The sequence below is a fragment of the Roseomonas populi genome (assembly GCF_024594815.1).
Taxonomy (GTDB): domain Bacteria; phylum Pseudomonadota; class Alphaproteobacteria; order Acetobacterales; family Acetobacteraceae; genus Roseomonas; species Roseomonas populi.
This window is the reverse complement of the sequence record NZ_JANJOU010000023.1, coordinates 1-54,603: the sequence shown is the minus strand read 5'-3', so window position 1 is coordinate 54,603 and position 54,603 is coordinate 1. Positions and strand designations below refer to the sequence as shown.

57 protein-coding genes (1 of these 57 only partly in view) are annotated in these 54,603 nt (G+C 70.6%); 33 read left to right on the top strand and 24 right to left on the bottom strand.

All coding sequences use genetic code 11. The features are described 5' to 3' along the window. Nucleotides 1-212, top strand: partial view of a cupin domain-containing protein gene (locus NRP21_RS21790; protein ID WP_257718350.1) — the 3' end only. Its footprint begins 232 nt before the window's first position; 212 of the gene's 444 nt are visible here — the last part of the coding sequence; its start codon lies beyond the left edge, outside the window; the stop codon is at nt 210-212. A 4-nt stretch (nt 213-216) separates the two neighbouring features. On the opposite strand, the gene gph is transcribed toward NRP21_RS21790, so the two are convergent. Further along, nucleotides 217-867, bottom strand: coding sequence for a phosphoglycolate phosphatase (gene gph / locus NRP21_RS21785; RefSeq protein WP_257718349.1), 651 nt, complete (start codon nt 865-867; stop codon nt 217-219). A 94-nt stretch (nt 868-961) separates the two neighbouring features. On the opposite strand from gph, the gene glmU reads away from it, so the two are divergent. Both glmU and glmS read left to right on the top strand, forming a co-directional pair. Beyond that, a complete protein-coding gene (gene glmU / locus NRP21_RS21780) occupies nt 962-2,281 on the top strand; it encodes a bifunctional UDP-N-acetylglucosamine diphosphorylase/glucosamine-1-phosphate N-acetyltransferase GlmU (protein WP_257718348.1) in 1,320 nt (439 codons plus the stop codon). Between the two features lie 3 nt (nt 2,282-2,284). Beyond that, a complete protein-coding gene (glmS, locus tag NRP21_RS21775; protein ID WP_257718347.1) occupies nt 2,285-4,108 on the top strand; it encodes a glutamine--fructose-6-phosphate transaminase (isomerizing) in 1,824 nt (607 codons plus the stop codon). Between the two features lie 27 nt (nt 4,109-4,135). Here glmS and NRP21_RS21770 read toward each other — a convergent pair whose 3' ends face one another. Continuing rightward, a complete protein-coding gene (locus NRP21_RS21770) occupies nt 4,136-4,915 on the bottom strand; it encodes a peptidoglycan-binding protein (protein ID WP_257718346.1) in 780 nt (259 codons plus the stop codon). Between the two features lie 181 nt (nt 4,916-5,096). Here NRP21_RS21770 and NRP21_RS21765 point away from each other — a divergent pair, with 181 nt between their 5' ends. Then, nucleotides 5,097-5,939 (top strand): oxygenase MpaB family protein, encoded by an 843-nt coding sequence (locus NRP21_RS21765; RefSeq protein WP_257718345.1) that lies wholly within the window; start codon nt 5,097-5,099, stop codon nt 5,937-5,939. A 57-nt stretch (nt 5,940-5,996) separates the two neighbouring features. Here NRP21_RS21765 and NRP21_RS21760 read toward each other — a convergent pair whose 3' ends face one another. The 4 genes from NRP21_RS21760 to fahA all read right to left on the bottom strand — a co-directional run bounded on the left by NRP21_RS21760 (nt 5,997) and on the right by fahA (nt 10,131). Next, nucleotides 5,997-6,944: a Bug family tripartite tricarboxylate transporter substrate binding protein gene (locus tag NRP21_RS21760; RefSeq protein WP_257718344.1), complete on the bottom strand. Its 948-nt coding sequence runs from the start codon at nt 6,942-6,944 to the stop codon at nt 5,997-5,999. A gap of 62 nt (nt 6,945-7,006) precedes the next feature. Beyond that, nucleotides 7,007-7,960, bottom strand: a complete 954-nt coding sequence (locus tag NRP21_RS21755; protein ID WP_257718343.1) for a Bug family tripartite tricarboxylate transporter substrate binding protein — start codon at nt 7,958-7,960, stop codon at nt 7,007-7,009. A gap of 2 nt (nt 7,961-7,962) precedes the next feature. After that, the gene (locus NRP21_RS21750) at nt 7,963-8,751 is read right to left on the bottom strand and encodes a cyclase family protein (RefSeq protein ID WP_257718342.1); all 789 of its coding nucleotides are present in this window, start codon (nt 8,749-8,751) and stop codon (nt 7,963-7,965) included. Nucleotides 8,752-8,832: 81 nt separating this feature from the next. After that, entirely contained in the window at nt 8,833-10,131 is a 1,299-nt protein-coding gene (fahA, locus tag NRP21_RS21745; protein ID WP_257718341.1) for a fumarylacetoacetase, read from the bottom strand. A gap of 56 nt (nt 10,132-10,187) precedes the next feature. Here fahA and NRP21_RS21740 point away from each other — a divergent pair, with 56 nt between their 5' ends. After that, complete coding sequence (locus NRP21_RS21740) at nt 10,188-10,880, top strand: GntR family transcriptional regulator (RefSeq protein ID WP_257718340.1); 693 nt, start codon at nt 10,188-10,190, stop codon at nt 10,878-10,880. Between the two features lie 90 nt (nt 10,881-10,970). On the opposite strand, the gene NRP21_RS21735 is transcribed toward NRP21_RS21740, so the two are convergent. Beyond that, nucleotides 10,971-11,186: a hypothetical protein gene (locus NRP21_RS21735; protein ID WP_257718339.1), complete on the bottom strand. Its 216-nt coding sequence runs from the start codon at nt 11,184-11,186 to the stop codon at nt 10,971-10,973. 265 nt (nt 11,187-11,451) lie between these two features. Here NRP21_RS21735 and NRP21_RS21730 point away from each other — a divergent pair, with 265 nt between their 5' ends. Further along, nucleotides 11,452-12,924 carry an NAD-dependent succinate-semialdehyde dehydrogenase gene (locus NRP21_RS21730; protein ID WP_257718338.1) on the top strand — a complete coding sequence of 491 codons (1,473 nt, stop codon included), beginning with the start codon at nt 11,452-11,454 and terminating at the stop codon, nt 12,922-12,924. 22 nt (nt 12,925-12,946) lie between these two features. On the opposite strand, the gene NRP21_RS21725 is transcribed toward NRP21_RS21730, so the two are convergent. Next, a complete protein-coding gene (locus NRP21_RS21725) occupies nt 12,947-13,798 on the bottom strand; it encodes a DUF6492 family protein (protein WP_257718337.1) in 852 nt (283 codons plus the stop codon). A gap of 121 nt (nt 13,799-13,919) precedes the next feature. On the opposite strand from NRP21_RS21725, the gene gorA reads away from it, so the two are divergent. Next, complete coding sequence (gene gorA, locus NRP21_RS21720) at nt 13,920-15,311, top strand: glutathione-disulfide reductase (protein ID WP_257718336.1); 1,392 nt, start codon at nt 13,920-13,922, stop codon at nt 15,309-15,311. A gap of 100 nt (nt 15,312-15,411) precedes the next feature. Then, nucleotides 15,412-16,068, top strand: coding sequence for a chemotaxis protein CheB (locus NRP21_RS21715; RefSeq protein ID WP_257718335.1), 657 nt, complete (start codon nt 15,412-15,414; stop codon nt 16,066-16,068). A 4-nt stretch (nt 16,069-16,072) separates the two neighbouring features. Here the strand turns inward: NRP21_RS21715 and NRP21_RS21710 are convergent, their stop codons facing one another. Further along, nucleotides 16,073-16,546: a DUF2214 domain-containing protein gene (locus NRP21_RS21710; protein WP_257718334.1), complete on the bottom strand. Its 474-nt coding sequence runs from the start codon at nt 16,544-16,546 to the stop codon at nt 16,073-16,075. 21 nt (nt 16,547-16,567) lie between these two features. After that, nucleotides 16,568-16,942, bottom strand: a complete 375-nt coding sequence (locus tag NRP21_RS21705; RefSeq protein ID WP_257718333.1) for a DUF6152 family protein — start codon at nt 16,940-16,942, stop codon at nt 16,568-16,570. A gap of 175 nt (nt 16,943-17,117) precedes the next feature. On the opposite strand from NRP21_RS21705, the gene NRP21_RS21700 reads away from it, so the two are divergent. Next, the gene (locus NRP21_RS21700; protein WP_257718332.1) at nt 17,118-18,497 is read left to right on the top strand and encodes a class II 3-deoxy-7-phosphoheptulonate synthase; all 1,380 of its coding nucleotides are present in this window, start codon (nt 17,118-17,120) and stop codon (nt 18,495-18,497) included. Between the two features lie 15 nt (nt 18,498-18,512). After that, nucleotides 18,513-19,658, top strand: coding sequence for a beta/alpha barrel domain-containing protein (locus NRP21_RS21695; RefSeq protein ID WP_257718331.1), 1,146 nt, complete (start codon nt 18,513-18,515; stop codon nt 19,656-19,658). 17 nt (nt 19,659-19,675) lie between these two features. Here NRP21_RS21695 and NRP21_RS21690 read toward each other — a convergent pair whose 3' ends face one another. Continuing rightward, nucleotides 19,676-20,113, bottom strand: a complete 438-nt coding sequence (locus NRP21_RS21690) for a hypothetical protein (RefSeq protein WP_257718330.1) — start codon at nt 20,111-20,113, stop codon at nt 19,676-19,678. A gap of 240 nt (nt 20,114-20,353) precedes the next feature. Here NRP21_RS21690 and NRP21_RS21685 point away from each other — a divergent pair, with 240 nt between their 5' ends. From NRP21_RS21685 to NRP21_RS21655, 7 genes are all read left to right on the top strand, one after another. Further along, nucleotides 20,354-21,355 (top strand): SDR family oxidoreductase, encoded by a 1,002-nt coding sequence (locus tag NRP21_RS21685; RefSeq protein WP_257718329.1) that lies wholly within the window; start codon nt 20,354-20,356, stop codon nt 21,353-21,355. Nucleotides 21,356-21,430: 75 nt separating this feature from the next. Beyond that, nucleotides 21,431-22,840 carry a nitrilase-related carbon-nitrogen hydrolase gene (locus NRP21_RS21680; protein ID WP_257718328.1) on the top strand — a complete coding sequence of 470 codons (1,410 nt, stop codon included), beginning with the start codon at nt 21,431-21,433 and terminating at the stop codon, nt 22,838-22,840. After that, complete coding sequence (locus NRP21_RS21675) at nt 22,837-23,238, top strand: hypothetical protein (protein ID WP_257718327.1); 402 nt, start codon at nt 22,837-22,839, stop codon at nt 23,236-23,238. The genes NRP21_RS21680 and NRP21_RS21675 overlap by 4 nt, the downstream gene beginning before the upstream one ends. Beyond that, a complete protein-coding gene (gltX, locus tag NRP21_RS21670) occupies nt 23,235-24,566 on the top strand; it encodes a glutamate--tRNA ligase (RefSeq protein ID WP_257718326.1) in 1,332 nt (443 codons plus the stop codon). The genes NRP21_RS21675 and gltX overlap by 4 nt, the downstream gene beginning before the upstream one ends. A 122-nt stretch (nt 24,567-24,688) precedes the next feature. After that, nucleotides 24,689-25,381: a DJ-1/PfpI family protein gene (locus tag NRP21_RS21665; RefSeq protein ID WP_257718325.1), complete on the top strand. Its 693-nt coding sequence runs from the start codon at nt 24,689-24,691 to the stop codon at nt 25,379-25,381. A 72-nt stretch (nt 25,382-25,453) separates the two neighbouring features. Continuing rightward, nucleotides 25,454-26,896 carry a cysteine--tRNA ligase gene (gene cysS / locus NRP21_RS21660; protein WP_257718324.1) on the top strand — a complete coding sequence of 481 codons (1,443 nt, stop codon included), beginning with the start codon at nt 25,454-25,456 and terminating at the stop codon, nt 26,894-26,896. Continuing rightward, nucleotides 26,881-27,381 (top strand): GNAT family N-acetyltransferase, encoded by a 501-nt coding sequence (locus NRP21_RS21655; protein WP_257718323.1) that lies wholly within the window; start codon nt 26,881-26,883, stop codon nt 27,379-27,381. Before cysS ends, NRP21_RS21655 begins: the two co-directional genes overlap by 16 nt. A gap of 12 nt (nt 27,382-27,393) precedes the next feature. Here the strand turns inward: NRP21_RS21655 and NRP21_RS21650 are convergent, their stop codons facing one another. Then, nucleotides 27,394-27,996 (bottom strand): DUF1826 domain-containing protein, encoded by a 603-nt coding sequence (locus tag NRP21_RS21650; protein ID WP_257718322.1) that lies wholly within the window; start codon nt 27,994-27,996, stop codon nt 27,394-27,396. A 67-nt stretch (nt 27,997-28,063) separates the two neighbouring features. On the opposite strand from NRP21_RS21650, the gene NRP21_RS21645 reads away from it, so the two are divergent. The 3 genes from NRP21_RS21645 (at nt 28,064) to NRP21_RS21635 (ending at nt 30,174) form a co-directional block, all read left to right on the top strand. Next, entirely contained in the window at nt 28,064-28,402 is a 339-nt protein-coding gene (locus tag NRP21_RS21645) for a DUF6525 family protein (protein ID WP_257718321.1), read from the top strand. 80 nt (nt 28,403-28,482) lie between these two features. After that, the gene (locus NRP21_RS21640) at nt 28,483-29,316 is read left to right on the top strand and encodes an RNA methyltransferase (RefSeq protein ID WP_257718320.1); all 834 of its coding nucleotides are present in this window, start codon (nt 28,483-28,485) and stop codon (nt 29,314-29,316) included. 111 nt (nt 29,317-29,427) lie between these two features. Continuing rightward, nucleotides 29,428-30,174, top strand: a complete 747-nt coding sequence (locus NRP21_RS21635) for a sulfite exporter TauE/SafE family protein (protein ID WP_257718319.1) — start codon at nt 29,428-29,430, stop codon at nt 30,172-30,174. Between the two features lie 22 nt (nt 30,175-30,196). On the opposite strand, the gene NRP21_RS21630 is transcribed toward NRP21_RS21635, so the two are convergent. Then, nucleotides 30,197-31,171, bottom strand: coding sequence for a Bug family tripartite tricarboxylate transporter substrate binding protein (locus NRP21_RS21630; RefSeq protein WP_257718318.1), 975 nt, complete (start codon nt 31,169-31,171; stop codon nt 30,197-30,199). A 101-nt stretch (nt 31,172-31,272) separates the two neighbouring features. Between NRP21_RS21630 and NRP21_RS21625 the strand changes: the two genes are divergently transcribed. The 4 genes from NRP21_RS21625 to NRP21_RS21610 all read left to right on the top strand — a co-directional run bounded on the left by NRP21_RS21625 (nt 31,273) and on the right by NRP21_RS21610 (nt 34,773). Continuing rightward, nucleotides 31,273-31,947 carry a CDP-alcohol phosphatidyltransferase family protein gene (locus tag NRP21_RS21625; RefSeq protein ID WP_257718317.1) on the top strand — a complete coding sequence of 225 codons (675 nt, stop codon included), beginning with the start codon at nt 31,273-31,275 and terminating at the stop codon, nt 31,945-31,947. Further along, nucleotides 31,944-32,930 carry a phosphatidate cytidylyltransferase gene (locus tag NRP21_RS21620; RefSeq protein ID WP_257718316.1) on the top strand — a complete coding sequence of 329 codons (987 nt, stop codon included), beginning with the start codon at nt 31,944-31,946 and terminating at the stop codon, nt 32,928-32,930. Before NRP21_RS21625 ends, NRP21_RS21620 begins: the two co-directional genes overlap by 4 nt. 13 nt (nt 32,931-32,943) lie before the next feature. Beyond that, complete coding sequence (locus tag NRP21_RS21615) at nt 32,944-33,687, top strand: lysophospholipid acyltransferase family protein (protein ID WP_257718315.1); 744 nt, start codon at nt 32,944-32,946, stop codon at nt 33,685-33,687. 315 nt (nt 33,688-34,002) lie between these two features. After that, complete coding sequence (locus NRP21_RS21610; RefSeq protein WP_257718314.1) at nt 34,003-34,773, top strand: hypothetical protein; 771 nt, start codon at nt 34,003-34,005, stop codon at nt 34,771-34,773. On the opposite strand, the gene NRP21_RS21605 is transcribed toward NRP21_RS21610, so the two are convergent. After that, on the bottom strand, nt 34,757-35,944 hold the full coding sequence (locus NRP21_RS21605; RefSeq protein WP_257718313.1) for an HPP family protein: 1,188 nt from the start codon (nt 35,942-35,944) through the stop codon (nt 34,757-34,759). The two genes, NRP21_RS21610 and NRP21_RS21605, sit on opposite strands and share 17 nt — an antisense overlap. Further along, the gene (locus tag NRP21_RS21600) at nt 35,944-36,432 is read right to left on the bottom strand and encodes an RrF2 family transcriptional regulator (protein WP_257718312.1); all 489 of its coding nucleotides are present in this window, start codon (nt 36,430-36,432) and stop codon (nt 35,944-35,946) included. The genes NRP21_RS21605 and NRP21_RS21600 overlap by 1 nt, the downstream gene beginning before the upstream one ends. Before the next feature lie 78 nt (nt 36,433-36,510). Between NRP21_RS21600 and hmpA the strand changes: the two genes are divergently transcribed. Then, the gene (gene hmpA / locus NRP21_RS21595; protein WP_257718311.1) at nt 36,511-37,722 is read left to right on the top strand and encodes an NO-inducible flavohemoprotein; all 1,212 of its coding nucleotides are present in this window, start codon (nt 36,511-36,513) and stop codon (nt 37,720-37,722) included. Between the two features lie 50 nt (nt 37,723-37,772). Here the strand turns inward: hmpA and NRP21_RS21590 are convergent, their stop codons facing one another. Then, nucleotides 37,773-39,038: a flavin-dependent oxidoreductase gene (locus NRP21_RS21590; protein ID WP_257718310.1), complete on the bottom strand. Its 1,266-nt coding sequence runs from the start codon at nt 39,036-39,038 to the stop codon at nt 37,773-37,775. 68 nt (nt 39,039-39,106) lie between these two features. Between NRP21_RS21590 and NRP21_RS21585 the strand changes: the two genes are divergently transcribed. The 4 genes from NRP21_RS21585 (at nt 39,107) to NRP21_RS21570 (ending at nt 42,198) form a co-directional block, all read left to right on the top strand. Continuing rightward, nucleotides 39,107-39,559, top strand: a complete 453-nt coding sequence (locus NRP21_RS21585) for a MarR family winged helix-turn-helix transcriptional regulator (protein ID WP_257718309.1) — start codon at nt 39,107-39,109, stop codon at nt 39,557-39,559. Between the two features lie 80 nt (nt 39,560-39,639). Next, nucleotides 39,640-40,587 (top strand): amidohydrolase family protein, encoded by a 948-nt coding sequence (locus NRP21_RS21580; RefSeq protein ID WP_257718308.1) that lies wholly within the window; start codon nt 39,640-39,642, stop codon nt 40,585-40,587. Nucleotides 40,588-40,720: 133 nt separating this feature from the next. Next, nucleotides 40,721-41,701, top strand: coding sequence for a Bug family tripartite tricarboxylate transporter substrate binding protein (locus tag NRP21_RS21575; protein ID WP_257718307.1), 981 nt, complete (start codon nt 40,721-40,723; stop codon nt 41,699-41,701). Between the two features lie 32 nt (nt 41,702-41,733). Then, nucleotides 41,734-42,198 (top strand): hypothetical protein, encoded by a 465-nt coding sequence (locus NRP21_RS21570; protein ID WP_257718306.1) that lies wholly within the window; start codon nt 41,734-41,736, stop codon nt 42,196-42,198. 119 nt (nt 42,199-42,317) lie between these two features. Here NRP21_RS21570 and NRP21_RS21565 read toward each other — a convergent pair whose 3' ends face one another. Further along, nucleotides 42,318-42,776, bottom strand: a complete 459-nt coding sequence (locus NRP21_RS21565; RefSeq protein WP_257718305.1) for a DUF3237 domain-containing protein — start codon at nt 42,774-42,776, stop codon at nt 42,318-42,320. Between the two features lie 6 nt (nt 42,777-42,782). Continuing rightward, nucleotides 42,783-43,001, bottom strand: a complete 219-nt coding sequence (locus NRP21_RS21560) for a hypothetical protein (protein WP_257718304.1) — start codon at nt 42,999-43,001, stop codon at nt 42,783-42,785. A gap of 222 nt (nt 43,002-43,223) precedes the next feature. Between NRP21_RS21560 and rpsD the strand changes: the two genes are divergently transcribed. From rpsD to NRP21_RS21545, 3 genes are all read left to right on the top strand, one after another. After that, complete coding sequence (gene rpsD, locus NRP21_RS21555) at nt 43,224-43,841, top strand: 30S ribosomal protein S4 (protein WP_257718303.1); 618 nt, start codon at nt 43,224-43,226, stop codon at nt 43,839-43,841. A 126-nt stretch (nt 43,842-43,967) separates the two neighbouring features. Then, nucleotides 43,968-44,744, top strand: coding sequence for a hypothetical protein (locus tag NRP21_RS21550; protein WP_257718302.1), 777 nt, complete (start codon nt 43,968-43,970; stop codon nt 44,742-44,744). A gap of 140 nt (nt 44,745-44,884) precedes the next feature. Continuing rightward, nucleotides 44,885-45,913 carry an amino acid ABC transporter substrate-binding protein gene (locus NRP21_RS21545; RefSeq protein WP_308219924.1) on the top strand — a complete coding sequence of 343 codons (1,029 nt, stop codon included), beginning with the start codon at nt 44,885-44,887 and terminating at the stop codon, nt 45,911-45,913. 32 nt (nt 45,914-45,945) lie between these two features. Here NRP21_RS21545 and NRP21_RS21540 read toward each other — a convergent pair whose 3' ends face one another. From NRP21_RS21540 to purL, 6 genes are all read right to left on the bottom strand, one after another. Further along, nucleotides 45,946-46,881: a Bug family tripartite tricarboxylate transporter substrate binding protein gene (locus NRP21_RS21540; RefSeq protein WP_257718301.1), complete on the bottom strand. Its 936-nt coding sequence runs from the start codon at nt 46,879-46,881 to the stop codon at nt 45,946-45,948. 142 nt (nt 46,882-47,023) lie between these two features. Next, on the bottom strand, nt 47,024-47,983 hold the full coding sequence (locus NRP21_RS21535; protein WP_257718300.1) for a tripartite tricarboxylate transporter substrate binding protein: 960 nt from the start codon (nt 47,981-47,983) through the stop codon (nt 47,024-47,026). 75 nt (nt 47,984-48,058) lie between these two features. Then, nucleotides 48,059-49,333, bottom strand: a complete 1,275-nt coding sequence (locus tag NRP21_RS21530; protein WP_257718299.1) for an MFS transporter — start codon at nt 49,331-49,333, stop codon at nt 48,059-48,061. Beyond that, nucleotides 49,330-49,671: a Grx4 family monothiol glutaredoxin gene (grxD, locus tag NRP21_RS21525; protein ID WP_257718298.1), complete on the bottom strand. Its 342-nt coding sequence runs from the start codon at nt 49,669-49,671 to the stop codon at nt 49,330-49,332. Before grxD ends, NRP21_RS21530 begins: the two co-directional genes overlap by 4 nt. Nucleotides 49,672-49,682: 11 nt before the next feature. Then, nucleotides 49,683-49,916, bottom strand: coding sequence for a BolA family protein (locus tag NRP21_RS21520; protein ID WP_257718297.1), 234 nt, complete (start codon nt 49,914-49,916; stop codon nt 49,683-49,685). A gap of 13 nt (nt 49,917-49,929) precedes the next feature. Further along, nucleotides 49,930-52,173: a phosphoribosylformylglycinamidine synthase subunit PurL gene (purL, locus tag NRP21_RS21515; protein WP_257718296.1), complete on the bottom strand. Its 2,244-nt coding sequence runs from the start codon at nt 52,171-52,173 to the stop codon at nt 49,930-49,932. A 475-nt stretch (nt 52,174-52,648) separates the two neighbouring features. On the opposite strand from purL, the gene NRP21_RS21510 reads away from it, so the two are divergent. Beyond that, nucleotides 52,649-54,202: an endonuclease NucS domain-containing protein gene (locus NRP21_RS21510; RefSeq protein ID WP_257718295.1), complete on the top strand. Its 1,554-nt coding sequence runs from the start codon at nt 52,649-52,651 to the stop codon at nt 54,200-54,202. The last annotated feature ends 401 nt before the right edge of the window (nt 54,203-54,603 follow it).

The following is a 54,603-nucleotide window of genomic DNA, read 5'->3' as shown; positions in this document are numbered from 1 at the left end:
CCAGGGACGTGCCCCACCACTTCCGCAACCCCGGCGAAACCGAGGCGCGGATGCTCATACTCAACGTCCCGGGCGGCCTGCACGAGGGCTTCTTCCGCGATGCCGGCGAAGCGGTGGAGGGCACGGCTTTCCCGCCCATGGCCCCGCCCGACGTGCCGCGCCTGGTCGGCATCGCCGCCGGCTACGGCATCGAGGTACTGACCCCGGCCTGACGCCTCAGCGCGCCAGGACGCCCTCCAGCAGCGCGGGCAGGTCGCCGGGCATGGCCGCGACCGGCGCCCCTTCCGCCATCTCGGGCGTGCCATAGCCCCAAGCGGCGAAGACTGGCGCGATCCCGGCCGCCTTCGCCGCCCGCGTGTCGTTCTGATGATCCCCGATCAGCACGGCGCGGCCCGGCGCCGCCCCCATCCGCTTCAGCAGCCCCAGCGGATGGCCGGGATGCGGCTTGCGGACGGGAAAGCTGTCGCCCCCGCCGATATCGTCCAGCACGGCCGTCAGCCCGAGGTCGTCCAGCACGATCCGCGCCGCCTTCTCCGGCTTGTTCGTGCACACCGCCAACCGCCACCCGGCCGCCTTCAGCGCCGCCAGCGCCTCCGGGATGCCGGGGAAGGGGCGGGTCTCGTCCGCCGCATGGGCCTCGTAATCGGCCAGGAACTCGGCCACCAGCAGCGGCGTGCTCTCCAGGTTCCGCGCCGCGCAGGCCCGCTGCACCAGCACCGCCACCCCGTCCCCGATCATCCGCCACACCTCCGGCCGGGTGAAGCCCGGGCGGCCCTGGGCGGCCATCAGGCGGTCCAGGGCGGAATGCAGGTCCGGCGCGCTGTCCAGCAGCGTACCATCGAGGTCGAAGAGGGCGATGCGGTCCATGGCCGCCCCCATGCCATTCCGCATTACGGCCCGCAATGAAGGTTGAGCCGCCCCCGCCCTTGCGGAAGGCGCCGGCACAGGGCTTATCCACCCCATGCAAAGGGCTGCCATCCTCCTCGCCGCCGGGCTCGGCACGCGCATGCGCTCGGCCATGCCGAAGGCCATGCACCCGGTCGCCGGGCGGCCCATGCTCAACCACCTCATCGCCTCCTGCGAGGAGGTGTTCGACCGCATCGTCGTCGTCACCGGCCCGGACATGCCGGCGCTGGAGAAGGCGGCCGCCCCCCACGCCACCGTGGTGCAGCGCGACCGCCTGGGCACCGGCCACGCCGCCCTGCAGGCCGCCCCTGCGCTGGAGGGCTTCGAGGGCGATGTCGCCGTCCTCTATGCCGACAACCCGCTGATCGCGGCGGAGACGCTGCGCCGCCTCCTGCTCGCCCGCGTCTCCTCCGACCTCGCCCTGCTCGCCATGCGCCCGGCCGACCCCGGCCGCTACGGCCGGGTGGTGCCGCATGAGGATGGCGGCATCGCCGGCGTGGTGGAGTGGAAGGACGCGACTGAGGAGCAGCGCGCCATCACGCTCTGCAACGTCGGCGTGATCTGCGCCGCCGCCCCGCGCCTGTTCCAGTGGCTGCGGGAATTGAAGAACGACAACGCCGCCGGCGAGTACTACCTCACCGACGTGGTCGCCGCCGCCCGCGCGGAGGGCTTCCGCGCCGTGGCCGTGGAGGCCGCCGAGGCCGAGTGCCGCGGCATCAACTCCCGCATGGAGCTCGCCGAGGCCGAGGCCGCCGTGCAGGCCGCCCTGCGCCGCCGCGCGATGGAGGGCGGCGCCACCCTGACCCGCCCGGAAAGCGTCACCTTTTCCTTCGACACGCGCATTGGCCAGGATGTGACGATCGGCCCCGACGTGGTCTTCGCCCCCGGCGTGACGATCGAGGACGGCGTTGAGATCCGCGCCTTCTCCCACCTGGAGGCCTGCACCGTCCGCCACGGCGCCATCATCGGCCCCTTCGCCCGCCTGCGCCCGGGCACCGAGGTGGGCGCCGGCGCGCATGTCGGCAACTTCGTGGAGCTGAAGGCGGCGGTGCTGGGGGAGGGGGCCAAGGCCAACCACCTCTCCTATATCGGCGACGCGACGGTGGGCGCCCGCACCAACATCGGCGCCGGCACGATTACCTGTAATTACGACGGTTACGCCAAGCACAAGACCAGTATCGGAGAGGGTGTCTTTATCGGCTCCAACGCGACATTGGTGGCACCCGTCTCATTAGGTGATGGCGCCTTCGTCGCGGCGGGTTCTACCATCACCGCAACGGTCGCGCCCGATGCCATGGCCTTCGGCCGCGCCCGCCAGGAACAGAAGGAAGGCCGCGCCGCCGCGTTCCGCGCCGCCCGCCGGAAGGAGAAGTAAGCCATGTGCGGTATCGTCGGCGTCGTCGGTCGCGAAGAGGCTGCCCCGCGTCTCCTGGAGGCGCTGCGCCGCCTGGAATACCGCGGCTACGACAGCGCCGGCATCGCTACCCTGGTGAACGGCCACGTGGAGCGCCGCCGCGCCGAGGGCAAGCTGGGCAACCTTGCCGAGGTGCTGGAGCACGACCCGCTGCCCGGCACCACGGGCATCGGCCATACCCGCTGGGCCACCCACGGCGCCCCCACCACGCGCAACGCCCACCCGCACGGCACCAGCCGCGTCTCCATCGTCCATAACGGCATCATCGAGAACCACGCGGAACTCCGCGCCGAGCTGGAAGCCCATGGGGCCGAGTTCGAGACGGAGACGGACACCGAGACCTTCGCCCGCCTCGTGGACCATCACCTCGCGCGCGGCGACAGCCCGGAGATCGCCTTCTCCGGCGCGCTCAAGCGCGTCCACGGCGCCTTCGCCCTCGCCGCCGTCTTCGCCGGCCATCCCCGCAAGCTGCTCGCCGCCCGCCAGGGTGCCCCGCTCGCGATCGGCTACGGCGAGGAGGAGATGTTCATCGGCTCCGACGCCCTCGCCCTCGCCCCGCTGACCCGCCGCATCGCCTATCTCGATGAAGGCGACTGGGCCATCGTCAGCGACCGCGACGCGCAGGTCTTTGACGCCGCGGACCAGCCCGTGGAGCGCGCGGTCAAGACCACCGCCTTCTCCGGCGCCGCCATCGGCAAGGGCAACTACCGCCACTTCATGGAGAAGGAGCTGCACGAGCACCCCGCGGTGATCGGCGACACGCTCCGCCAGTACGTGGACCCCGCCACCCGCGCCGTGGCCCGCCCCGCGCTGCCCTTCGACCCGGCGACCCTGCCGCGCCTCTGGCTCTCCGGCTGCGGCTCCGCCTTCCTCGTCTGCAACACCGCCCGCTACTGGTTCGAAACCCTGGCCCGCCTGCCCGTGGACTGTGATGTGGCGAGCGAGTTGCGCTACCGCGACCCGCCGCTGACAAAGGGCGGCGCCGCCATGTTCGTCTCTCAGTCCGGAGAGACGGCGGACAACCTGGCCGCGATGAAGCTGCTGCGCGCCGGCGGCCAGTCCCTCGTCTCCGTGGTCAACGTGCCGGAAAGCACCATGGCGCGGGAGAGCGACACGACGCTGATGACGGTGGCCGGGCCGGAGATCAGCGTGGCCTCCACCAAGGCCTTCACCGCTCAGCTCTCCGTCATGGCGTGCCTGGCCATCAACTTCGCCCGCGCCCGCGGCGCCATCGACGCCGCCGAGGAGTCGCGCCTGACCGCCGCCCTGCTGGAGGTTCCGGAGCACGCCGCCAAGCTGCTGGATTCCAGCGACGAGATCGAGGCGGTGGCCGCCGACATCCGCGACGCGCGCGACGTGCTCTACCTCGGCCGCGGCAGCATGTTCCCCATCGCGCTCGAGGGTGCCCTGAAGCTGAAGGAGCTGTCCTACATCCACGCCGAGGGCTACGCCGCCGGTGAGATGAAGCACGGTCCCATCGCGCTGATCGATGCCAGCGTGCCGGTGATCTCCCTCTGCCCCAGCGGCCCTCTCTTCGAGAAGACCGCCTCCAACCTGCAGGAGGCCGCGGCGCGCGGCGGCCGCATCATCGCCTTCACGGACGAGGAAGGGGCACCCGCGCTCCGCCGCTTCGCCAGCCGCGTGGTCGTGCTGCCGAAGGTGGATCCCTTCGTGGCGCCCATCCTGCACGCCATCCCCGTGCAGATGCTGGCCTACCACGTGGCCGTGCTGAAGGGCACGGACGTGGACCAGCCCCGCAACCTGGCGAAGGCCGTGACGGTGGAGTAGGCGCCGCCCCGGCCCGCCGCGCGGGGCCTAGAGGCCCAGCGCGGCCGAGGTCTGCTTCCCGACGACGCCGTCGATGGTCAGCTTGTGGGCCCCTTGGAAGCGCATCACCGCGCTCTGGGTATCCCGCCCGAAGATCCCGTCCACAAGCAGGCCGGCCCCGTGCTGGTTCAGCTTCTCCTGCAACTTCTCCACCTCGGGGCCGCGGTCGCCGAGGCTGAGCAGGTCGTCTTCCGGAAGGGCGACGGGTACGGCGCCGAAGCGCCCCTCATTCGCCCATTTCCGGATCAGCCCGTCGCTGCACTCGAAGTGCATCCCGTCCTCGGTGCCGAAGGCCGCGCCCCAGAACCACTCGTGGCGGTTGAAGATCGGCGCGATGCGGGTCAGCCCTTCCTGGACGCGCCCGTCGCCGCGGGCGTCCAGCACCCCGTCCAGCGTCAGGTCGATGGCCGTTCCCCAGGAGTGGTTGCTGATCGAGGTCGTGGAGCCCCTGACGAAGCGGGCGCACAGCATTCCCGCGGTCCCGAGCGCGGCGAAGACCTTCGGCTCCTCCTTCTCGATGGCCTTCATCACGCCCTCGAGGCTGTCCACGGCCGGCGCGAGACCCCGGACGGCGAAGGGGCCGACATTCCTCCGCGTGACCAGCGGCTTCAGGCGGGGGTTCGTGATGTCGCGGCAGTCCGACCCGTAATCGGCCCTCGGGTTGCCGAGGAGGGTCAGCATCGTCGCCTGCCTGGCGTTCACGATCCTGCTGCCGTCCGGGAGCACGTTCATGTTGCGGGGCAGGGACACCAGCGTCGTGAGCGGCATGGAAGGCTTCCTCTTCCGGGACAACGATGATGTCCGTCCAGGCGGAACGCTAGCAACCGTTCCCGCTTCGATACAGTGCAATCATTGAGGCCGGAACGTTCGTCGGATCTGCCGGATTTCGATGCGGCGAACGCCGATCCGGTGGAGTAGCAATCTGGCGGAAAGGCCCCATCTCCCCGCCATGGCTTCCCCCCTCCCGCGGCCGCTGAAGCAGGCCATCGCCGCCCAGGTCACCGCCCTGTTCAACGACCGGGCACGGGGCGAGAAGCCGGTCCAGCGCCGCCCGGACGGCCTCTTCGGCCCCCGCTCCGTCGCTTGGCGCGTCCATGGGGACGTCGCCTCCATGATGGTCGGCGGCATCGCCGGCCTGCTGATGCAGATGCTCCACCCTGCCGTGCTGGCGGGGGTCTGGGACCACTCCAACTTCCGCGGAGACATGCACGGCCGCCTGCGCCGCACTGCCCGCTTCATCGCCCTGACCACTTATGGCGGGCGGGAGGAGGCGGAGGCCGCCATCTCCCGCGTGCGCGGCATCCATGCCCGCCTGCGCGGCACCCTGCCGGACGGCACCCCCTACGCCGTGGATGATCCCGCCCTCCTCGCCTGGGTCCATGTCACCGAGACCACCAGCTTCCTCGATGCCTGGATCCGCTACGCGGAACCGCGCATGTCCGCTGCCGATCAGGACCGCTACTTCGCGGAAATGGCGATGATGGGAACTGCCCTGGGCGCCGATCCCGTTCCCCGCAGCCGTGCGGAGGCGCAGGCCCTGATCCGCGCCACCCGCCCGCGCCTTCGCGCCGATGCCCGCACCCGGGAGGTGGCGCAGCTCGTCCTCAATCAGCCCGCCCCGCACCCGCTGGCCGAGCCGGTGCAGCGCCTGACCATGGGGGCGGCCGTGGATCTGCTGCCCGGCTGGGCCCGCACCATGCACGGCCTGCCCGACCCGCTCCTCGCCCGCCCGCTGGTCCGCGCCGGCACCTTCGGCGTGGCGCAGACCCTGCGCTGGGCCTTCGCGCGCTAGGATCGGATCGGTGGAGCGGCGGGGTCGCCCGGCCGCGTGGATCCGCTCCCCGGCCCTCTACTCGGGCTGTACTCCCAGCTCCTTCAGGATGCGCCCGTAGCTCACGAACTCCTCCCGCAGCATGGCATTCAGCGCCGCGCGCGGCATGAAGGCCGCCGGCGCGCGCGTGGTCGCCAGCACCCCCTTCACCGCCGGGGTCTCAAGCGCCGTGCGGCAGGCCTCCTCCAGCCGGTCCAGCACCGGGGCCGGCGTGCCGCGCGGCGCGTAGATGCCCACCTGACTCAGTTGCAGCGCGTCCACGCCCTGCTCCCGCGCCGTGGGAACGTCGGGGAAGTCCGGGTGCCGCCGGCTGGAGAACGCCGCGATCAGCCGCATCCGCCCGGCCTGCACCATCTCCGCCGCCGAGGACACCACCGCCGCCGAGAAGTCCAGCCGGCCCGCCAGCGTGTCGTTCAGGTGTGCCGCCTCCCCACGATAGGGGATGTGGTTGAAGTCCACCCCCACCGCCTTCTGCACGCGCCACACGCCAAGCTGCGGCAGCGAGTTCGGACCGGGGCTGCCGAAGCTCAGCGTGCGCTTGCGCCCCTCCGCGATCAGGTCCGCGAGGTTCCGGATCGGGCTCTCCGCCCGCACGACGATGCCGAGGATGTTCTCGTTCGTCCCGCACACCGCCTCGAAATTCGTCGGCTCCGTCCCGGCGTTCCGCACCATGTGCGGCTGCACCACGATCGCCGTCATCGGCGTCTGGCCGAGCGTGTAGCCATCCGGCTGGCTCGTCGCGACGGCCCGCATCCCCACCACGCCGGAGCCGCCGTCCCGCGTGATCAGCACCAGTGGCTGGCCGAGCGTCCTCTGGAAGTGCTCGCTCATCGCCCGGATCAGCACGTCCGCCGTTCCGGGCGAGTAGGGCATGATCATGGTGATCGGCTTGTCCGGGTACTCGGCGCGCGCGGGCAGCGCAGCCCCCAGCGCGAGCATGGCGGAGAGTAGAAGACGACGCATCATGCACCTCATCCCTGGACCGCGCCGCCGGGTCTTCCCGTGTCGGCACCCCGTTTCCGTGCCGGTCAGTCCGGCGTCACGCCCAAGGCCCGCATCATCGGGCCGTAAACCTCGTACTCGCTGCGGATCAGGCGCGTGAATTCCGCCCGGCTCTTGTAATCCAACACCAGCCGAAGCTGCTTCGCCACGCGCTGAAACCCCTCCTCCTGCACGCCGCTGCGGCAAGCCTCCTCAAGCTGGGCCAGCACCGGCTCCGGCGTGCCGGCCGGTGCGTAGAGGCCGACAGGGCTGTACTGCAGGGCGTCGATCCCTTGCTCGCGCGCCGTCGGCACGTCCGGGTAGTCCGGGTGCCGCTTGTCGGAGAACACGGCCAGAAGCCGCAGCCGCCCGGAATCCAGCAGCCCCGCCGCGGAGGCCACCACCGCCGCCGAGAAGTCCAGCCGCCCGGCCAGCACCTCGTTCAGGTGCGGCGGATCCCCGCGGAACGGGATGTGGTTGAACTCCACGCCCGCCGCCCTCTGCACCCGGAACACCGCCAGCTGAGGCAGGGAGTTCGGCCCCGGGCTGCCATAGCTCATTGCCCGCCGCTTTCCCTCTGCCACCAGCCCGGGCAGGTCGCGGATCGCGCTGTCGGCCCGCACGATGACGCCGAGCACGTTCTCGTTCGTCCCGCAGACCGGCGCGAAGTTCGCGGGTTCCGTTCCCGTGTTCCGCACGAGATGGGGCTGCACCACGATCGCCGTCATCGGCGTCAGCCCGAGCGTATGCCCGTCAGGCGGGCTCGTCGCGACGAAGCGCATGCCGACCACGCCGGAGCCGCCATCGCGGTTCGTCACGACCACGCTCTGCCCCAGCACCCGCGTGAAGTGCTCGCCCAACGCCCGGCCGTAGGAATCCGCCGCGCTCCCCGGTGAATAGGGGAGGACGATGGTGATCGGCCTGTCCGGGAAGGCCCGCGCCGATCCGGTCAGAACCAGGGAGGCCGCCAGGGCGGCCCCCAGGAGACGAGCCGCCCGCATGCTCAATCCTCCAGGATCGCCACGGCCCTCGTCCAGCCGGCCGAGGCACCGTGGATCTTCACGGGAAAGCAGGAGACCATGAAGCCGTCCGGCGGCAGCGCGTCCAGGTTGGAGAGCTTCTCCATCTGGCAGTACCCGATCTCGCGCCCAGCCCGATGCCCCTCCCAAATTAGGGAGACATCGCCCGTCTCCTGCACCCGCTTCTTCGTGAAGCTGAAGGGCGCGTCCCAGGACCAGCCATCCGTGCCCACCACGCGCACCCCGCGCTCAGCCAGCCACAGCGTGGCCGCGCGCCCCATGCCGCAGCCGCTGTCCACGAAGTCGGCCTGCCCGTAGCGGCTGCCGGCGCGGGTGTTCACCAGCACGATCTCCAGCGGCTTCAGCTCATGCCCGATGCGCCGCAGCTCCGCCTCCACCTCCTCCGGCGTCACAACATGGCCATCAGGCTTCTCGCGGAAATCCAGCTTCACCCCGGGCTGGAAGCACCACTCCAGCGGCACCTCGTCGATCCGCATGGAAGGCCGCCCGCCTGGCACCAGCTTCTCATCCATGCGGGAGAAGAAGTGATACGGCGCGTCCATATGCGTGCCGTTGTGGGTGGAGATGTTCACCTGCTCCACCGCCGCGTACTCGCCGTTCGGCAGCGCATCCACGGGCACGCCCATGAACTCTGCCATGGCCGGCGCGGTCATGTGGTGATCGCGGTAGTCGATTTGCGGCAGCATGTGCGGCGGGTCGCTCGCGATGCCCGCCGTCAGCGCGACCGAGATGTCGATGATCTTCCTTGGCATGTCTTTCTCGTTTCCTCTCCGCCGCAGGAGCGGACCGCTGGAGGGTGGCACGCCGGATGGCGTGAATCCGCCCCCGATGGTCTATTCGGCGGGCCAGGGCGGCGCGGGCAGGATCTCCGCCCGGCACTCCCCGAAGCCGATGGATACCGCGCCCTCCGCATGGGCGCGGCCGCGGAAGATCACCTCGTCCCCGTCCTGCAGGAAGCGGCGCGTCTCGCCGCCCGGCAGCTCAATCGGACCGCGCAGGATGATCTCCGCCATGCAGGCCTCCGAACCGGCTTCCGGCCCTGAACAGGTGCCGCTGCCCAGCAGGTCGCCCGGCAGCAGGTTGCACCCGTTGCTCGCGTGGTGCGTCACCATCTGCGCCGGCGTCCAGGCCATGTGCGCGAAGTCCGTCGCCGTCAGCCGTGCCGGCCCCGCTCCCGCGGCCCGCATCCGCGGCGTCAGCAGGAACACCTCCAGCGCGATGGAGAGCCCGCCCCGCGCCCGGTCCTCGGGATGGTCCAGATAGGGGAGGAGAGGGGCCGCCTCCGCCACGCGGCGTCCGGCGATCTCGAAGGGGATCATCGCCTCCGCCGTGACGATCCAGGGGGAGATGCTGGTGGACAGGCTCTTCGCCAGGAAGGGCCCCAGCGGCGGCATCTCCCACATCTGCATGTCGCGCGCCGACCAGTCGTTCAGCAGCCCGTAGCCGAACAGCCGATCGGGCGCGCGGGAGAGCGGAACGGGCACGCCCAGTGCGTTCTCCCCGGCCAGCCAAACCGCCAGCTCCAACTCGTAGTCCAGCGCCTCGGTCGGGCCGAAATGCATGCCCTCCTTCTTGCGCCACTGCCCGTTCGGCCGGACCACGCCCTCGCCGCTCACGCGCACGGAGGAGGCGCGGGAGTGGTAGGCCACCGGCAGGCTGTCGAAGGCCGGCGGCAGCGGCGCCTGCGGGTTCTTCAGAGCGCCCAGCCGCGAAGAGTGGTCACGCGAGACCATGAAATCGGTGAAGTTGGCGATCGCGACCGGCAGGTGCATCCGCGCCTGCGCCATGGGAACGAGGATCCCCTCGCGCCCCGCCGCGCCGCTTCCCTCGGCCAGCAGCCCCGACACCGCGGCCCGCAACTCGCGCGAGGCCCCGCGCCCCATGGCCATCAACCGGTTCAGCGTCGGCTGGGCCGCAGCCTCCGCCGCCGCGCCGGAGATGAGCCCGGCCTCCAGCGCCGCGCGCAGGTCCAGCACCTGATCGCCGATCGCCACCCCGCCCCGCGGCGCCTCGCCATCCCGCGAGAAGACACCGAGCGGCAGGTTCTGGATGGGGAAGTCACAGCCGGCGGCATTGGCGGAGGTAACCCAGGCCCGGCGTTCCGGGTCATGGGTGAAATCAGGGACGTTCATGCGGTTATCCTGTCGCGCTTGCGGAGGGCTGCCAAGAGGAAATATAAATTCCGGGCTTGATCGATATTCCCTCTGGCCCGGATGCCCTCACCCTGTCCGAAGCCGCCGCACGGCGACTGCGCCAGGACATTGTCGGCGGCGATCTGCCCCCGGCCACGAAGCTGCGCCTGCGCGACCTCACGGCCCGCTACGGCCTCGGCGCCACCCCGCTGCGTGAAGCCCTGGCCCGCCTCGCCGCGGAAGGCTTCGTGGTGCTGGAGGGGCAGAAGGGCTTCTCCGTCCCGCCGGTCACCCGCGCCCACCTGCTGGACGTCACGCACTCCCGCCAAGTGGTCGAACCGGAGGCGCTGCGCCTTGCCATGGGGCAGGGCGGTGCCGCCTGGGAGGACGGGATCGTCTCCTCCCTTTCCCTGCTTCGGCACGAGATCGCGCGGCGCGACCCGGCCAGCGACGCCTGGCTGGACGCCTATGAGGCCCGCCACCACCGCTTTCACCGCGCCCTGATCGCCGCCTGCCCGCTGCCTTCCCTGCTTCGCTTCTGCGACGACCTCTACCTGCAGAAATCCCGCTATCGCCGGCTCATGGGCAGCGCCCACCAGGACTGGCCCCACATCCTGGCGGTGCACGAGGCCCTGGCCGGGGCCGTGCTCTCCCGGAGTGCCGACGCCCCGCCGCTGCTCGCAGCCCATATCGGCACAACGGCCGAGCACGTCCTCGCCCTGCTGGGCGAGGCGCCGCCGGGCGCCTGAATGCAGGAAGGGCACCGCCCGGAGGCAGTGCCCTTCCAAACCCTTGGTCAGCAGGGGCCTTAAGGCCCCCTCCGGCTCGGTTGCCCGGCCTCAGTCGCCCGAGCCAGCCACCGGCGTCTCGGCGCTGAAGTGGCCGCACCAATCCTCGCGGGACACCACCGGCCACAGGCCATGCGACTCCGGGCTGGGCTGCGTCACGGGCGGATTGAAGCGGCACAGGCCCTCATCGGCGGCCTGCGCCTTCACGTGGTCGTCGAAGAACTTGCAGCGGGTGCAGGCGACGTCGGGGGTGTGGGACATGGACATGGCTGGTTCTCCGTTGGGGGGCGGGGAGGGCTGCCGAAGGCAAGCCCGTGGAAGGGAATCTAAGCAGAGAGACGCATGAGCGGGTGCGAAGTTTTTGCTGCCCATCCCCGAATACATTCAACAATACTTGGCCATCGCGATGCATTCTCATCCCGCGCATGTATTCAAACTGATACTTACTCGCAGCCTCATCGGCACGCGCCTGCCCGGTGACATCCTCCTCGGCTCGGCCCATCTTTCGCGCGCCCGTCACAGGAGGCCCGCCATGCTCGACACCGTCACGAAGCTCGTCCTGAAGGACCCCAACCTCTTCCGGCAGGCCAACCGCGTTGGCGGTGCCTGGGTCCAGGCCGCCTCCGGCAAGACCATCGCCGTGAAGAACCCCGCCACCGGCGAGGTGATCGGCCACGTCCCCTCCCTCTCGCAGGAGGAGGTGCGCGGCGCCATCCAGGCCGCCTACGACGCCCAGCCCGCCTGGCGGGCGCTGCTGGCGAAGGAGCGCGCGGCCATCCTCCGCCGCCTCTTCACCCTGATGCTGGAGAACGTGGATGACTTGGCCGCCATCATGACGGCCGAGCAGGGCAAGCCCCTCGCGGAATCCAAGGGCGAGATCGCCTACGCCGCCTCCTTCATCGAGTGGTTCGCCGAGGAAGGGAAGCGCGTCTACGGCGACATGATCCCCACCTTCAAGCAGGGCAGCCGCATCCTCGTGATGAAGGAGCCGATCGGCGTCTTCGCGGCGATCACCCCCTGGAACTTCCCGGCCGCCATGATCACCAGGAAGGCCGGCCCCGGCTGGGCCGCGGGCTGCACCGGCGTGATCCGCCCCGCCTCCCAGACGCCCTTCTCCGCCCTGGCCATCGCCGTGCTGGCGGAGCGCGCGGGCATGCCGGCCGGCGTCTGCAACGTCGTCACCGGCTCCGCGCGGGAGCAGGGCGAGGAGCTCTCCACCAACCCGCTGATCCGCAAGCTCTCCTTCACCGGCAGCACGGAGGTCGGCCGCACCCTGCTGGCCCAGTGCGCGGGCACTATTAAGAAGACGAGCATGGAGCTCGGCGGCAACGCCGCTTTCCTCGTCTTCGACGACGCGGACCTCGATGCCGCCGTCACCGGCGCCATGGCCTCCAAGTTCCGCAACACCGGGCAGACCTGCGTCTGCGCCAACCGCATCTTCGTGCAGGAGGGCGTGTACGACGCCTTCGCCGAGAAGCTGAAGACGGCGGTCGAGAACCTGAAGGTCGGCAACGGCATGGAGCCCGGCGTCACCCAGGGCCCGCTCATCAACGCCGACGCCGTGACGAAGGTGGAGGAGCACATCCAGGACGCCACCGCCCACGGCGCGAAGGTGCTGACGGGCGGCAAGCGCCACTCCCTCGGCGGCAACTTCTTCGAGCCGACCATCCTGACGGACGTGCCGACCACCGCGAAGGTGCTGAAGGAGGAGACCTTCGGCCCCATGGCCCCGCTCATCCGCTTCAAGGACGAGGCGGAGGGCGTGCGACTGGCCAACGACACGGAGTTCGGCCTCGCCGCCTATTTCTACGCCCGCGACGTCGGCCGCATCTTCCGCGTGGCCGAGGCGCTGGAGAGCGGCATCATCGGCATCAACGAGGGCATCATCTCCACCGAGGTCGCCCCCTTCGGCGGCGTGAAGGAGAGCGGCCTGGGCCGGGAAGGCAGCAAGTACGGGATCGAGGACTACCTGGAGATCAAGTACTGCCTCATCGGCGGCGTCTGACCGGGAAGGGAAGGGGGGCTGGTCAGCCCCCCAACCCCTCCATCTCCAGCATCGCCCGCGCCGCCTCCGGCGAAAGTCCAGTGGAGCTCTGCAGCACCACGAATCCCCCGCGCCCCTTCAGCGCCTGTTCCAGCGACCACCCCTCGATCTGCGGCGCCCGCCAGAGGCTCCGCATCACGAAGATCCGGTATCCGTCCGGCATGGCGTGGAACCTCTCCAGCAGCCCGGCATGCCAGAGGTGGTGCCAGTACAGCGTGTACTCCGTCCATTTCAGCCCGCCGCCATGCCGGTCCGCCAAGGCCCGCTGCCAGTCGCCGTGTCGCGCCTCCAGCGCGTCCAGCACGCCCCGCATCGCCTCCGCCGAGATGAGGGCAGGGGTCACGTCCATCGTCTCGGCGTAGTCGAACGGCGTGCCCAGCAGATCCGCCGCGGCGCTGCACCAGGCATCCCCCTCCCGCACGGCCTTGCGCTGTACCCCGGCCCGCTCGCCCAGAATCGCGTCCGCGATCCCCCATTCCCGGATCAGCGCCACATCGGCGTCCAGCGTCAGGTAGAAGGGCGCGGGGCAGAGCCGGGCGAAGCCCATCTTCACGGTCATCTGCCGCACCGTGCCGCGCACGGTGTGGTCGGCGGCCACGCTCTCCGCCAGCACCGCCGAATCCGGCAGGAACTCCAGCCTCACCTTGCCCCCGGCCGGGGCCGCATGGGCCGCCCGCACCGCCTCCATCGCCGCGTCCGGCGCCACGATGAAGAGGGTGATCGGGTCGCGCAGGAACCGCTCCAGCGAATCCAGAAGGATCCGGGCGCGCTCGATGTCGTTGTGCCGCGCCGAAAGGGTCAGCATGGCCACCAGCGGCGCCCCGGCCTTTCCCATTCGCCCCTCCTCCAACCCTGTCCTCCATCCCTTCCCACGCCCGCCCCTGCACGGGAAGCCGGGCCGCCCCGCGATCGCCGCACCCTTGCGCCACCGCCCCGGACCCCCGATTTTCCCGGGCATGAGCGCCCCGCACCCCCACGAATTCGACCTCTTCGTCATCGGCGGCGGCAGCGCCGGCGTGCGGCTGGCCCGCATCGCCGCCGGCCACGGCGCGAAGGTCGGCATCGCCGAGGGCCGCTTCTGGGGCGGCACCTGCGTGAACGTGGGCTGCGTGCCCAAGAAGCTGATGGTCCAGGCCGCCGAGTACGGCGAATGGGCGAAGGATGCCGCCGCCTTCGGCTGGAACATGGGCGAGGCCAAGCATGACTGGCCCACCCTCGTCCGTGCCCGGGACATGGAGGTGGCGCGCCTGTCGGGCATCTACAGCCGCATGCTCGGCGGCGTCGGCGTGCAGACCTTCGAGTGCTACGCCCATTTCACCGGCCCGCACGAGTTGAAGGTCGGGGAGCGCACCGTCACCGCCAACCGCATCGTCATCGCCGTCGGCGGCCATCCCATCCGCCCGGACATCCCTGGCGCCGAGCACGCCCTGATCTCGGATGACCTCTTCACCCTGCAGGAGCGCCCGCGGCGGCTGCTGATGATCGGCGGCGGCTATATCGGCCTCGAATTCGCGAACATGCTGCACAACCTCGGCTCCGAGGTGACGCTCGCCTATCGCCAGCAGCTCCCCCTGCGCGGCTTCGACCACGAGCTGCGCGAGATGGCCGCCGAATCCCTGGCCGCCAGCGGGCTGACCATCCTGCCTGGCGAAACCCCCGCCGAGATCACCCTGAACGGCGAGACCCGGGTCGTCCGCATGGCCAGCGGCAAGGTGGTGGAGGCAGACGCCGTCTTCTTCGCCACCGGTCGCGCCCCCGCCACAAAGGGCCTGGGCCTGGACGCCGCCGGGATCAACTGCCGGGAGGGCGCGGCCATTGCCGTGGACGAAGACCACGCGACCAACGTGCCGCATATCTACGCCATCGGCGACGTGACGGACCGCGTGAACCTCACCCCCATGGCCACCGCCGTCGGCCACGCCCTGGCCGACACCCTCTTCGGCTCGCGCCCCCGCCACGCGAGCTACGAGAACGTGCCGAAGGCCGTCTTCATCTCCCCGCCCATGGCCAGCGTCGGCCTGACGGAGGAGGAGGCCGCGCTGCGCGGCCCGGTGGAGATCTACACCAGCCGCTTCACCCCCATGCGCCATACCATCACCCGCCGCACGGATCGTAAGACCCTGATGAAGCTGGTGGTGGAGGCCGAGACCGGCTGCCTCTTGGGTGCCCACATGCTGGGCGAGGAAGCGCCGGAGATCATGCAGGGCATCGCGGTGGCCGTGGTGAACCGCCTGACCAAGGCGCAGCTGGACGCCACCATCGGCATCCACCCCACGGCGGCGGAGGAGTTCGTGACGATGCGCGTGGCAACCCGGCGGGTGGGGGAAGGGGCCGCCAAGGCCGCCTGAACGCTGCGGGGGGGCGTTCCGCCCCCGCCGCGTCCGGCTTCTCCACCCCGCGCCAGAGGTCCGCGTGACCTCCCGGGCCGTCGCGCGTTGCACGCGCAGGATGTCCAACGCCCCGGAACCCTGGTTCGTCGCGATCGGCGCCTCTGGGATGGAGGGACTCGATGACCTGAAAGCCGTGCTCCAGGCCCTTCCGGCCCGGTTGGCCGCCGTCGTACTGGTCGTGCTGCACCGCCCCTGGGAACGGCACACCCACCTTCGCGCCGTCCTGGCCCGGTTTTCGAGGTTGCCTGTCCTCGTTCCTATGGATGGCGAAAGGTTCGATCCCGGCCATGTCTACATCGGCGAGCCGGAGGAGCACCTCACCCTCGTCGCCCGCAGCTTCGGCGCCATGACGCCCGACCTCGATCGCGTGCACCGCAACCGCACCGTCGACCTCCTCTTCCGCTCGGTCGCTGAGCATTCGGCCGGGCGCGCCATCGGCGTGGTCCTTTCCGGCTCGCTGGACGACGGCTCTCGCGGCCTCGCGGCCATCCGCGCGGCAGGCGGGTTGACCATGGTCATCACTCCCAACCTGCTGCCCCGTCGCGGCATGCCGGAGAACGCGGTCTCCTACGACGGCCCAGTGGACGTCATCGGCAGCCCGTCGTGCATCGCCGGGGCCATCCGCGCGGCGATCGGGACAGGCGGGCGGGACCCGGCGGATTTCCGGCGCGAGCACGAGCCCGGCCACGCCGCGAAATCCCGGCCGGCGGCCTGATCTCTCAGCCCACGAAGGCGATCCATCGCCCGGCCAGCACCGCGCCGACCCAGAGAAGAAGGGACAGCACCGCGCCCCCCCTGACGGCAGCGCCCACCGGCCCGCCTGCCAAGGCCTGGCGCCACCCGGAGCCGAGCCGCAGCGCAAGGACGTTCACCAGCCCCAGCCCCACCAGCCCGAGCTTCAGCAGGAAGGCGGGATTGGCCGCGTATTCCGCCGGCCGCACGCTGAAGAGCAGGAACCCCGTGCCCACCGCCAGCGCCACCCCGGCCCCGGCCACCCGCACCAGGGGCGGCCCGAACACCGCGAGCGGCGCCGCCCGGAACGCCCCGAGCACCCGCAGGTCCAGCGCCGTTATGGCCCCGATCAGCAGCCCGATCCCCAGGATGTGCGCCGCATTGACCAGTGGGTAGAGCACCGCCGACCGACGCAGCGCCGCCGCGACGGACCAGTCGGAGAGCGCCGCCAGCGGGTCCAAGCCCAGGCGATCCGGAACGGGTCAGCCGCGCCCGATCCGCTCCGGGTAGATATCGAAGCGCCGCTCGCCCACCGTCACCCGCACCGCCTTCATCCGCAGCTCACTGCGGTTCATGGAGCGGTTCCCCAGCGCCACGATACGGTCCCCGGGCTTGGCGGCACCCTCCACGAAGCCCGCGTTCCGGGTCTGGGTGGGATTGCCCAGCTCCACCGTCCACACCGCCCGGTCCGCTGCCTCCACCCGCAGGGTCGGGTGTGGCGGGGCGATCGTCACCTCCCGGATCGTCCCGGAGAGTTCGACCTGCTCTGCCTCCGCCCAGCCCCAGCCGTGGTGGGCCCGGGCGGCCGGCGCGATCAGGGCCAGTGCGGTGCCGCTCAGAAGAACTCGCCGGTTCATGATCAATCTCCGACAAGATGAAGGGATCGTCATGTGGGGCTGGCCTGCCGGGATGGGGAGGGGGTGGCGAGAGGCGGGGCCGTACTGAAACGCTTGCCCCCCTGCTTCCCCCCGCTATGGTGCCCGACCCGCCGCGCGAGACGGCGCCGCCCGACCACACCGGACTGATCACCTCATGGCCCACCCCTGGCACCCCGCCTCCTGGCGCGAAATGCCCATCCGCCAGGTCCCATCCTACCCGGACACCGCGGCCCTCAGCGCCATGGAGGCGAAGCTCACCCGCTTCCCACCCCTGGTCTTCGCCGGCGAGGCCGACCGCCTGACGAGCCTCCTTGCCCAGGCCGGGGAGGGGAAGGCTTTCGTCCTCCAGGGCGGCGACTGCGCCGAGAGCTTCGCGGACTTCCACGCGAACACCATCCGCGACACCTTCCGCGTGCTGCTCCAGATGGCGGTGGTCCTCACCTTCGGCGGCGGCCTGCCCGTGGTGAAGCTCGGCCGCATGGCCGGCCAGTTCGCCAAGCCCCGCAGCTCCGACACGGAGACGGTGGGCGACCAGACCCTTCCCTCCTACCGCGGAGACATCATCAACGCCTCGGGCTTCACCCCGGCGGACCGCATGCCCGACCCGAGCCGGATGGAGTTCGCCTACCTCCAATCCGCCGCCACGCTGAACCTGCTTCGCGCCTTCGCCACCGGCGGCTTCGCGGACCTGCACCAGGTCCACCAGTGGAACCTCGGCTTCGTCGCCCGCTCCCCGCTCGCGGACCGCTACGCCGACATCGCCCAGCGCATCGACGAGACGCTGCGCTTCATGGCCGCCTGCGGCATGAACAGCATCACCGCGCCGCAGATCCGTGAGACGGAGTTCTACACCTCCCACGAATCCCTCCTCCTCCCCTTCGAGGAGGCGATGACGCGCGAGCCCTCCACCCACCAGGGCCGCCACTACGCCTGCTCCGCCCACTTCCTCTGGATTGGCGACCGCACCCGCCAGCCGGACGGCGCGCATGTCGAGTTCCTGCGCGGCGTGGCGAACCCCATCGGCCTGAAGGTCGGCCCGACGACGAGCGTGGAAGATCTCCTCCGCCTCACGGAAATCCTCAACCCCGCCAACGCCCCCGGCCGCCTGACCCTCATCACCCGCATGGGCGCCGGCAAGCTGGAAGCCCACCTGCCGCCCCTGCTGCGCGCCATCAAGCGCGAGGGCCGGAAGGTGACCTGGCTGTCCGATCCCATGCACGGGAACACGCACAGCGCCGGGGGCTACAAGACCCGCTCCTTCGACGCCATCCTGCAGGAGGTGCGCGGCTTCTTCGACATGCACGAGGCCGAGGGCACGGTCCCCGGCGGCGTGCACGTGGAGATGACGGGCCAGGACGTCACCGAATGCCTCGGCGGCGCCCACCGTCTGACGGAGGCGAACCTGAGCGAGAACTACGCCACCTTCTGCGACCCGCGCCTGAACGCCGAGCAGTCGCTGGAGCTCGCCTTCCTCGTGGCGGAGGAACTGAAGTCCCGCCGCGCCGCCACCCTCCAACTTCACGCGGCACAGTAGGCGGAGACGGCAGCCATGGACGCGATGCCCGAGAGCCCGCTCGAAGCCGATATCGCCGCGCGAACGGATGTCTACTTCAAGCGAACCCGCACCGTGGTGCAGCGCTTCGGGGATGTCCGCGTCACCTACGCGATCTTCCTGCGGCGCCCCGTCGTCTCCGCGCCGAAGCTGATGCTGGACTGGCTTCACACCGTCGCCGCCGAGCGCGGCGTCGAGCTCGACGTGGAGCTGATGCACAAGGAGGGTACCTGGGTCGGCGCGGGCGATCCCATCCTCTACGTCACCGGCTCCTTCGCCGGCCTGGCGGACCTGGAGACGCTGCTCCTGCAGAAGCTCGGCGCCGCCTGCGTGGCCGCCCACAACGCCTACCAGATGTGCCTGGAACTGCCCGGCGTCGCGTTCCTCGCCATGGAGGCCCGCCACTGCGCCGGCGCCGAGATGCAGGAGATCATGGCCTACGCCGCCAGCGTCGGCAGCAACGCCGCGAAGGCGGAGGGTGCGCGCGGCTTCGTCGGCAACGCCAACGACGCGACGGCGCATTACTACGACGCGCTGCGCGGCCTCGGCACCATGCCGCACGCCCTGATCGGCTATGCCGGCTCCACCCTCCGCGCCGCGGAGATGTTCCACGAGACCTTCCCGGACTCCAACCTCACCGTCCTCACCGATTATTTCGGCCGCGAGGTGACGGATGGGCTGGAGGTGTGCCGCCGCTTCCCGGAGATCGCCGCGGAAGGCCGCCTCGCCGTCCGCCTGGACACGCATGGCGGCCGCTTCCTCGAAGGCCTGGACCCCCAGACCTCCTACGCGGTGATCGAGCGCCACGCCCCCGGCGCCATCCGCCGCTATCGCAGCGAGAGCGAGCTGCGCCACCTCGTCGGCACCGGCGTCTCGGCCGCCGCGATCTGGCGCATGCGCGACGCGCTGGACGAGGCCGGTTTCCCGAAGGTGAGGATCATCGCCTCCTCCGGCTTCGGCGTCGCCAAGTGCCGCGTGATGGCGGAGGCGAAGGCGCCGATCGACACGATCGGCACCGGCAGCTTCATCCCGGATTCCTGGGGCGAGACCTACGCCACCGCCGACATCGTCTCCTACAACGGGGAGCCGCGCGTGAAGGTGGGCCGCGAGTTCCTGCTGCGGGCCGCTCCGAAGGAACAGTAAGGGAAGGGCAGGGGGCGCTACAGCGCCACCCGCCTCACCCCCGCATCCCGCACGCGCCGCACCTCGCCGCCGTCCACGGGGTGCAGCACGAAGATGGTGATGCCTTGCTGCATCCCCTCGGCCTTCACCCGATAGACCCAGTCCATCACGAAGGCGCCGTCCCGCAGCGTGTAGTTGCCGGTCAGGCTCACCTGCATCTTCTCCGGCTGGTCCATGTTCACCAGCAGCAGCGGTGCCTCGAGCGAGACGGAGAAGGCGCGTCCTTCCACTGGCGCCGCCGTGACCTTCAGCGAGACGAGCTTGCCCTCGTTCCCGCTGACGAAGCGCCCGAAGGCCGCCGCGCTCCGCGCCGTCAGCGCCCCCTGCAGCTCCTGCGCCCCCGCCTGCGCCATGGCGGCCATCGGCAGAAGCCCCAGGCCGCAAACCACCCCGCGCCGCGTCACACCACGAACCATCCGCATCTCTCCGCGCTGTTTCCCGCATCGGCGGCGGCCAATATGGCGCCTACATGGCATCTCAAGCGAAGGTGACCATGGCCACTCGCCGCCCCGGCGCTGCGCCCTCTGGGCAACCCCGCGCCACCGCGCCGGCCTTGCCTAAAACGGAAGGGGGAAGAAGGCGAAAGCCCGCCCCCATGCGTTAGCCCCTTGCCCGCCCAACCCCGGCGCGGCCCGTGACCACAGGGAACACCACACATGGATGAGACGAAGATGTCGCGGCGCGGCATGGTTGGCGCTGCGGGCGTCGGGGTCGTGGCGGCGGCGGCGGCCAGCACCCAGCCGGCCAGCGCCCAACCTGCCGGTGCGCCGGCCCCCGCCGCGCTGCCCGATCCCCGCGGCCGCTACCCCCGCCCGCCCTTCCAGGAGCAGACCCAGCCCTTCCCCGGCCTCGCCGGACGGATGAACCCACGCCCCGACCATGGTGAGGAGAGCTACAAGGGCTCCGGCCGCCTGGCCGGCCGCAAGGCGCTGATCACCGGCGGCGATTCCGGCATGGGACGCGCCGCCGCCATCGCCTTCGCGCGGGAGGGCGCGGACGTCGCCATCAGCTACCTGCCGGACGAGGAGCCGGACGCGCGGGAGGTGATCGACCTCATCCGTAATGCGGGCCGCACCGCCCTTGCCCTGCCCGGGGATATCCGGGACGAGGCCCATTGCCGGCAGATGGTCGCCACCGCCGTGGAGCGCCTGGGCGGCCTCGACATCCTCGTCAACAACGCCAGCCGCCAGCAGCAGCGCCAGAGCCTCGACGCCATCTCGTCCGAGGACTTCGACGCCACGATGAGGACGAACATCTACGCGATGTTCTGGATCACCAAGGCCGCGCTGCCGCACCTGAAGCCCGGCGCCGCCATCATCCAGACCACCTCGGAGCAGGCCTACGACCCCTCGGCGAACCTGGTGGACTACGCCATGACGAAGGCGGCGATGATGAGCTTCACCAAGTCCATGGCGAAGCAGCTCGGGCCGAAGGGCATCCGCGTGAACGGCGTGGCGCCCGGCCCGATCTGGACCCCGCTCCAGGTCTCCGGCGGGGCGACGATGGAGAAGCTGAAGACCTTCGGCGGCGACACCCCGCTCGGCCGCCCCGGACAACCGGCGGAACTGGCCTCCATCTACGTCCAGCTCGCCGCCGCCGATGCCAGCTACGCCACCGGTCAGGTCTATGGCGCCGCCGGCGGCAGCGGCCAGCCTTGATCAGTAAAACGCCCTGCTCGGAATCCGAGCGGGGCGTTCCCAGCCGGGAACAACGGCCCTAGGGTCCGGCCGCCCATGCCAAACCCGCTCCGCATCGCCCTTGCCGCCTTCAACCCGCGCATGGCCGCGCCCGAGGCCAATGCGGCCGGGCTTGCGGCGCTGCGCGCCCAGGCGGCCGAAGCCGGTGCGGACCTCCTTCTCACCCCCGCCCACTCCCTCTCGGGCGCCGTCCCCCCGGCCGTCGCCGCCGATCCCGGATTCGCTGCCGCCTGCGAGACCGCGCTAGCCCCGCTCGCCGTCGCGCCCGGTCCCGCCATGACTGTGGGCCTGCCCTCGCATCTCGGCGATTGCCTCCACGATTCGGTCCTCCTCCTCGCCGAAGGCGCCGTCCGGGGCCGGCGCGCCGCCCACCACCCGCGCCCCGGCTTCGATTCCGGCCCGGTACCCGGCCCGCTTGCCCTCGGCGATCTCCGCCTCGGCCTCATGCCCGGTGCGGACTGGCGCGACCCCACCATCCCCGAGACCCTGGCCGAGACCGGCGCCGAGATCCTCGTCGCCCTCGATTCCCTGCCCGAGGAGACCGGCGGCCCGGAGCGGATCCTGCAGGCAGCCCTCGCCCGGGTGGTGGAGAACGGCCTGCCGCTGCTCCTCCTCAACCGCCTCGGCGCGGAGGAGGAGAGCGCCCATGACGGCGCCGCCCTGATCCTGAACGCCGACCGGGGCCCCGCCCTGCAGACCCCGCCGTTCACCGAGTCCCTGACCCTCACGGAATGGCATAACAAGGGCGGCACCTGGCGCTGCGCCCCATCCCAGCCGCCGCCTCCGATGCAGGAGGAGGAGCGCCTCTGGCAGGCCATGCTCCTCACCCTCCGGGACCACGCCCTCCGCTTCTTCCCGGCCCCCATCCTCATCGCGCTGGACGAGGACCCGAACACCGCCCTCACCGCCGCCCTCGCCGTGGACGCCTTCGGCGCGGATTCCATCAAGGTCCGCGGCTTCCTTCTCCAGGAAGCGGCCGCCCCGCTGGCCCGTCGCCTCGGCCTCGCCTCCTCCATCCTGGACCTGGGCAGCGCGCTGGAATGCCTGGGCGACACCCTGCCACCGGCCGCGCCATACCTGCGGGAACCCCTGCGCCGCCTGGCGATGGACATGCTGACCAGGGCCGGGCAGGGGGTGCAGCTCGTGGCCGGCCCCAGCACCTGTTCCGCCGCCATCTTCCCATTGCGGTATCTCTCCGCGGACCAGCGCCGCAGGCTGGCCGAGTGGCGCAACGCCGGCCGGCCGGCCGGCGCCCTGGGGGCAGAACATCCGGCCCTGCCGCTCCCCGCGGACGATCCCGCGCCCGCCGACAGGCCGGCCAATGGCCTGAGCCTCTGGCAATCCATGGTGCGTGCGGATTACAAGCGCCGCCTGCTCCCGCCCGGCCTGAACATCGCCCCCCGCGCCTTCGGCCAGGCCCAGAAAGACAGGGCCCAGGCATCATGACCGAACACCACTCCCCCAAGCCCGCCCCAACGGGCCCCTTCGTCCGCATCAAGGACCTCTCCGGCGGCAACGGGGACGAACCGGTGGAAGACATCCGCGGCTTCCTCACCGCCGCCGACGCCGCCACCTTCGCCCGCCGCTACGTCCGCGACAGCATCGAGCGCTGCCGCACCCCGGGCGCGGATGCCGATGCCGTCCTGGCCGCCTGGTTCGCCTTCGGCGAGGACGCCGAGGCCCTGGACCTGGACGGCGAGCACTGGACCAGCGCCGCCGAGATCCGCAACTTCGCCGCGAAGCCCGCGCGCACGAAGGCTGAGCGCGACTGGCGCGCCCTGGATCCCCGCCGCCACCTGCCGAACGAGGATGACGACACGGCCGGGGAGGGAGAAGGCGAGTGAAGGTCCGCTTCGCCCCCAGCCCCACGGGCTGGCTCCATGTCGGCAACGCGCGCCCGGCCCTCGCCAACTGGCTTGAGGCGCGGAAGCGCGGCGGCACCTTCATCCTGCGCCTGGACGACACCGACACCGGCCGCAGCAAGCCCGAATACGCCCAGGGCATCGAGGAGGACCTGCGCTGGCTCGGCCTGGACTGGGACGAGTTCTTCCGTCAGTCCGACCGCATCCCCGCCTACGAGGCCGCGGCCGAGCGCCTGAAGAAGGCCGGCCTGCTCTACCCGTGCTTCGAGAGCGAGGAGGAGCTGAACTTCAAGCGCGAGCAGCGCCGCAAGCAGGGCCGCGCGCCCATCTACGACCGCGGCGCCCTGAAGATGACGCAGGAGCAGTACGAGCGCGCTCTCGCCAACGGCAAGCAGCCCTACTGGCGCTTCAAGCTGAACACCCGCACCGTGTCCTGGCGCGACGGCGTGCTGGGCGAGCGCAGCGTGAAGCTCCCCAGCCTCTCCGACCCCGTGCTGATCCGTGCCGACGGCAGCTTCCTCTACACCTTCACCAGCGTCGTCGATGACCTGGAGACCGGCATCACCCACGTGATCCGGGGCGAGGACCACGTCACCAACACCGGCATCCAGATCGACATCATCGAGGCGCTCTCCGGCCGGCCGAACCGCATCTACTTCGCCCACATGCCGCTGCTGCTGGACGCGGAGGGCGGCCCGCTCTCCAAGCGCATCGGCAGCATCTCCCTCCGCCAGTTCCGGCGCGACGGGATCGAGCCTGCTGCCATGACCGGCTACCTCGCCGCCCTCGGCAGCTCGCGCGATCCCGTGGCGGCATCCCCGCGCGACCTGATCGCGGACTGGGACATCACGCGCATCTCTCATTCCCCCGCGCGCTTCGACACGAAGCAGCTGCTCTCCCTCAACCGCAAGCACCTGCACGCGCTGAGCTTCGAGGCCGTGCGGGACCGGCTGCCCGAGGGTGCAGACGAGGCCTTCTGGCTCGCCGTGCGCGGCAACCTCGACCTGCTGAACGAGGCGCGCGACTGGTACGAGGCCGCGCGCGGCGAGATCACCGTGCCCGAGCAGCCGGAGGAGGCCGGGCTGCTGAAGGCCGCGATCGAGACCCTGCCCGCCGAGCCCTGGGGCGAGGCCACCTGGTCCGCCTGGACCACCGCCATCGGCGCGGCGACGGGGAAGAAGGGCAAGCCGCTCTTCCTCCCCCTCCGCCGCGCCCTGACGGGAGAGGACCACGGCCCCGACCTCAAGACCTTCCTGCCGCTGATCGGCCCGGAGCGGGCGCGGGCGCGCCTCTCCCGCTCGGGCGGCTAGGCGCCGAGGCGTCCCGCGGCGTGGAACGGAACGGGCGGCCCCGCGGTCGGGCTGCCCCGCCCGACCCGTGGCGGGCCCGGTACGGGACCCTATCTCCTCCCGGTTTCCAGCCGGAGCGGACCATGGCCCAGGAAAAGACCCGCATCGGTCTCGTCCTCTTCCCCGAACTGACCCAGCTGGACCTGACGGGTCCGGCCGAGGTCTTCTATCGCCTCCCCGGCGCCGAGGTCCTCCTGCTCTGGAAGACTCTTGACCCTGTCACCTCCGACCGGGGCATGAGCATCCTGCCCACCGCCACCTTCGACAGCTGCGGAGAGCTGGACGTGATCTGCGTCCCCGGCGGCCCGGGCCAGATCGCCTTGATGGATGACGAGGAGACCCTGGCCTTCCTCCGCCGCGTCGCGCCCGGCTGCCGCCTCGTCACCTCCGTCTGCACCGGCTCCCTCGTCCTGGCCGCCGCGGGCCTTCTCTCCGGCTACCGCGCGACCAGCCACTGGTCCTCCATCGACCAGCTGGCCCTGCTGGGGGTGGAACCGGTGAGCGAGCGGGTCGTGCGCGACCGGAACCGGATCACCGGGGCCGGCGTGACCTCCGGCATCGACTTCGCGCTGACGGTCGTGGCCGAGCTTTTCGGCCCCGAGGTTGCGCAAGGCGTCCAGCTCCAGATGGAGTACGATCCGGAGCCGCCCTTCCAGGCCGGCTCGCCCCGTTCCGCTCCCCCGGACCTCGTGCGCGACGCCCGCGCGAAGCTGGCGCCCTTCCTGGCCCGCCGCCGGGCCGCGACGGAGCGGGCGGCCGGGCGCCTCTCCGGCTGAGCCGCCCAGGGCGGCCGGCTTTCACCGCCGGAACGGGTGCGCGCCGCCGCCGGCCATGCTAGGCGGGCCGCCATGCACCTCCAGTTCCACGACAGCGCCCGCCGCGAGAAGGTCGAGTTCCGCCCGATCGACCCGGAGCACATCCGGCTCTACGTTTGCGGCCCGACCGTCTATGACCTCGCCCATCTCGGCAACGCGCGCCCCGTCGTGGTCTTCGACGTGCTGGCCCGCCTGCTGCGCCGCGCGTACCCGCGCGTGACCTATGTCCGGAACATCACGGACGTGGACGACAAGATCAACGCGCGCTCCCGCGAGAGCGGGGAGCCCATCTCGGCCATCACCGCCCGCACCATCGCCGACTTCCATGCCGACATGGCCGCGCTGAACTGCCTGCCTCCGGACGTGGAGCCGCGCGCGACGGCCAGCATCCCCGAGATGATCGAGATCATCGGGAAGCTGATCGCGAACGGCAACGCCTACGAGGCGGAGGGACATGTCCTCTTCTCCGTTGCCTCCTACCCCGAATACGGCCAGCTCTCCGGCCGCACGCCGGACGAGATGCTGGCCGGCGCCCGCGTGGACGTCGCCCCCTACAAGCGCGACCCCGGCGACTTCGTGCTGTGGAAGCCCAGCGACGAGAGCACTCCCGGCTGGGACTCCCCCTGGGGCCGCGGCCGCCCGGGATGGCACATCGAGTGCTCCGCCATGGCCTGGCGCAACCTCGGCGAGGAGATCGACATCCACGGCGGCGGCGCCGACCTGATCTTCCCCCACCACGAGAACGAGGTGGCGCAATCCTGCTGCGCCTTCCCCGGCAGCCGCTTCGCGCATCTCTGGATGCACAACGGCATGCTGCTGGTGAACGGCGAGAAGATGTCGAAGTCCCTCGGCAACTTCCTGACGGTGCGGGACATCCTGGATCGCGGCGCCTGGGCCGGCGAGGCCTTCCGCCTGCTGCTGCTGCGCACCCATTACCGCGCCGCGCTGGACTACACCGCCGAGCGCCTGGACGAGGCCCGCGCCGAGCTGGACGATCATTACGCCCTGCTGGTCCGCAACCTGCCCAAGCCGGATGCGGATGACCCCACCGTCGCCGACATGGTCGCCTGGGCGCTGGAGCCGCTCGCCGACGACCTGAACACCCCCCTCGTCATCGCCCGCCTGCGTGACCTGCGCGCGCTGGAGAACGTGATGCAGGTCGGCGGCTCCATGGCCACCGTCCTCGCCCGCGCGGATCGCGGCTGGAACCCGAAGCCCGGCCAGGCCGGCGCCGCGCTGCGCGAGGCCGCCGCCGCCCTCGGGCTTCTCCCCTCCCAGCCCAAGGCTTGGCGCCAGGGCCGGACCACGGGAGGGGAAGAGGAGGAGGACGCGGCCATCGAGGCCGCCATCCAGGCCCGCCTGGACGCCCGCGCCCGCAAGGACTGGGCGGAGGCGGACCGCATCCGCGCCGACCTCGCCGCCCGCGGCATCGTGCTGGAGGACGGGAAGGGCGCGACCACGTGGCGCCGGGCGTAATCCTCCGCCGCGCGACCGGCGCCGACCTCGCCTACGTCATGGCCGTCGAGGCGACCCCCGGCCACGACGCCTTCATCAATGCCCAGCCGCGGGAGGAGCACGAGGCCCAGCTCGCCACTCCCGCCTTCGCGTACTTCGTCGCGGAGGCGGAAGGCGACCCCGTCGGCTTCGCCATCCTCTCGGACATGACGGAGCTGCGCGGGAACCGCTGCCTCAAGCGCCTCGCCCTCGCTAGGCCCGGCGGCGGCCTCGGCCGCCCCATTTTCCGCGTCGTCACCGACTGGGCCTTCGCCAACACCCCCGCCCACCGCTTCTGGCTGCACGCGCTGCACACCAACCTGCGCGCCATCCACCTCTACGCGTCCGAGGGCTTCACCGAGGAAGGCCGCCTTCGCCAAGCGCGCCCGCGCGAGGATGGGACGCGCGCCGACCTCGTTCTCATGTCGATGCTGCGCCCGGAATGGGAGGCGCGCCGGGCGGCCTGACCGGCCGGCCGCTCACCCCTCGCCCGGGAAGTGTCCGGGCACGTCGATGCACAGCACCAGCCGCCGCCCCGCCCGGGCAGGGGAGCGGTGCAGGCACCCTCCATCCGGCTCCCCCGGGAAGCCGCGCCCCTTGAGCACGGCCACGCAGGGCGCCGAGATCCCGTTCGGCACCGCCCCCCTGCCGTCCCCGGCCAGCCACTCCGTCCCCGCGCCGCAATAGGTGCAGAGAAGCCGGAGCGGCACGGCATCGGCGTGCCAACGGGGGCAGGGGACGCCCTCCACCGCATCCAGGCGCACGCGCACCCGCGGCCGGGCGGTGATCACGGCGAAGAGGCCGGCCAGCATCCGCAGGTCGCGCTCCATCACCTCCGGAACCGCCACCGGCAGCGCGGCCAGAACCCGGTCCACCGCCGCCTCGGGATCGTCCTCCGCCACCGCGCGGAATGGCCCAGCCGCGGCCAGCCGCACCAGCGGCCCCGAGAAGCGCCGGGATGGCCGCCTCTGCCAGATGGCCAGCCGCATCCCCGGGGAGAGCGCGCGGAACAGCACCGTCGGCTCCCCCGCCGCCACCGCCTCCAACCCACCCGCCGCGAAGCTCTCCACCAGAAAACTCACGTCTTCTCACCTATTGTTCAGAACGTTATAACATAACGTATTGCACCAGAGGACAAGGCCCGACCGGATGCCCCACCCCGGCCACAACGACACCACGGCCCGAGATACCGCCTGGTTCCGTCACCCCGGTGACGACTGGGCCTGCTACGACAGCCTCCCGCCCCGCATCCGCCGCCGCATGCAGCAGCACGCCTACGATCCCTGGTCGGTGAACACGCTGCGGCTCTGGCGCATCTTCCGCCGCCGCCACGCCTCCTCCGCCCGTGCCGAACGCACCCTCCTCAACCACCTGGACCGGCTGGAAGCCATGGAGCGCAGCATCTTCGATGCCGCCCATCGCCACGCGCACGGCGCCTCGCTGCCGCATGTGGCCGCCCGCGCCAGCGTGCTGCGCCGCGCGCCCTGAACCGCCCTCCCGCGGCGCACAGCCCAGTCCCCGCGTCTAACCGCTTGCCCAACCCGCCGCGCAGCGGCATCCCCCGCCCCATGACCGGCAAAGAGGGCGGCGCCGCCCTGACACCCCCGCCGGGCGAGAGCCCCATCGTGGTCCTCGTCCGCCCGCAGATGGCGCAGAACATCGGCACCACCGCCCGCGCCATGGCGAATGGCGGCCTTTTCCACCTGCGGATCGTCGCCCCGCGCGACGGCTGGCCGCAGGAGGTCGCCTGGCGTGCCGCCTCCGGCGCCGACCGCATCCTGGACGCCGCGACGATCCACGACACGGTGGACGACGCCGTGGCCGATTGCCACCGCGTCTTCGCCACATGCCCGCGCCCGCGCCACGTCATCATTCCCGTGCGCACCGCCCGCAGCGCCGCCGAGGACCTGCGCGCCATCAACGCGGAGGGAAAGCGCGCCGCCATCCTCTTCGGGCCGGAGCGCGCGGGGCTGGAGAACGAGGACATGGCCCGCGCCGACACCCTCGTCCGCTATCCCCTCAATCCCGTGCACATGAGCCTGAACCTCGCCCAGGCTGTGATGATTCTCTCCTACGAATGGTGGATGGCCGCGGAGTCCACGCCCCCCCGTGCCCTGATGACGAACGAGACCCGCGTCGCCACCAAGGGCGAGCTGGAGGGCTTCCTAGGCCGCCTGACCCGCGAGCTGGACGCCTGCGGCTTCCTCGACAACATGCCCAAGCGCCCGGGCATGGTCCGCAACCTCCGCCACCTCTTCGAGCGGGGCGAGGTGACGGAGCAGGAACTGCGCACCCTGCACGGCGTGGTCACGGAACTCGCCCGCGGCCGCGTCGCCCGCGGCGGCCCGGCCGCGCCGGAGCCGGCCCCGGTCCCCACGGTGGACCCGCAGATCGACGGCTAGAGCGGGTCGCCGGGGGGCGGCATCGCCCGGAAGCGTGAATCCGCTCTCCAGCCACCCCGGCTGGACAGCGGCGCACCCCGCCGCCAGCCTGCCGCACCCCCTGGATCCGCCATGTTCTCCTCCGATCTGCCATCCGCCGGCACCCTGGCCGCCACGGTCGCCATCGCGGCCCTGGCGGGGCTGGCGCGCGGCTTCTCCGGATTCGGCGCCGCTCTCATCTTCATCCCACTGGCCAGCGTGGCCCTCGGCCCCCGCGTGGCCGTGCCGCTCCTCCTCATGGTGGACAACGTCACCGCCTCCCCCCTCATCCCCGCCGCCTGGCGCGGCGCGGAACGGCGGGAAGTCGCCTCCCTCCTCGTCGGCGCCCTGATCGGAACCCCGGCCGGAACCTGGCTGCTCCTGCACCTCGACCCCATCGCGCTCCGCTGGGGCATGTGCGGCCTGGCGCTGGTCATGCTGGCCCTGCTCGCCTCCGGCTGGCGCTATCACGGCCGCCCGGCGCTGCCCCTCTCCATCGGCGTGGGCGCCGCCTCCGGCATCCTCTCCGGCGCCGCGCAGATGGGCGGGCCGCCCGTGGTCGCCTACTGGCTGGGCGGCGCCATCCCGGCCGCGCGGGTGCGGGCCAACATCGTCCTCTTCTTCGCGGCCTCCGGCCTCATCAGCGCCGCCATCTACCTCGCCGGCGGCCTTCTCACGACGGAGGTCCTGCTCCTCTCCGCCATTGTGGCCCCTGGCTACGCCGCCGGCCTCTGGTGCGGCGCCCGCCTCTTCGGCCGGGCGAGCGAGAGGGCCTTCCGCCGCGCCTGCTTCGCCCTCATCGCCCTCGCCGCCGTCCTCGGCCTGCCGATCCGCGGCTGACCCGGCACTCCTCCCGCCGCCCTTATTCCCGCGCCATGCCTAGGTCGCGCAGCACCTGCCGGTTGCTGTCGCTCTCGGCCGCGAAGCGCGCGCGGAATTCCGCTCCCGCGGCATAGCTCGGCACGGCGTTCAGCCGCCCCGCCGCCGTCCCGAAGCTCTCGCTCTCCACAGCCTCCCTGCAGGCTTTCTGGATCGCCTCGGCGATCGAATCGGGCAGCCCCGCCGGCGCCACCAGCCCGCCCGCCGAGCTGCCGACGATGGGATACCCAGCCTCCGTCACCGTCGGCACATCCGGCAGGGCGGTCAGTCGCTGCGCCCCGAACACCCCCGCCACCGGCAGCCCGGTGGAAACCGGAATGGACGGGCTCTCCACGAAGCCCATGATCTGCTTGCCCAGCGCCGCCTGCGCCATCGGCGCGGCCCCGGTGAAGGGCACGTGCAGCCCTTCCACCCCCGCCGCCTTCAGCAGCCGCGCGATCAGGATGTGCTGCGTGCTGCCCTGCCCGGGCGAGCCGTAGACCAGTGCTTCCTGCCGCCCGCGCCCATAGGCCACCATCCCCGCGATGTCGCGGAACGGCGCGTCCTTCGCTAGCACCAGCACCTGCGGGTTGTCATAGACCAGGCAAAGGAAGCGGAAGCTGTCCAGCGAGTAGCTGAGCGGCACAAGGTGCGTCTGCGCCGTCAGCGGCGTGTTGGGGGAGAGCCCGATCGTGTACCCGTCCGGCCGCGCCCGCGCGATCTCCGCATCCCCGATCGTGCCGGAAGCCCCGCCGCGGTTCACGATCACCACGCTCTGTCCCAGCGCGCGGGAGAGGGCGGGCTGCAGCGCCCGCGCCATCAGGTCCGTGTTGCCGCCGGGCGGGTAGGGGACGATCAGCTGCACGGGCCGGGACGGGAAGCTGTCCTGCCCGAAGGCCAGGCCCGGCAGAACCAGCGGAAGCGCCGCCAGGAACCCCGCGCACCAGCGCCTCGTGCGCGCCCGAGCAGCATCGAACATCCCGTTTTCTCCCGTTATCGGGCGGGAGCGTATCGGCGCGGGCCGGCCGGCTCAACCGGGCGCCGGTTGGCCTTCCGCCCCGGCCCTGCCACTCTGCCCGCATGGAAGCGCCCACAGGAATCACGCCAGGGCAGGGGGGCGCGGACCGCCGCCCCATCGCCGCCCGCAACACCGGCTTCGCCAACGGCTTCGCCGCCTGGCTCATCGCCCGCCGCGCCTCGCCCAACGGCATCTCGGGCGCCGGCATGGTCGCGGGGATTCTCGCCGGCCTCGCCCTGGCCGGCACGGCGTGGTGGCCCGAGGTCGCGCGCCCCCTTTGGCTCCTTGGCGCCCTCTTCGTCCAGCTTCGCCTCCTCGCGAATCTGATGGACGGCATGGTCGCCATCGGCCGCGGCGTTGCCTCTCCCGTCGGTGAGCTCTGGAACGAGATCCCCGACCGCGTCTCCGACACCGCCACGCTGCTCGGCCTCGGCGTGGCCGCCGGCAGCCCCGCCTGGGGCCTCGCCGCCTCGCTCGCTGCCATGGCCACCGCCTATGTCCGCGCCACCGGCAAGGCCGCCGGCACGCCCAGCGACTTCCGCGGCCCCATGGCGAAGCAGCAGCGCATGGCCCTCGTCACCGCCCTCGCCGTGTTCTGCGCCGTCACCCCGGTTGCGTGGCACGCTGCGCTGCCCCTCTGGGCGCTGGTCCTCATCACGGCGCTCGCCTCTCTCACGGCGCTGCGCAGGCTGAACGGCATCGCCGGAAAGCTCCGCGCCTCCAAGGTGCAGCCATGATCCCGCACCCGGAGGGCGGCGCCTTCGCCCACCCCGTTACCACCGGCATCATCATCGCCACGCTCGCGGTCCTCGGTGTCTCCGGCCTCGCCATCCTCTGGCTCTCAAAGTCCGGCCGCGCGAAGCCGGAGTTCCGGCGAGAGCTATGGCTCCGCTGGGGCTCCTGGTGCGTCCTCCTGCCCCTCATGCTCGGCCCGGTGCTGCTGGGGCGGGAATGGACCATCGGCGCCGTCACGGTCCTCTCGCTCTTCTGCTACCGGGAATATGCTCGCGCCACCGGCCTGTTCCGGGAACGCGTGCTCAGCGCCATGGTCGTCCTCGGCATCCTCGCCGTGAACTTCGCGGCGCTGGACCACTGGTACGGCTTTTTTGTCGCCCTCTGGCCGCTGATGGCCTGCCTGCTCGGCGTCGCCACCATCCCGCTGGATCGCCCGGCCGGCTACATCCAGCGCACGGCGCTCGCCATGCTCGCCTTCATGCTCTTTGGCGCGGGCCTCGCCCATCTCGGCTACATGGCGAACGACCCGGGCTACCGCCCGCTGGTCCTCCTCCTGCTCACCGCCGTCGCGCTGAACGACGTGGCCGCCTTCACCTCGGGCAAGCTCATCGGCGGCCCGAAGCTGCTGCCCGCCACCAGCCCGAACAAGACCGTCTCCGGCTCCCTCGGCGCGGTGATCGTCACCACCACCCTCGTCGCCTTCGTCGGTGCCGCGATCTTCCGCGGCACGCCGCTCGGCAACCCCGTCTGGCTCGTTGCCATGGGGGCCCTGGTCAGCGTCGCCGGGCAGATGGGCGATCTCCTCCTCTCCTCCATCAAGCGCGACCTCGGCATCAAGGACATGGGCACGGTCCTCCCCGGGCACGGAGGCGTGCTTGACCGCTTCAACTCCCTCCTCCTCGTCGCGCCCGCAGTCTTCCACCTCGTCGGCTACTTCGTCGGCTTCGGCCTCTCCGCGCCGACCCGCGTGATCACGGGCCACTGATGGAGGCCCCTTGATGCAGGACTGGAAGCTACGCCCCGCCCGCGACCTCGGCCTCTCCCCCGCCGATCGCCTCCGCAGCCTCTCGCGGGAGCAGGGCCTCGTCGGCCTCGCCCTCAACGCCGCCTGGCGCCGGGGTGTCCGCGCCTACCTCTCCGCCGCCCACAGTTTCCGCGTCACGGGGCGCGAGAACCTGCCGGCCGAGCCGCCCTACGTCCTCGTCGCCAACCACGCTAGCCACCTGGACGCCCTGGCCCTGGCCGCCGCCCTGCGCGGCCCCGCCGCCCGCCGCGCCCACGCCATGGCGGCCGGCGACTTCTTCTTCGCCAACCCCGCCGTCTCGGCCCTCGCGGCCTATGCCATCAACGCGCTGCCGGTCTGGCGCGGTCGCTCCCGGCGGGCGGACCTCGACACCATGCGCCAGCGCCTGGCCGAGGACCACCTCGTCTACATCCTCTTCCCGGAAGGCACGCGCAGCCGCACCGGCGCCATGGCCGCCTTCCAGCCCGGCCTCGGCATGCTCGTCGCCGGCACGGAGATCCCCGTCGTGCCCTGCTGGCTGGATGGCGCGCGGGAGGCTTGGCCCGCGCAGTCCGCCACCCCGCGCCCCTTCCGCCCCCTTGCGCTCAACATCGGCCCGCCGCTCCGCTTCTCCGGTACGGCGAACGACCGTGCCGGCTGGCAGTCCGTCGCCGCCGCCGCCGAAGCCGCCGTCCGCGCCCTCGATCCTTCGTCACTCAGGCCGCAACAGGGGCGTTAGGACCACCTATCGGGCGGGCTGATCCGGCGCTGGATCACCTCGGGAACCGCCTCCTGCGTCAACCCAGCCGCGCCGCCATCGAGGCGGCGGCGTGACGCTTCGGCCAGGACCGGAGCTTTCGCCCGGCGATCGGCGCCATAGCAGCGCCGATCACCGCATCGGGGCGTTCCCATGGTCTTGCCCGGCCTCATCCGAACTGCCTTCGCGCGGGCACGGCCCGGATGGACGGGGCGCCTTGCCAGCATCGCCGCCCGGCACTCATCCCCGCTGCGCGCCCGGGGCCCGAACAGGGCTGCTCTCGCCCTCGCGGCCGCAATGCTCCTTCTTCCGCCGCCCGTCGTGCGGGCAGACCAGGCGGTCTCTCTGGCGACGCCGCACGGGCTCGCCTGGCTCTCCCTGCCACAGGTTCCCGTCGAGGTTCCTCGCCCCGTCGTCCTCATTCTGCCCGACCTCCTCGGAGCGGATGGGCGGGAGCGGCCTTATGCCGATCTTCTCCTGCGCGCGGGGATCGCGGTCCTCACGGTCGGCGTGGAGGATGCGGGCCCGGCCATGTCCCTCCTGGATCCAGCGGTGCTGCGGGATATCGTGCGCAGGATCGCGCCCGGCCGCCTGGACACCTCGCGCATCGGCCTTCTCGGCTTCGGTGGAGGAGGGCGCGCGGCGCTCGCCTCGCCGGCGGAGCTGCCGGTCGCGGCGCTCTACCCGTCCTGCGCCGGGCTGGCCCCGATGGACCGCACGGCGGCGACATTGCTGCTGTACCCCGACGACCCGGCCGAGGAGGCAGCATGCCGCCAGGTAACCCCCTTCGCCCAGGCGATGGAAGGCGCCGCCCACGGCTGGGACCACGGGCAGGGCCCTTGGGTGAACAGGGTGTCGATGATGCCTCACCCCGACGGGTCCGGCGCCCGCATCCTGGCGCGCGGCGACCATTGGGCGACCGAGGAGGCTGCCGGGCGCGTCCTGCGGCACTTCGCGGCCGCCTTCGGGCAGGCGGCGGTGCCGATCCGCCCTTCGCAGGGGGCATCCCACGCGGCCGCGCGGCCCGGGGCAGGGATCCCGGCCGGCGATGTCAGGCCGCGGCGCTGACACTCCCGGTGGGCGCGACCAGGCCGCCCCGGTAGAGGGCGGCGATCAGGTCGGACTGGGCGATGATGCCGGACAGCCGGTCTTCCCCATCGACGACGGGGACATGGCGGAATCCCGCATCGGCCATCAGCGGAACCAGTTCCGCGACATGGGTGCCCTCGGTGACCGTCCGGACGCTGCGCGGCATGATCTGCCCGACAACCTCCGGCCGGTCCGCGTGCAGCGTCGTCAGCCGGCGGATGAGCTGCCGGAAGCGTGCCTCGAAGCCGTCATAGTGATCGAGCTCCGGGCTCCTCATAAAATCCAGGTCGGAAATCATGCCGATCACGCGCCGCGCGGGATCGATCACGGGCATGGCCCGGATGTCGTGCCGCCGCAGCAGCATCCAGGCCTCCGCCAGCGGCGTGCCGTACCGCACGGCGACCACGTCGCGCGACATGACGTCGGCGCAGGTGATCTCCCCGAACCGGCGCCGGTAGGCGTGCATCTCCGCTTTCTGGACGAGGCTGTCGAGGTCGTCGCGGCCGACGTCGAGGACGGCGTCGTAATCCCGCAGCACGGCGTCCAGGTCCTCGGGCCGCACGCCCACGCGCTCCATCGGGCTGCGATCGGCCGTCTGGTGCGGATGAGGCCGGGTGGCGTGGTGGTGGGCGGGATAAGGCCGCCGCGTCGCGTTGTTGAACGCGATCGCCGCCAGCATCAGCACCAGGGAGTCCAACCCGACCGGGGTGAGGGCGAAGTGGTACCCGGCTTCGGTCACCGCCTGCCCGCCCAGGACGGCCGTCAGCGCGATCGCTCCGCCCGGTGGGTGAAGGCAGCGCAGCGCGAACATCGCTCCGATCGCGAGCGCCCCTGCCAGGGGCGCCGCGAGCAGCGGATCCGGGATCCACTGCGCGCAGGTCACGCCGATCAGGGCGGAGAGGGTGTTGCCGGCCAGGATCGACCAGGGCTGGGCCAGGGGGCTGGCCGGCACGGCGAAGAGCAGCACCGCCGAGGCGCCGAGCGGCGCGATCAGCATCGGCGTTCCCTGGAACGTCCCCTGGCCCACCAGCCAGGTACAGACCAGGCCGGTCACTAGGAGCCCGGCCAGGGCGCCGCAGCAGCCGCGCAGCCGCTCCGTCAGGCTGGCGCCCATGGGGGCCGGCATGAAGCCCCGCAGCCAATCGCGCATCAGAGGGCAGCCTCACCCGGCCCGCTGCCTTCCGCCCCGGCAGGCAGGAGGCCCAGCCGCGCGGCGATGGAAGCGCGCGCGGGCCCTCCGATCAGCTCCGCCAGCGTGGCCTTGTCCAGCACGGCGAGGAAGGCCGCCAGCGCCTCCCCCAGAAGCGACTGCAACCGGCACACATTCATCAGCGCGCAGCCGCCCCCACCCTCGGGGGGCTGGAAACAGGCGACAAGCGCCAGGTCGTCCTCGGTGAAGCGCACCACGTCGCCTACCCGGATCTCCTCCGGCGCCCGCGCCAGGCGCAGCCCGCCGCCCCGGCCCCGCGCCGTCTCCACGAACCCCCCGCGCCCGAGATTGTGGATCACCTTCACCAGGTGGTTCTCGGAAATCCGGTGCGCCTCCGCGATCTCCCGGATCGAGACGCGCCGGTCCCGCCGGAGCCCGAGATAGATCAGCGCCCGTAGCGCGTAGTCCGTGTGGAGTGTCAGTCGCATGATGAAGATGTAGCGCCTTTACACCTTTTGGCCAGCATCATAGAAGGTGCATCGTCAATGCACCTTTTGGAGCGGCAGATGCCCCGCCATCTCACGGACCAGACCATCGCCATCGTGAAGGCCACCGTTCCGGCGCTGGAGGCGCATAGCCTCGCCATCACCAGCCGGATGTATCAGCGCATGTTCGAGAACGCGGCGATCCGGGACCTCTTCAACCAGTCCCACCACGGCGAGACCGGCTCCCAGCCCCGCGCCCTTGCCGCCGCCGTGCTCGCCTATGCCCAGAACATCGACAATCTCGGCGTGCTGACCGCGGCCGTGGAGCGCATCGCCCAGAAGCATGTCGGCCTGAACATCCTGGAGGAGCATTATCCCTTCGTCGCCGAAGCCCTCCTCGGCGCCATCAAGGACGTGCTCGGCGAAGCCGCGACGCCCGAGATCCTGAACGCTTGGGGCGAGGCCTACTGGTTCCTGGCCGACGTGCTGATCGGTCGCGAGAAGCAGATCTACGCGGAGCACGCAGCCGCCCCCGGTGGCTGGAGCGGCTGGCGCGACTTCATCGTGGCGGAGAAGAAGGTCGAGAGCACGATCGTCACCTCCTTCACCCTCGTTCCCGCGGATGGCGGCCCCGTGCTGCGCCACCGCCCCGGCGAGTACCTCACCTTCTGGCTGGAGATCCCCGGCCACGCACCGCTGAAGCGGAACTACAGCATCTCCTCCGCCCCGGATTCCCGGCGCTACCGCATCAGCGTGAAGCGCGAGCCCATGGGCATCGCCTCCAACTGGCTGCACGACGCGGTGCTGCCCGGCACCCGCCTGAGGGTCGCCGCCCCCGCCGGCGACTTCGTCCTGCCGGAGGAGGCGCCGCGCCCCGTGGTGCTCCTCAGCGGCGGCGTCGGCCAGACGCCCCTGCTCAGCATGCTGCACGCCATCTCCGCCCGCCCGGGCGCCACCGCGCAGGTGGTTCATGGCAGCCGCTCCGGCGCCACTCACGCACTTGGCGGGGAGAGGCGCGCCCTGGCCGCCGCCTCCGCCGGCCGCATCACCGTCACCACCTTCTACGAGGCCCCGCGCCCCGGGGACGTGGCGGGGCGCGACTACGACCATGCCGGCCGCATCACCCCGGAATGGCTGCGCGTTAACACCCCGCTCGCCGGCGCGGACTACTATCTCTGCGGCCCGCGGCCGTTCCTGCGCGACCTCAGCAAGGCGCTGGTCTCCCTCGGCGTCCCCGCCGCGCAGATCCACTACGAGTTCTTCGGCCCCGCCGACGAGCTCCTCGCCGCCTGACCGGATCCGGACCCGGGGGAGGGGACATCACCTCCCCCGGGAATGCCGCCTCAGGCCCCTGCCTTCGCCCCAAGCCGCGCCGAGAGGCTCGGCCGCGCATTCAGCAGCACCGGATCGAACCCCGCCTTCCTTTTGTACCCGAGCGAGATCTCCTGCAGCTCCGCGAAGGGCAGCACCGCCTCGCGCCCGCCCACCGTCTCGAACCCCTCCGGCGCCCGCTGATCCGCCAGGTCCAGCACCAGGTCCGGCCCCTGGTTCCGCGAGGCCTGGACCAGCGCCGAGGTCGCCGGCCGCCGTGCCTCCTCATAGGCCCGCAGCCCCGCCACCGCATCGCCCTCCACCGCCAAGTGATAGGCCAGCGTGCGCGCATCGAGGATGCCCTGCGATGCCCCGTTGGACCCGATCGGGTACATGGGATGCGCCGCATCCCCCAGCAGCGTCACCCGCCCGCGCGTCCATTCCGGCAGCGGGGCGCGGTCCACCATCGGGAACTCCCACACCGCCTCCGTCGCGCGGATGAGCGAGGGCACGGAAAGCCAGGGCCACTCCCAGGCCGCGAAGTCCGGCAGGAAGTCCTCGATCCGGCCGGCGCGGTTCCAGTCCTCCCGCGCCCAGTGCATGTCGGCGGGCATCCGCTTCTCAGCGATCCAGTTGATCAGCGCCGGCCGCTCCGCCGTCGCCTCCCGGATTGGGTAGCAGACGAACTTCAGGTCGTTCGTCCCGGCCTGCACCATGGTGCGGCCCGTCAGGTAGCCCGGGTGCTCGGACACGGCCCGCCACATCAGGTTCCCGTTCCAGCGCGGTGCCCCCTCATGCGGGTGCCAGGCCGCGCGGACCGCGCTGTGGATGCCGTCCGCGGCCACCACCACGTCGCCCCGCGCCACCCCGCCGCCATCAAGGCGCAGCGTTGCGCCATCGCCGTCCGATTCCGCTCCGATCCCGCGCGAGCCCAGCCGGATCGCATCCCCCAGCCGCTCCTGCGCCGCCTCCAGCAGCAGCATGAACAGCGCGCCGCGATGGATGCTCACCTGCGGCCAGCGATACCCGGCGGCCAGCCCCCGGTCCTCGCGCCAGACCTCCTCGCCGCGCCGGGTTGCGTAGAGCAACTCCCGCGTCGGCACGCCCGCCGCCAGCACGCGCTCGCCCAGCCCCAGCTCCGTCAGCTCGCGCACCGCATGGGGCAGCAGGTTGATCCCGACGCCCAGCGCCTTCGGCGCCGCGACCGCCTCGTGCACCTCCACCCCGATCCCCGCCTGATGCAGGGCCATCGCCAGCGTCAGCCCGCCGATCCCGCCGCCGGAAATCACAACATGCATTGGCCGTTCCTCCTGTTGCCGGGCAGGATGACAGTCCGAGAAGAAAGGTTCAACAATTGAACGATCCGGTGAACGAAATCCCGGACCCCGCCGATTTCGGCCCGCTTGCCGGCACGGTCTCCTACGGCATCAAGCGCGCCTATCTCCGCGTGATCCGGGACCTGGAGGCGGCGCTGGCCCCCATGGGCTTCACCCCGCCCTTGCTTGCCGCCCTGTCCATCGTCGCGGCCAATCCCGGCATCGCCCCAGCGCGGCTGGCCGCCGCCATGGGCCATGGGCGTTCCCGCGCCGCGCCGCTGCTGGACCACCTGCAAGCGGAGGGGCTGCTGGAACGCCTCGCGGGCCCGGACCGCCGCAGCATCGGCCTGAACGCCACCGCGGCGGGCCGCGCCGCGCTGCGCCGCCTGAAGCCGGTCGTCGCCGAGCACGAGGCCCGCATCACCGCCGGCCTCACGGAGGACGAGGCCGGGACGCTGCCCATTCTGCTGGATCGCCTGGCACCCGAAGGATGGGTCGGGTAACGAAACGTCCCGGATTGCCGCTGCGCGACCGCCCGGCCTAGCCTCCTCCATCCGCCAGCAAGCGCGGAACGGAGGAAACGATGACCACTCCCCATCACGGCCGCCGGGCCGTGCTCGGCGCCGCGGCCGCCCTGTCCGCCGCCGACCTCGCGCGCCCAGCCCTGGCCCAGGGGGCCGTCCCCTTCTCGACCGGCACGGAGGCCCCGCGCTTCCGCGCCCCGCCGAATGCCTGCGACTGCCACTTCCACATCTACGACAACCGCACCCCGCCCGCCCCCGGCGGCCTCGCCGCGCCGGATGCCTCGCCGGACGACTACCGCAAGCTGCAGCAGCGCATCGGCACCACGCGCGGCGTCGTCGTCCAGCCCTCCCTCTACGGCACGGACAACACGCCCACGCTGCGGGGCATGGCCGCCCTGGGTCCGAACTTCCGCGGCGTCGCCGTGGTGAACACCTCCGTCACGGATGCGGAGCTGCAGCGCCTGCACGGGCTGGGTATCCGTGGCATCCGCTTCAACCTCGCCCAGTTCGGCGCCACCACGCTGGAGATGCTGGAACCCCTCTCCCAGCGCGTGGACGCCCTGGGCTGGCACTGCCAGATCAACATGCCCGGCGAGAAGATCGTGGATGCCGCCGAGACCTTCCGCCGCGTCCGCGGCAAGCTCGTCTTCGACCACCTCGCCCACTGCCCCCAGCCCGCCGGCGTGAACAGCGAGACCTTCAAGGTGATCCGCGCCCTGATCGACAAGGGCAACACCTGGGTGAAGCTCTCCGGCGCCTATGCGGACACGAAGTCCGGCCCGCCCGCCTACGCCGATTCCAGCGCCGTCGCCCGCGCCTTCGCCGCCGCGGCGCCCCAGCGCATGGTCTGGGGCAGCGACTGGCCGCACCCGACCGAGGCCGCGGACAAGAAGCCGGACGACGCCGTGCTCTTCGATCTCCTCACGAACTGGGTGCCGGACGAGGCCGCGCGCAAGCGCATCCTCGTGGACAACCCCGCCGAGCTCTACGACTTCCCGAGGACCTGACCAGGGCAGGGGAGGGGGCCCGGCCCTCTCCCCACCCGTTGACCGCACTGATCCCGCCATGCACGAGATCGGCGCAGAGACGCCGCCGGCCCCGTCGCGCCGGACAAGGCGAGAGACGGGACAGGAAACCTTCATGACGCCCTCCGGCATCAGCCGCCGCGCCGCGCTCGCGCTCCTGCCAGCGCCCCTGCTGGCATCCCGCGCCCGCGCCGCCCTGCCGGACCGCCCCCTGCGCCTCGTCCTCGGCTTCCCGCCCGGCAGCGGCCCGGACGTGGTGGGCCGCATCCTGGCGGAGGGCCTGCGCGAATCCCTCCCGGCGGGCGTGGTGATCGACAACAAGCCCGGCGCCGCCGGCGCCATCGCCGCGCAGGAGATCGCCCGCGCCGCCCCGGCGGACGGCACCGCCCTGCTGTTCGGGGAAGTCGGCCAGCTCGCCATGGCCCCCAGCACCTATGCCCGCCTGCCCTACGACCCCGCGCGGGACTTCGCCCCCGTCGCTCAGGTCGCGGCCGCCGACTTCGCCTTCGTCGTTCCCACCACAGTCGCCGCCAGCACCCTGGCCGACTATGTCGCCTGGGCGAAGGGCGCGCCGCAGGTCTTCATGGGCACCTTCGGCGCCGGCACGCCCGGCCATTTCGGCGCCGCCATCCTGGCGAACGAGGCGGGCTTCCCGATCGAGGCCGTGCACTTCCGCAGCACCGGCGATGCGATGACGGCGATCCTCAACGGCAACGTCCAGGGCATGTTCGGCACCGTCGCCCTCGTTGCCCCGCACGTGAAGGCCGGCAAGCTGAAGGCCCTGGCCGTCACCGGCCCCGCCCGTTCCCCCCTGCTGCCGGAGGTCCCCACCACGGCGGAGCTCGGCCGCCCCTCGCTCGCCTTCGACGCCTGGTTCGGCCTCGTCGCCCCCGCCGCGACGCCCGCCGCCACCCTCGCCTCCCTCGATGAGGCGGTGGGCCGCGCCCTGTCGGCCCCCGCGCTCCGCAGCAAGATGGAGGAGGCCGGCTTCCGCGCCGCCCCCCAGGGCCGCGAGGCCTTCGGCGCCCACATGCGCGCCGAGACGACCCGCTGGGCCGAGGTGGTGAGGAAGACCGGCTTCCGCGCGATCGAGTAGGCTCTGCCGCGGCCGGAACGGAAGGAACGACCTTGGCACTTCGCGGCTGGACGAGCCTCGCTTGGCAGGCCGATTACGGCCAGTTCTACCTCGTCGATCCTGGGGACGCCGCCTTCCGGCCCCCGGAGGAGATCACGCCGGAGATGGAGAGGTGCAGCCTCTTCGTCCTGCCTGCTGGCCTCGTGGTCTACACCGAGGGCTGCCTGCAACAGCGCATCGATATCGCCATCCACGACGCCGAGCCGGACCATCCCCCGGCCGAGCCAATGAGCGGGAATCCCTGGACCCGGACCGGAATGGCCGAGCTGTCCTTCCCCTCGCGCCGCTTCTCGATCTCCAGCCCCTCGAGCCCCGACCCGCTGCCGTGCGGCCCCTTCTTCCTTCTCGACAGCGCCGCGGCGAAGGCCAGGATCAACTGGATGGAATTCCAGGGCAGCCGGGACGACAGCGTGCCGGTCGAGCCAGACGTCATCAGCATCGCGCTCTGGCCGGCCTGAACGCCTGGGCGGCGGAAGCGAGAGCGGCTTCCGTTCGCCTTGGCTCACTGCGACCGCTTTAGCCCATTGCTTGTGGAGCCGATTCACCCGTCCCGGTGATCACCGGAACGGGATCGGCTCTAGATCGAGAAAACCCGGATCCGCACCAGCTCTGGCTGCCGCTCCCCGAAGCCGATGAACAGGCTCCGCCCCAGCCACGCATGGTCCGGCGCCGCGGTCTCGAAAACCGGCGTCGTGCGGAAATAAACCCGTTCCGGCGGCACCGGCTCCCCGCGCATCAGCCGCGCCATGTCCTCCGGCGCGGCGGTGCGAAGCCCGCGGTTCACCACATAGACCAGCGCGCCGTCCGAGAGCCGGATCGTGTAGCGCGCCTCGATCTCCGCCACCCCGTCCGGCCGGATCAGCTGGAAATCCGCCCCGCCTGGCAGGATCTCCCCCTCCATCCGCGGCCCGGAGGCCCGCCCGCCATGGATCGGGATGATCCGCCGCTCTCCCAGGGGCGTGGCGCCCACCAGGACCGGCGGCCCCACCGCCACGTCCAGTTCCCCGACAAACTCCCCCAGAGCCTCGGCCATCATCCGCCCTCAGATCCGCCCGGCATCGTCGAGCCGCTTCACCAGCTTCTTCGCCAGCCCCTTCCCGATCCACCCCGCGATCGGCGCGGCCGGGATCACCAGCACCCAGCCGGCATGCACGCCCTGCGTGACCATGCCCAGCCCAAGGGCGAGCATCAGCCCCCCCACCAGCGCGCCCATCACCCCGGCCGTGAGCCCGAGAACGAGGATGTCTTCGCGGATTCCCATCCGCGCCCGTTACGGACCCCGTTCCTGTTTGACAAGCGCCCCCTGATCCCCTATCGGCCGCCCCTCTTCCCGGGAACGTGGACGTGCCCAGGGGCTTTTGCCCCGAAGTGGCGCGCGCCCGCCCCGGCCCCGCACTCCCGCGGGCGCCGAAGGACTACCGGGACAACACCACGGGCAACGAGCTGAACAGCCGCCAGCCCGGACTGCGAAAGGAGCCGGCGCATGACCAAGCGCGCGGAAAGCAAGTACAAGATCAACCGCCGCCTCGGCGTGAACCTCTGGGGCCGCGCCAAGTCCCCGATCGCCAAGCGCGAGTATGGCCCCGGCCAGCACGGCCAGCGCCGCAAGAACAAGCCGACGGACTTCGGCATCCAGCTGATGGCGAAGCAGAAGCTGAAGGGCTACTACGGCAACATCGGCGAGAAACAGTTCCGCAAGTACTACGACGAGGCCGTGCGCCGTAAGGGCGACACCTCCGAGAACCTGATCGAGCTGCTGGAGCGCCGCCTGGACTGCGTCGTGTACCGCATGAAGTTCGTGGTCACGCCCTTCGCCGCCCGCCAGTTCGTCAACCACGGCCACATCACCGTCAACGGGCAGAAGGTGAACATCGCCTCCTACCTCGTGAAGGACGGCGACGTGATCGAGGTGAAGGAGAAGTCGAAGGGCCTCACCGCCGTGCTCGACGCCGCCCAGTCCGGCGAGCGCGACGTGCCGGAGTACATCCAGGTGGACCACCGCCAGATGAAGGGTTCCTTCGTCCGCGCCCCGAAGCTGTCCGACGTGCCCTACCCCGTGCAGATGGAGCCGAACCTGGTCGTCGAGTTCTACTCGCGCTGATCGGTTCGTTCCTCTCGCGCTGATGGTTCGATGGGCGCGCTGAACCCGCGCGCCCATCGAAGCGTTGCCCGGACGGCCGGAGGGGATCACCCTCCGGCCGTCTCTGTTTTCCGGGGATCGCACGCCATGCCGCAGGACCAGCTCCGCCGCCTTCTCTGCCTCATCCTGCCCTGGGTGCAGATCGCCACCGCCTTCCTGCCGGCCATGGGCATCGGCACATCCATGGCCGTCGTCTCCGCCGCCACCCGCACCCCCGTGGTGCCCGCCGGCTACGCCTTCTCCATCTGGAGCATCATCTTCGCCCTCGCGGCCGCCTACGGCATCTGGCAGTTCCTGCCGGCCAACCGCGACAGCGCGCTCGCCCGCCGCACCGGCTGGCCGCTCGCCGGCAGCTTCGCCCTCAACACCCTCTGGCAGGTCACCTCGCAGCTCACCGGCTCGGTCGGGTTCGGGCTCTTCCTCATCATCCTGGCCAGCCTCGCCTGCGCCCTCTGGGCCCTCTTCACCGCCCGCAACACGCCGGAGCCGGGCCTCGGCGCCCGCTGGATCGTCACCCCGCTCACCGGCCTTCTCGCCGGGTGGCTCACCGCCGCCAGCTTCGTGAACCTCTCCTCCGCCTCCCGCGCGGCGGGCGTCCTGCCGGAGCACGGCATTGCCGCCACGCTCGCTGCCGTCATCATCCTTCTCGCGGCCGGGGGCGCCGCCGCCGCCCTCGTCTGGCTCCTGCGGCGCGATGCCGGCTGGTTCGCGGCCGCCATCCTCTGGGCCTTCGTCGGCGTCGTCGCGGCCAACCTGGGCGTGAACCAGGTGAACATTCCCGCCGCGCTGGCCGCGGCCGTGATGCTGGCACTCGTCTTTGCCGTCACCTGGCAGCGCCGCCGGGCCGATCCCCTGCCGGCCTGACGCGCGCCAGACACCCGCCCCTGCGGCGACCCGGCTGTGTGCGGCGGCAGATTCGCGCAGCCGAGTTCCGCGCGCCCCGTGTTGACGGCACCCGCCCGCGCTCCGCAGGCTGCCCCGACGAATCAGGGAAGGCAAACACCATGATGAGACGCGCGATCCTGGCGACGGTCACCGCCGTCGCCGCGCTCCTCGGCGCCCAAGGCCCCGCCGAGGCTGGCGGCCTATATGATGCCATCAAGGCGCGCGGCGTCCTCAACTGCGGCATCCACACGGGCCTCCCCGGCTTCGCCCTGCCGGATTCGCGCGGGGTGTGGCAGGGCTTCGACGTGGATTTCTGCCGCGGCCTCGCGGCGGCCCTGTTCAACGACCCCGACAAGGTCCGCTACACCCCGCTCTCCTCCCCGACGCGCTTCACCGCCCTTTCCTCGGGCGAGGTGGACGTGCTCTTCCGCGTCAGCACGGAGACGATGCTCCGCGACGTCGGGCTGGGCATCCGTGCCATCACGCCGAACTTCTACGACGGCCACGGCTTCATGGTGCGTGGCAACACGAACATCTCCAAGGCATCGGAGCTGGGGGGCGCCACCATCTGCCTGCTGCAGGGCACGACGAACGAGCAGGTGACGGCCGAGTATTTCCGCACCAACAACCTCCAGTTCAGCCCCGTGCTCTTCGCCCGCACCGATCAGGCCACGGACGCGCTGCAGGCCGGCCGCTGCGACGCCTTCGGGACGGACGCCTCCCAGCTCGCCGCCGTCCGGTCCTCCATGCAGAACCCGGGCGAGTGGAAGATCCTCGACGAGCGCTTCTCGAAGGAGCCCTACGGCCCCTATGTCCGCCGCGGCGACGACGAGTGGTACGACGTGGTCCGCTGGTACGTGAACGCCGTGATCCAGGCCGAGGAGAGCGGCGTCACCCGCGCCAACGTGGACGAGATGAAGCGCACCACCACCAACCCCGACACCCGCCGCCTCCTGGGCGTCACGCCGGAGCTGGGCCAGGCCCTGAAGCTGGACCCGAACTGGGTGGTGAACATCGTCAAGGCGGTCGGCAACTACGGCGAGATCTACGAGCGCCACATGGGCCCTCGCTCGCCTGTCGGCCTCGCCCGGGGCGCGAACGAGCTGTGGACGCGCGGCGGGCTGCTCTACGCCCTGCCGATGCGCTGAGCGGGAAGGGGGGGCGGCCCTGAGGGGCCGCCCTACTCCATCCGCGCCCCGGAGATCTCCACCATCTCCTTCCACATCGGCCGTTCCCGATCCATGCGCGCCCGCGCACCGGCCGGCGTGGTGGCCATCGCCTGCCCTCCGGCCCTCAGGAAGCGCTGCCGGATCGCCTCGTCCTCGGAGACCGACTTCACCGCCGCCACCAGCCGGTCCTGCACGGGGCCGGGCAGCCCGGCCGGGCCGATCAGCGCGGACCAGGCCGTGACAACGAAGTCCGGCACGCCCGCCTCGGCCATGGTGGGGATCCCCGGCATGGTCGGCCAGCGCTCGGCCGTGGTCATGCCGAGCGCCGTCATCTGCCCCTGCCCGATCACGCCGGCATAGGAGGCCAGGTTGTCGATCGCGAAGTCCACGTCGCCCGAGAGCATGGCCGGGATCACCTGCGCCGCGCTGCGGAACGGCACATGGGTACAGGCGATCCCCGCCCGCTTGAACAGCAGTTCCGAGCAGAGATGCGCCGAGGTGCCCACGCCGGAGGTGCCGTAGACCACGCCGCCGGGCTTCGTCTTCGCCCAGGCCAGGAAGTCCTGCATCGTCCGCGCCGGCACGAACTTCTCCGACACCACCGCGACGTTCGGCACCTCGAAGGCCAGCGACACCGCCGTCAGGTCGCGCACGGGGTCATAGGGCATGGAGGGGTAGAGGAAGGGATTGATGACGAAGTTGCCCACGGGCGCGGTGCCCAGCACGTAGCCGTCGGGCGCCGACTTCGCGACCGCGTCCACCCCGATATTGCCGCCCGCGCCGGAGCGGTTCTCGACCACCACGGGCTGGCCCAGCCGCTCGCGCAGCCCGTCCGCCAGGATGCGCGTCAGCACGTCCGTCGCGCCGCCAGCGGGATAGGGACAAACCAGGCGGATCGGGCGGTTCGGGTAGTCGGACTGGGCGAGGGCGGGGGCCGCCAGGGTCATGGCCCCGGCGGATCCCAGGAAAAGACGGCGAGAGAGCATCGGAATCCTGACTCTGCTGTGCAACACGGGGGAAGTTTGCCGGATCGCGCCCGGACGCAAGCCTCCCGCTCCGCGGCCCGCACGCCAGTTCCGTGCCAGCCTGCTAGAGGCGCAGCCCCATGCGCCGGATCATGGCGGATTCGTCCTTCACGGTCCTGCGCACGAAGTTCGTGTACTCCTCCGGCCCCATCGGCATCGCCGGCATGTCGTACCGGTCCAGCACCGCCGCGTGGGCCGCATCGGCGATCGCCGGCCGGAATGCCGCGTCCAGCGCGCGCACCACGGCGGGGTCCATCCCCTTCGGCCCCGCCACCCCGTAGGGCGAGGTGGAGACGATATCCATCCCCAGTTCCTTCAGCGTCGGCACGTTCGGGAAGCGCTTGGCCCGCTCCGGCCCCCAGGTGACGAGCAGCCGCAGCCGCCCCTCCTCCACCAGCGGGCCCCAGCCGGAGCTGTCCGCCGTGGCGTGGATCTGGCCGCCCAGCAACGCCCCCATGTTCTCCGCCACGCCGCGGAAGGGGACGTGGACGTAGCTGATGTCCCGCATCCCCGCGATCTGCTCCATGGTGATGTGCAGCGAGGTGCCGACGCCCGGGGTTCCGTAGTTGAGCTTCCCCGGATTCGCCTTCGCATCCGCCAGGAAGGCCGGGAAATCCGCCCAGGGCGCGTCCGCCTTCACCACCACGCCGAAGAGATAGCCCGTGAGGTGGGTGACGTAGGTGAAGTCGGTCAGCGGATCGAAGGGGGGGCGCTGGCTCATGTAGGGCACGCGGAACACGCTGATCGGCATCTGCGCGAGGGTGTAGCCGTCCGGCCGCTCGCTCAGCAGCGCCTGCGCGCCGAGGATACCGCCGGCACCCGCCTTGTTCTCCACGATCACGGGCTGGCCGAGCCGCTTGCTGGCGGCATCGCAGAAGGCCCGCATCTGAACGTCCGTCGTGCCGCCCGGCGCCCAGGGCACGAGCATCCGGATCGCCTTGTCCGGGAAGCCCCGCTGCGCAAGGGCAGGACGGGCCAGCGCGGCGGCGCCCAGGCCGAGCGCCTGGCGTCGGGTGACAAGCATGGGATTCTTCCCCGGTTCGTTTCCTCCTCGTGAGTATCGGCGGGGCTTCGAGCCAAGGGGAAGGGGAATCGCGGTTCACCCTCCCCGGCGCAGCCGGGGCAAAACCAGCAGGGCTACGAGCAGCAACTGCCCCGCCGCGAGGAGCTGCGGCAGGAGCCAGCTGCCCGTGGTCGTTACCAGCACGGAGAAGATGGCCGGTGGGATGAGATAGCCGAGGAAGGAGAGGGTGGTGGAGCCCGCCGTCGCCTCCGCGATGCGGCCTGGCGGGGAGAGGCGCGCGATCTCCGCTTGGTAGATGCCGTTCCAGCTGGCCACCAGCGAGCCGGAGAGGAGGCCGAGAAGCAGGGTGGGAACGAAGCCCAGCGGTGGCAGCAGGACGAAGAGGGCGACGGAGGCCGCGCCGCCCAGGCCCTGGCCGAGGAGGTTCATCGCGGCGTTGCCGGTACGGTCGGCCATCCAGCCGAGGATGATGCGCGCCAGTACGCCGCCCGCCTGCATGGCCGCGAAGACGGCGCCGGCCTGGACGAGGGAGAGGCCGCGCGTCTCCGTCAGCCAGGTGACGGCGAAGGCGAAGAAACAGCCCTGCACCGTGGCGAGCGAGCAGGCGAGCCAAGTGAGAGGCGGCAGCAGCGGGTGGAGCCGCAGCGCGGCGAAGGGGCCGGCGAGGTTGCCGCGGCCGAGAAGCGCGCGCGGGTGGACGGGGCGGTCCGGCTCCCGCTCCACGTCGAGGGAGCGGCGGCTGGGCTGGATGATCGCGGCGGCGGCGAGGGCCAGGGCGATGGCGCAGGCCAGGGCAACGGGCCAGCCCTGGTGGGCGGCAACGGGGGCGACGACGAGGCCAGCCAGCACGCCACCCAGCGGAGCGCCCGCCTGCTTGACAGAGAAGATGAGGGAGCGGTGCCTCGGCGGGGCGGTGGCCGCGAGGATGCGGCTGCCTGCCGGCGGGGTGGGGCCGTAGCCGACGCCCACCAGGAAGGCGGCGAGAGCCAGGGCGAAGGTTCCGCCGAGTGTGACAGTGGCGAGGCCGGCCGCTGCCACGAGGGCGCCGCCCTGGAGGGTACGGACGGGGCCGAGGCGGGCCAGGATCGGGCCGCCCAGGACGAGGAAGAAGAGGGTGCCGAAGGTGGCGAGGGCGGAAAGGTGCCCTGCCGCTTCGGGTGGGAGGCCGGCGCTGCCCGTGAGAAGGGGGGCGAGGACAGGGACGCACTGGTTCAGGAAGGCCGCCACCGTCTGCATCAGCAGGGTGACGGCGAGGGCGACCTTCCAGGAGGCGCCAGCGAGGCCTTTCGGACCTTTGTCGGGTGGAGCGGGCCCGGGGTCCTGGTGAGGGATGGGCCCGCCGTCCCTCATGCCGCCTGGGTGTGGGGGATGCCGTTCTCGGTGAGGAGGGTGGCCAACTCGCCGGACTGGAACATCTCGGTGATGATGTCGCAGCCGCCGACGAACTCACCCTTCACGTAGAGCTGGGGGATGGTCGGCCAGTTGGAGAAGGCCTTGATGCCTTCGCGGACTTCCGGATCGGCGAGGACGTTCACGCCGTGGAAGGGGACGCCCATGTGGGAGAGGATCTGCACCACGCGGGCGGAGAAGCCGCACTGCGGGAAGACCGGCGTGCCCTTCATGAAGAGGGTGACGGGGTTGGCTTCGATCTCGCCCTTGATCTGGGCGAAAACGGGGTTGTCGGACATGGCTGGCTCTTTCACTCGGGGGCCGAGGTCTGGAGGGCGAGGGCGTGGAGTTCGCCGCCCATGCGGCCCTGGAGGGCCGCATAGACGATCTGATGCTGCTTCACGCGGGGGATGCCGCGGAAGGATTCTGAGATGACGGTAGCGGCGTAGTGGTCGCCGTCACCGGCCAGGTCCTCGATGGTGACCTTGGCGTCGGGGAGTGCGGCCCGGATCAGGGCCTCGATCTCGGCGGCGGGCATGGCCATCGCGGGGTTCCTCTCAGGCGTCCGACATGAGGGCGGGGAGGGTGCCCTCATGTGCGGCGCGCAGCGCATCCAGGGATATGGCGGGGTGGCCGGGCAGCGCCAAGGCCCCGGTGGTGCCGGCCAGCGCGGCGATGCGCATGGCGGGGATGCCCGCTTCCCTCGCTGCGGCGAGGAGGGCGGGGGCGTCGGGGGTGGCGCAGAGGTATCGGGCCTGATCCTCGCCGAACCAGAAGGCGTGGGCGGGGATGCCGGGGGGCGGGGCCTCGAGGTTCATGCCGAGGTTCGCGGCCAGGGCCATCTCGGCGAGGGCGACGAGGAGACCGCCATCGGCCACGTCGTGACAGGCGGCGATGGCGCCGGCGAGGATCTTCTCGCGGACGAAGTCGCCGGTGCGGCGCTCGGTGGCGAGGTCAACGGGCGGGGGGGCGCCTTCCTCGCGGCCGGCGATCTCGCGGAGCCAGAGGGACTGGCCGAGATGGCCGCGGGTCTCGCCGAGGAGGACGATCTCGTTGCCGGGCCTGGGGGCGATGCCGGTGGCCTTGCGGGCGTCCTCGATCACGCCGACGCCGCCGATGGCGGGGGTGGGGAGGATGGCCGTGGGGTGCTCGACGCCGCGGGTCTCGTTGTAGAGGCTGACGTTGCCGGACACGACGGGGTAGTCCAGGGCCTCGCACGCTGCCTTCATGCCGCGGATGGCGGCGGCGAACTGGCCCATGATCTCCGGGCGCTCGGGGTTACCGAAGTTCATGTTGTCGGTGATCGCGAGGGGCTTGGCGCCTGTCGCGGTGATGTTGCGCCAGGTCTCGACGACTGCTTGCGCGCCGCCGACCTCCGGATCCGCCGCGCAGTAGCGGGGGGTGACGTCCGTCGTCATCGCGAGGGCCTTGAGGCTGTCCTCGAGCTTCACGATGGCGGCGTCGGCCTGGCCGGGGCGGCGGACGGTCTGGCCGTTCACGGCGCTGTCGTACTGGTCCCAGATCCAGCGGCGGGAGCAGAGGTCGGGGCTGGCCATGAGGGTCTTCAGGGCGGCGGGGATGCCGACGGGGTCCGTGACCGTGGCGGGGTCCAGCAGGGGTTGCTTCGGGGTCTCGGCCGTGGGGCGGCGGTAGAGGGGGGCCTGGGATTCGAGGGGGGCGAGGGGGATGTCCGCCTCAAGCACGCCGTTGTGGCGGAGGGTGATGCGGCCGGTGTCGGTGAGGTGGCCGATGACGGCGAAGTCCAGTTCCCACTTGCGGAAGATGGCCTCGGCCACGTGCTCCTCGCCGGGCTTGAGGACCATGAGCATGCGCTCCTGGCTCTCGCTCAGCATCATCTCGTAGGCGGACATCCCCTCCTCGCGCTGGGGGACGTTCTCCATGATCAGCTCGATGCCGACGCCGCCCTTGCCGGCCATCTCCACGCTGCTGCTGGTGAGGCCGGCGGCGCCCATGTCCTGGATGGCGACGATGGCGTCGGTCTCCATCAGTTCGAGGCAGGCCTCGATCAGGAGCTTTTCCGCGAAGGGGTCGCCGATCTGGACGGTGGGGCGCTTCTCCTCCGCGTCCTCCGAGAATTCCGCGCTGGCCATGGTGGCGCCGTGGATGCCGTCCCGGCCGGTCTTGCTGCCGACATAGACCACGGGGTTGCCGATGCCGGCGGCGGCGCTGAGGAAGATGCGGTCCTGGCGGGCGATGCCCACCGTCATGGCGTTGACCAGGGGGTTGCCGTTGTAGGCGGGGTGGAAGTTCACCTCTCCGCCGACCGTGGGCACGCCGACGCAGTTGCCGTAGCCGCCGATGCCGCGGACGACGCCATCCAGGATGCGCTTCGTGTTGGGGTTGTCCACGGCGCCGAAGCGGAGGGCGTTGAGGTTGGCGATGGGGCGGGCGCCCATGGTGAAGACATCGCGGAGGATGCCGCCGACGCCGGTGGCGGCGCCCTGGTAGGGCTCGATGAAGCTGGGGTGGTTGTGGCTCTCCATCTTGAAGATGGCGGCCAGGCCGTCGCCGATGTCGATGACGCCGGCATTCTCACCCGGGCCGTGGATGACCCAGGGGGCCTTGGTGGGGAGTTCCTTCAGCCAGACGCGGCTGGATTTGTAGGAGCAGTGCTCGCTCCACATTACGGAGAAGATGCCGAGCTCCGTGAGGCTGGGGGTGCGGCCGAGGATGGCCAGCACGTTGTCGAACTCATCGCCCTTCAGGCCGAAATCCTTGGCGAGGGAGCGGGCCTTCGCTGCGTCCAAGAGGTTGGCGGGGGTTTCGGGGGCGTTCGGCATGGGCGGGTTTTGGGGAGAGGGGGGGCGGTTGTCGAGGGGCCTTTCCGGGGTGGGGGTGGGCGGTTGTTGCATGGGTGGGGGTTAGGACCACGCGAGCCGCACTGAGCGGGAGATGCGGCGGCGGCCCTCGGCGGCCTTGAAGAGGTATTTCAGGCTTTTCAGGCGGGTTTTCAGGGCAACGAGGCCGGCGCGGGTTGTGGGCGCGGCGGTTGGGACGGCGCGGGCGAGCATTTCGGACAAATCTGGATCGGGCAGGAGCCAGGGCGGGGCGGGGAGGGCGCTGCGGAGGCCGATTCGGCGGATGAGGACGAGGAAGGGCAGGCCGAGGAGGCGGTGGGCGCGGCGGCAGGCGCGGAGGATGAGGATTTTCGACGCGTGAAGATATGTGCCAAAGCCCGACTATGCATCCTCAAGCAATTCGAATAGATGCTTTCAAGTATAAACGTTTTTTACCTCGGCAACGTAGGGGTGGCTTATGATTCATTTGACGGAAGCAGACTACCGCGACCTTGTCGCCGCCAACCTCTCTGTCATCGACAAGTCGCTGACACTTGTTGGGGTTGAACACGAGATGCGTTTGCCGGACGGCCGAGTATCAAGAATTGATGTTCTGGCTCGAGACAAATTCGGGTGTTTCACCGTTATTGAAATTAAGAAAAGCAATCAAACTGCGCGAAGTGCAGTTCAGCAGCTTTATAAGTACGCCCACTTCCTTAAGAAGAATAATCGACTGAGGGTTGATCAGATTAGATGTGTGGCGATTTCGACTCATTGGGACGAATTGCGGGCGCCATTTAGTGAGTTTCGGCATTTTTCTGAATACGAAAGTGTGGCTCTGCGACTTACGTTAAATGGGTCCGGCAGTTTTTCGGTTGAGGAAGTTGAGTGCGAGTATGAAGTGGGTGGCGGCGAGTCCATACACAACTACATATTCTTCGAGTTTAAATCGAAAGGCATTCGCGATGATGCTTATAAGATCTTCTTGGATGCATTGTCCAAAATCGCACCGAACTTGAACTCGGTTCTGATAAAAATGAATGCGAAGCCAAACGGAAAACTAGTCAATCCTTATGGGTTTTCCTGGAGTGTCTTCTGCACAGACGGGTCAGGATTATCCGATTCAATCCTTGCGCTAAAAAATATGCCTGATCTTTCGCCGGAGTTTTTCTCAGGTAACCCCTTGGTGGCAAGCTGGAACGATGGGAGTATAGAAGCAGAAACGCGTGAACTCATCTTGTCCAAGGTGCCGATTGTTAGGGCTGGGTATGGCGAGTATGGGTGTTACGCTATACATTCTCTCAATAATACTCTCCATGGTTGGGAGGTAGTAGAAACTCTTAAATTCGGCTCCATGTTTGCAAATGGGCTATACTCTGAGGACGAGGCGCGTGCCTTCGCATGCGGTTTTCTTGGGAAACATCCCTACAATTTTGTTGCTCAGGTTACTCCCAAACGGCCGCCCCATTTGAATTTTGTACGCGAGCAGGTGCAAAAGTTTTTGAGAACGAACCCAAGTTGGCAGCAAAGTGTGTCATACATCTTTGATGAGTTGGATTCCGATGTAGAGGCTGAAATTACTATCTACAATCCACTCAATTTTTGTGGCTGGCTCTGCGACTTGTACAGAGAGGGGCAAAGTAGCAGGATTCCGCATTTCGAGATCGTCGTAACGGGCGGAGAAGCGCCGATCCGCTACTTCGGGACCCTTGTTTGGAATGGCATGATCTTGAAGACAAAGTTGAAGGATGCATTGAAGGCGGTTTATCCTTCCGAGTCCATCGCTCATATGAGATCCGTTAATCAGTGGATCAACGAATACGATGACAAGTTATTTCGAAAATTTGGCATCAAGCATGAAGTGTTCAGGCAGACTGACTCGGGAATTCATTGGCTTAACGCATGGGAGGATCCTATGAGATGGGAAGTTTCCACCAAGGACTTGAATAGTTTGAAGCGCTTCCTCCAACAACACGATCACTTGGTTGAGGCTGCTGGCAGGCATTTCGGAAAGTACACACTGAATTTGTGACTTCAGTTACGAGATTTATCAAATCCTTCCGCAGTAGAAAAATCATCCGGCTTATTTGCTGGGCGACGAGCCAGCCGTACGGCTTCGGCGATGAAGCTCGTATTGACGCGCCTAAACGACCGCCATGGGAAGCATGCGGATTCTGATTGGGCTGAAATCAGTGATGCCGACAGAGTGATCTGTCGGCGCATCCTGAGACAATGCTTCCCTCTCACCTCGGTGACACTTCTCCTGTCCAGCCGCCCGATTAACGGGCCTGAACCGGGGAAACCATCGAGATGCGCGACGAATCCCTCCGTTTTCTGGAGGAACTGATCAGGGCTCCGTCCCCGAGTGGGTATGAGGGCGAGGTGGCGCGGCTGTACCGGGACTACGCCCGGCCCTATGCCGACAGCATCACC

Coding starts and splice junctions, on each gene's coding strand:
- NRP21_RS21735 (WP_257718339.1), bottom strand. CDS start 11,186: ATGTCCATGTCCCACACCCCCGACGTCGCCTGCACCCGCTGCAAGTTC.
- hmpA (WP_257718311.1), top strand. CDS start 36,511: ATGCCCCGCCATCTCACGGACCAGACCATCGCCATCGTGAAGGCCACC.
- NRP21_RS21750 (WP_257718342.1), bottom strand. CDS start 8,751: ATGCCAAGGAAGATCATCGACATCTCGGTCGCGCTGACGGCGGGCATC.
- NRP21_RS21620 (WP_257718316.1), top strand. CDS start 31,944: ATGATCCCGCACCCGGAGGGCGGCGCCTTCGCCCACCCCGTTACCACC.
- glmS (WP_257718347.1), top strand. CDS start 2,285: ATGTGCGGTATCGTCGGCGTCGTCGGTCGCGAAGAGGCTGCCCCGCGT.
- NRP21_RS21635 (WP_257718319.1), top strand. CDS start 29,428: ATGTTCTCCTCCGATCTGCCATCCGCCGGCACCCTGGCCGCCACGGTC.
- NRP21_RS21625 (WP_257718317.1), top strand. CDS start 31,273: ATGGAAGCGCCCACAGGAATCACGCCAGGGCAGGGGGGCGCGGACCGC.
- cysS (WP_257718324.1), top strand. CDS start 25,454: ATGCACCTCCAGTTCCACGACAGCGCCCGCCGCGAGAAGGTCGAGTTC.
- NRP21_RS21715 (WP_257718335.1), top strand. CDS start 15,412: ATGTCCAACGCCCCGGAACCCTGGTTCGTCGCGATCGGCGCCTCTGGG.
- NRP21_RS21765 (WP_257718345.1), top strand. CDS start 5,097: ATGGCTTCCCCCCTCCCGCGGCCGCTGAAGCAGGCCATCGCCGCCCAG.
- NRP21_RS21575 (WP_257718307.1), top strand. CDS start 40,721: ATGACGCCCTCCGGCATCAGCCGCCGCGCCGCGCTCGCGCTCCTGCCA.
- NRP21_RS21590 (WP_257718310.1), bottom strand. CDS start 39,038: ATGCATGTTGTGATTTCCGGCGGCGGGATCGGCGGGCTGACGCTGGCG.
- NRP21_RS21520 (WP_257718297.1), bottom strand. CDS start 49,916: ATGGCCATGCCCGCCGCCGAGATCGAGGCCCTGATCCGGGCCGCACTC.
- NRP21_RS21530 (WP_257718299.1), bottom strand. CDS start 49,333: ATGAGGGACGGCGGGCCCATCCCTCACCAGGACCCCGGGCCCGCTCCA.
- NRP21_RS21675 (WP_257718327.1), top strand. CDS start 22,837: ATGACCGAACACCACTCCCCCAAGCCCGCCCCAACGGGCCCCTTCGTC.
- NRP21_RS21770 (WP_257718346.1), bottom strand. CDS start 4,915: ATGCCGCTCACGACGCTGGTGTCCCTGCCCCGCAACATGAACGTGCTC.
- NRP21_RS21690 (WP_257718330.1), bottom strand. CDS start 20,113: ATGGTTCGTGGTGTGACGCGGCGCGGGGTGGTTTGCGGCCTGGGGCTT.
- NRP21_RS21610 (WP_257718314.1), top strand. CDS start 34,003: ATGCTCCTTCTTCCGCCGCCCGTCGTGCGGGCAGACCAGGCGGTCTCT.
- NRP21_RS21755 (WP_257718343.1), bottom strand. CDS start 7,960: ATGCGGGCGGCTCGTCTCCTGGGGGCCGCCCTGGCGGCCTCCCTGGTT.
- NRP21_RS21535 (WP_257718300.1), bottom strand. CDS start 47,983: ATGCTTGTCACCCGACGCCAGGCGCTCGGCCTGGGCGCCGCCGCGCTG.
- NRP21_RS21605 (WP_257718313.1), bottom strand. CDS start 35,944: ATGCGCGATTGGCTGCGGGGCTTCATGCCGGCCCCCATGGGCGCCAGC.
- NRP21_RS21540 (WP_257718301.1), bottom strand. CDS start 46,881: ATGACCCTGGCGGCCCCCGCCCTCGCCCAGTCCGACTACCCGAACCGC.
- NRP21_RS21700 (WP_257718332.1), top strand. CDS start 17,118: ATGGCCCACCCCTGGCACCCCGCCTCCTGGCGCGAAATGCCCATCCGC.
- NRP21_RS21510 (WP_257718295.1), top strand. CDS start 52,649: ATGATTCATTTGACGGAAGCAGACTACCGCGACCTTGTCGCCGCCAAC.
- NRP21_RS21680 (WP_257718328.1), top strand. CDS start 21,431: ATGCCAAACCCGCTCCGCATCGCCCTTGCCGCCTTCAACCCGCGCATG.
- NRP21_RS21560 (WP_257718304.1), bottom strand. CDS start 43,001: ATGGGAATCCGCGAAGACATCCTCGTTCTCGGGCTCACGGCCGGGGTG.
- NRP21_RS21640 (WP_257718320.1), top strand. CDS start 28,483: ATGACCGGCAAAGAGGGCGGCGCCGCCCTGACACCCCCGCCGGGCGAG.
- NRP21_RS21615 (WP_257718315.1), top strand. CDS start 32,944: ATGCAGGACTGGAAGCTACGCCCCGCCCGCGACCTCGGCCTCTCCCCC.
- NRP21_RS21630 (WP_257718318.1), bottom strand. CDS start 31,171: ATGTTCGATGCTGCTCGGGCGCGCACGAGGCGCTGGTGCGCGGGGTTC.
- NRP21_RS21725 (WP_257718337.1), bottom strand. CDS start 13,798: ATGGGAAAGGCCGGGGCGCCGCTGGTGGCCATGCTGACCCTTTCGGCG.
- rpsD (WP_257718303.1), top strand. CDS start 43,224: ATGACCAAGCGCGCGGAAAGCAAGTACAAGATCAACCGCCGCCTCGGC.
- NRP21_RS21695 (WP_257718331.1), top strand. CDS start 18,513: ATGGACGCGATGCCCGAGAGCCCGCTCGAAGCCGATATCGCCGCGCGA.
- gorA (WP_257718336.1), top strand. CDS start 13,920: ATGAGCGCCCCGCACCCCCACGAATTCGACCTCTTCGTCATCGGCGGC.
- grxD (WP_257718298.1), bottom strand. CDS start 49,671: ATGTCCGACAACCCCGTTTTCGCCCAGATCAAGGGCGAGATCGAAGCC.
- NRP21_RS21645 (WP_257718321.1), top strand. CDS start 28,064: ATGCCCCACCCCGGCCACAACGACACCACGGCCCGAGATACCGCCTGG.
- NRP21_RS21705 (WP_257718333.1), bottom strand. CDS start 16,942: ATGAACCGGCGAGTTCTTCTGAGCGGCACCGCACTGGCCCTGATCGCG.
- NRP21_RS21685 (WP_257718329.1), top strand. CDS start 20,354: ATGGATGAGACGAAGATGTCGCGGCGCGGCATGGTTGGCGCTGCGGGC.
- NRP21_RS21565 (WP_257718305.1), bottom strand. CDS start 42,776: ATGATGGCCGAGGCTCTGGGGGAGTTTGTCGGGGAACTGGACGTGGCG.
- NRP21_RS21545 (WP_308219924.1), top strand. CDS start 44,885: ATGATGAGACGCGCGATCCTGGCGACGGTCACCGCCGTCGCCGCGCTC.
- gph (WP_257718349.1), bottom strand. CDS start 867: ATGGACCGCATCGCCCTCTTCGACCTCGATGGTACGCTGCTGGACAGC.
- glmU (WP_257718348.1), top strand. CDS start 962: ATGCAAAGGGCTGCCATCCTCCTCGCCGCCGGGCTCGGCACGCGCATG.
- NRP21_RS21730 (WP_257718338.1), top strand. CDS start 11,452: ATGCTCGACACCGTCACGAAGCTCGTCCTGAAGGACCCCAACCTCTTC.
- NRP21_RS21665 (WP_257718325.1), top strand. CDS start 24,689: ATGGCCCAGGAAAAGACCCGCATCGGTCTCGTCCTCTTCCCCGAACTG.
- NRP21_RS21600 (WP_257718312.1), bottom strand. CDS start 36,432: ATGCGACTGACACTCCACACGGACTACGCGCTACGGGCGCTGATCTAT.
- purL (WP_257718296.1), bottom strand. CDS start 52,173: ATGCCGAACGCCCCCGAAACCCCCGCCAACCTCTTGGACGCAGCGAAG.
- NRP21_RS21580 (WP_257718308.1), top strand. CDS start 39,640: ATGACCACTCCCCATCACGGCCGCCGGGCCGTGCTCGGCGCCGCGGCC.
- NRP21_RS21550 (WP_257718302.1), top strand. CDS start 43,968: ATGCCGCAGGACCAGCTCCGCCGCCTTCTCTGCCTCATCCTGCCCTGG.
- fahA (WP_257718341.1), bottom strand. CDS start 10,131: ATGAACGTCCCTGATTTCACCCATGACCCGGAACGCCGGGCCTGGGTT.
- NRP21_RS21760 (WP_257718344.1), bottom strand. CDS start 6,944: ATGATGCGTCGTCTTCTACTCTCCGCCATGCTCGCGCTGGGGGCTGCG.